At 56.0% G+C, this 57,671-nt stretch carries 51 protein-coding genes and 2 pseudogenes (1 of these 53 running past the window's edge); 27 read left to right on the plus strand and 26 right to left on the minus strand.

Features of this window, described 5'->3' with window-relative positions:
- Positions 1-149 precede the first annotated feature (149 nt).
- A pseudogene (locus ACG0Z5_RS16265) lies at positions 150-254 on the plus strand (hypothetical protein); the annotation flags it as partial.
- A 90-nt stretch (positions 255-344) separates the two neighbouring features.
- Here the strand turns inward: ACG0Z5_RS16265 and ttcA are convergent.
- From ttcA to nifJ, 4 genes are all read right to left on the minus strand, one after another.
- The gene (gene ttcA, locus ACG0Z5_RS16270) at positions 345-1,280 is read right to left on the minus strand and encodes a tRNA 2-thiocytidine(32) synthetase TtcA (protein WP_394449223.1); all 936 of its coding nucleotides are present in this window, start codon (positions 1,278-1,280) and stop codon (positions 345-347) included.
- A gap of 170 nt (positions 1,281-1,450) precedes the next feature.
- The gene (locus tag ACG0Z5_RS16275; protein ID WP_394449226.1) at positions 1,451-1,615 is read right to left on the minus strand and encodes a hypothetical protein; all 165 of its coding nucleotides are present in this window, start codon (positions 1,613-1,615) and stop codon (positions 1,451-1,453) included.
- Between the two features lie 318 nt (positions 1,616-1,933).
- A complete protein-coding gene (gene ompC, locus ACG0Z5_RS16280; RefSeq protein WP_394449229.1) occupies positions 1,934-3,055 on the minus strand; it encodes a porin OmpC in 1,122 nt (373 codons plus the stop codon).
- Between the two features lie 363 nt (positions 3,056-3,418).
- Complete coding sequence (gene nifJ / locus ACG0Z5_RS16285; RefSeq protein ID WP_394449232.1) at positions 3,419-6,943, minus strand: pyruvate:ferredoxin (flavodoxin) oxidoreductase; 3,525 nt, start codon at positions 6,941-6,943, stop codon at positions 3,419-3,421.
- Between the two features lie 271 nt (positions 6,944-7,214).
- Between nifJ and ACG0Z5_RS16290 the strand changes: the two genes are divergently transcribed.
- Positions 7,215-7,481 (plus strand): DUF333 domain-containing protein, encoded by a 267-nt coding sequence (locus tag ACG0Z5_RS16290; RefSeq protein WP_394449235.1) that lies wholly within the window; start codon positions 7,215-7,217, stop codon positions 7,479-7,481.
- Here ACG0Z5_RS16290 and hslJ read toward each other — a convergent pair.
- Both hslJ and ACG0Z5_RS16300 read right to left on the minus strand, forming a co-directional pair.
- Complete coding sequence (gene hslJ / locus ACG0Z5_RS16295) at positions 7,478-7,906, minus strand: heat shock protein HslJ (protein WP_394449238.1); 429 nt, start codon at positions 7,904-7,906, stop codon at positions 7,478-7,480. The genes ACG0Z5_RS16290 and hslJ overlap by 4 nt on opposite strands.
- A gap of 107 nt (positions 7,907-8,013) precedes the next feature.
- On the minus strand, positions 8,014-9,003 hold the full coding sequence (locus ACG0Z5_RS16300) for a 2-hydroxyacid dehydrogenase (protein ID WP_394449241.1): 990 nt from the start codon (positions 9,001-9,003) through the stop codon (positions 8,014-8,016).
- A gap of 245 nt (positions 9,004-9,248) precedes the next feature.
- Here ACG0Z5_RS16300 and ACG0Z5_RS16305 point away from each other — a divergent pair, with 245 nt between their 5' ends.
- The 3 genes from ACG0Z5_RS16305 to ACG0Z5_RS16315 are packed head-to-tail and all read left to right on the plus strand — an operon-like array spanning position 9,249 to position 12,413.
- A complete protein-coding gene (locus tag ACG0Z5_RS16305) occupies positions 9,249-11,888 on the plus strand; it encodes a YdbH family protein (protein WP_394449244.1) in 2,640 nt (879 codons plus the stop codon).
- Positions 11,888-12,079 (plus strand): YnbE family lipoprotein, encoded by a 192-nt coding sequence (locus ACG0Z5_RS16310; RefSeq protein ID WP_319630187.1) that lies wholly within the window; start codon positions 11,888-11,890, stop codon positions 12,077-12,079. Before ACG0Z5_RS16305 ends, ACG0Z5_RS16310 begins: the two co-directional genes overlap by 1 nt.
- A 10-nt stretch (positions 12,080-12,089) precedes the next feature.
- Entirely contained in the window at positions 12,090-12,413 is a 324-nt protein-coding gene (locus ACG0Z5_RS16315; protein ID WP_394449247.1) for a YdbL family protein, read from the plus strand.
- On the opposite strand, the gene feaR is transcribed toward ACG0Z5_RS16315, so the two are convergent.
- The gene (feaR, locus tag ACG0Z5_RS16320) at positions 12,414-13,322 is read right to left on the minus strand and encodes a transcriptional regulator FeaR (protein WP_394449250.1); all 909 of its coding nucleotides are present in this window, start codon (positions 13,320-13,322) and stop codon (positions 12,414-12,416) included.
- 232 nt (positions 13,323-13,554) lie between these two features.
- Here feaR and ACG0Z5_RS16325 point away from each other — a divergent pair, with 232 nt between their 5' ends.
- Positions 13,555-15,054 (plus strand): aldehyde dehydrogenase family protein, encoded by a 1,500-nt coding sequence (locus ACG0Z5_RS16325; RefSeq protein WP_394449253.1) that lies wholly within the window; start codon positions 13,555-13,557, stop codon positions 15,052-15,054.
- 38 nt (positions 15,055-15,092) lie between these two features.
- Here ACG0Z5_RS16325 and nadS read toward each other — a convergent pair whose 3' ends face one another.
- From nadS to paaZ, 7 genes and pseudogenes are all read right to left on the minus strand, one after another.
- Positions 15,093-15,377: a NadS family protein gene (gene nadS, locus ACG0Z5_RS16330; RefSeq protein WP_394449256.1), complete on the minus strand. Its 285-nt coding sequence runs from the start codon at positions 15,375-15,377 to the stop codon at positions 15,093-15,095.
- A gap of 1 nt (position 15,378) precedes the next feature.
- Positions 15,379-15,710 (minus strand): annotated as a pseudogene (locus ACG0Z5_RS16335) (type II toxin-antitoxin system RelE/ParE family toxin).
- A gap of 151 nt (positions 15,711-15,861) precedes the next feature.
- The gene (locus ACG0Z5_RS16340) at positions 15,862-16,170 is read right to left on the minus strand and encodes a GAPES1 domain-containing protein (RefSeq protein WP_394449259.1); all 309 of its coding nucleotides are present in this window, start codon (positions 16,168-16,170) and stop codon (positions 15,862-15,864) included.
- Positions 16,163-16,360, minus strand: a complete 198-nt coding sequence (locus tag ACG0Z5_RS16345; RefSeq protein WP_394449261.1) for a hypothetical protein — start codon at positions 16,358-16,360, stop codon at positions 16,163-16,165. The genes ACG0Z5_RS16340 and ACG0Z5_RS16345 overlap by 8 nt, the downstream gene beginning before the upstream one ends.
- 29 nt (positions 16,361-16,389) lie before the next feature.
- A complete protein-coding gene (gene dgcJ, locus ACG0Z5_RS16350; protein ID WP_394449264.1) occupies positions 16,390-17,907 on the minus strand; it encodes a diguanylate cyclase DgcJ in 1,518 nt (505 codons plus the stop codon).
- A gap of 127 nt (positions 17,908-18,034) precedes the next feature.
- Positions 18,035-20,302, minus strand: coding sequence for a primary-amine oxidase (gene tynA / locus ACG0Z5_RS16355; protein WP_394449267.1), 2,268 nt, complete (start codon positions 20,300-20,302; stop codon positions 18,035-18,037).
- A 191-nt stretch (positions 20,303-20,493) separates the two neighbouring features.
- Positions 20,494-22,533 carry a phenylacetic acid degradation bifunctional protein PaaZ gene (gene paaZ, locus ACG0Z5_RS16360; RefSeq protein WP_394449269.1) on the minus strand — a complete coding sequence of 680 codons (2,040 nt, stop codon included), beginning with the start codon at positions 22,531-22,533 and terminating at the stop codon, positions 20,494-20,496.
- A 287-nt stretch (positions 22,534-22,820) separates the two neighbouring features.
- Between paaZ and paaA the strand changes: the two genes are divergently transcribed.
- The 13 genes from paaA (at position 22,821) to paaY (ending at position 34,068) form a co-directional block, all read left to right on the plus strand.
- Positions 22,821-23,750, plus strand: a complete 930-nt coding sequence (gene paaA, locus ACG0Z5_RS16365; protein WP_394449271.1) for a 1,2-phenylacetyl-CoA epoxidase subunit PaaA — start codon at positions 22,821-22,823, stop codon at positions 23,748-23,750.
- Positions 23,751-23,761: 11 nt separating this feature from the next.
- Positions 23,762-24,049, plus strand: coding sequence for a 1,2-phenylacetyl-CoA epoxidase subunit PaaB (gene paaB / locus ACG0Z5_RS16370; RefSeq protein ID WP_394449273.1), 288 nt, complete (start codon positions 23,762-23,764; stop codon positions 24,047-24,049).
- A 7-nt stretch (positions 24,050-24,056) separates the two neighbouring features.
- Positions 24,057-24,812 (plus strand): 1,2-phenylacetyl-CoA epoxidase subunit PaaC, encoded by a 756-nt coding sequence (gene paaC / locus ACG0Z5_RS16375; RefSeq protein WP_394449275.1) that lies wholly within the window; start codon positions 24,057-24,059, stop codon positions 24,810-24,812.
- A gap of 11 nt (positions 24,813-24,823) precedes the next feature.
- On the plus strand, positions 24,824-25,321 hold the full coding sequence (paaD, locus tag ACG0Z5_RS16380; RefSeq protein WP_394449277.1) for a 1,2-phenylacetyl-CoA epoxidase subunit PaaD: 498 nt from the start codon (positions 24,824-24,826) through the stop codon (positions 25,319-25,321).
- Between the two features lie 7 nt (positions 25,322-25,328).
- Positions 25,329-26,399 (plus strand): 1,2-phenylacetyl-CoA epoxidase subunit PaaE, encoded by a 1,071-nt coding sequence (gene paaE / locus ACG0Z5_RS16385; RefSeq protein WP_394449281.1) that lies wholly within the window; start codon positions 25,329-25,331, stop codon positions 26,397-26,399.
- Positions 26,396-27,163 carry a 2,3-dehydroadipyl-CoA hydratase PaaF gene (gene paaF, locus ACG0Z5_RS16390; RefSeq protein ID WP_394449284.1) on the plus strand — a complete coding sequence of 256 codons (768 nt, stop codon included), beginning with the start codon at positions 26,396-26,398 and terminating at the stop codon, positions 27,161-27,163. Before paaE ends, paaF begins: the two co-directional genes overlap by 4 nt.
- Before the next feature lie 2 nt (positions 27,164-27,165).
- On the plus strand, positions 27,166-27,954 hold the full coding sequence (paaG, locus tag ACG0Z5_RS16395) for a 2-(1,2-epoxy-1,2-dihydrophenyl)acetyl-CoA isomerase PaaG (protein ID WP_394449287.1): 789 nt from the start codon (positions 27,166-27,168) through the stop codon (positions 27,952-27,954).
- A 2-nt stretch (positions 27,955-27,956) separates the two neighbouring features.
- Complete coding sequence (locus ACG0Z5_RS16400) at positions 27,957-29,381, plus strand: 3-hydroxyacyl-CoA dehydrogenase (protein WP_394449290.1); 1,425 nt, start codon at positions 27,957-27,959, stop codon at positions 29,379-29,381.
- Positions 29,371-29,796: a hydroxyphenylacetyl-CoA thioesterase PaaI gene (gene paaI, locus ACG0Z5_RS16405; RefSeq protein WP_394449293.1), complete on the plus strand. Its 426-nt coding sequence runs from the start codon at positions 29,371-29,373 to the stop codon at positions 29,794-29,796. The genes ACG0Z5_RS16400 and paaI overlap by 11 nt, the downstream gene beginning before the upstream one ends.
- Positions 29,796-31,001: a 3-oxoadipyl-CoA thiolase gene (gene pcaF / locus ACG0Z5_RS16410; RefSeq protein ID WP_394449296.1), complete on the plus strand. Its 1,206-nt coding sequence runs from the start codon at positions 29,796-29,798 to the stop codon at positions 30,999-31,001. The genes paaI and pcaF overlap by 1 nt, the downstream gene beginning before the upstream one ends.
- Before the next feature lie 26 nt (positions 31,002-31,027).
- Positions 31,028-32,341, plus strand: coding sequence for a phenylacetate--CoA ligase PaaK (gene paaK, locus ACG0Z5_RS16415; protein ID WP_394449299.1), 1,314 nt, complete (start codon positions 31,028-31,030; stop codon positions 32,339-32,341).
- Positions 32,342-32,524: 183 nt separating this feature from the next.
- A complete protein-coding gene (paaX, locus tag ACG0Z5_RS16420) occupies positions 32,525-33,460 on the plus strand; it encodes a phenylacetic acid degradation operon negative regulatory protein PaaX (RefSeq protein WP_394449302.1) in 936 nt (311 codons plus the stop codon).
- Positions 33,461-33,471: 11 nt separating this feature from the next.
- Positions 33,472-34,068: a phenylacetic acid degradation protein PaaY gene (gene paaY, locus ACG0Z5_RS16425; protein ID WP_394449305.1), complete on the plus strand. Its 597-nt coding sequence runs from the start codon at positions 33,472-33,474 to the stop codon at positions 34,066-34,068.
- Positions 34,069-34,168: 100 nt separating this feature from the next.
- On the opposite strand, the gene ACG0Z5_RS16430 is transcribed toward paaY, so the two are convergent.
- Positions 34,169-34,321: a Hok/Gef family protein gene (locus ACG0Z5_RS16430; RefSeq protein WP_319630207.1), complete on the minus strand. Its 153-nt coding sequence runs from the start codon at positions 34,319-34,321 to the stop codon at positions 34,169-34,171.
- A 358-nt stretch (positions 34,322-34,679) separates the two neighbouring features.
- Positions 34,680-35,285, minus strand: coding sequence for an FMN-dependent NADH-azoreductase (gene azoR / locus ACG0Z5_RS16435; protein ID WP_394449308.1), 606 nt, complete (start codon positions 35,283-35,285; stop codon positions 34,680-34,682).
- A gap of 201 nt (positions 35,286-35,486) precedes the next feature.
- Here azoR and hrpA point away from each other — a divergent pair, with 201 nt between their 5' ends.
- The gene (hrpA, locus tag ACG0Z5_RS16440; RefSeq protein WP_394449311.1) at positions 35,487-39,389 is read left to right on the plus strand and encodes an ATP-dependent RNA helicase HrpA; all 3,903 of its coding nucleotides are present in this window, start codon (positions 35,487-35,489) and stop codon (positions 39,387-39,389) included.
- Between the two features lie 45 nt (positions 39,390-39,434).
- Here the strand turns inward: hrpA and pbp4b are convergent, their stop codons facing one another.
- From pbp4b to ACG0Z5_RS16465, 5 genes are all read right to left on the minus strand, one after another.
- Positions 39,435-40,733 (minus strand): penicillin binding protein PBP4B, encoded by a 1,299-nt coding sequence (pbp4b, locus tag ACG0Z5_RS16445; protein WP_394449314.1) that lies wholly within the window; start codon positions 40,731-40,733, stop codon positions 39,435-39,437.
- A gap of 112 nt (positions 40,734-40,845) precedes the next feature.
- Positions 40,846-41,505, minus strand: coding sequence for an O-methyltransferase (locus ACG0Z5_RS16450; protein WP_394449317.1), 660 nt, complete (start codon positions 41,503-41,505; stop codon positions 40,846-40,848).
- 21 nt (positions 41,506-41,526) lie between these two features.
- Complete coding sequence (locus ACG0Z5_RS16455) at positions 41,527-42,903, minus strand: efflux transporter outer membrane subunit (protein WP_394449320.1); 1,377 nt, start codon at positions 42,901-42,903, stop codon at positions 41,527-41,529.
- Complete coding sequence (locus ACG0Z5_RS16460; RefSeq protein WP_394449323.1) at positions 42,900-43,982, minus strand: HlyD family secretion protein; 1,083 nt, start codon at positions 43,980-43,982, stop codon at positions 42,900-42,902. Before ACG0Z5_RS16460 ends, ACG0Z5_RS16455 begins: the two co-directional genes overlap by 4 nt.
- Before the next feature lie 25 nt (positions 43,983-44,007).
- Positions 44,008-45,660, minus strand: coding sequence for an MFS transporter (locus ACG0Z5_RS16465; protein WP_394449326.1), 1,653 nt, complete (start codon positions 45,658-45,660; stop codon positions 44,008-44,010).
- A 243-nt stretch (positions 45,661-45,903) separates the two neighbouring features.
- Between ACG0Z5_RS16465 and ACG0Z5_RS16470 the strand changes: the two genes are divergently transcribed.
- The 5 genes from ACG0Z5_RS16470 (at position 45,904) to cybB (ending at position 50,886) form a co-directional block, all read left to right on the plus strand.
- Positions 45,904-46,701, plus strand: a complete 798-nt coding sequence (locus tag ACG0Z5_RS16470) for a YdcF family protein (protein WP_394449329.1) — start codon at positions 45,904-45,906, stop codon at positions 46,699-46,701.
- Positions 46,702-46,912: 211 nt separating this feature from the next.
- On the plus strand, positions 46,913-48,352 hold the full coding sequence (gene aldA, locus ACG0Z5_RS16475; protein WP_394449332.1) for an aldehyde dehydrogenase: 1,440 nt from the start codon (positions 46,913-46,915) through the stop codon (positions 48,350-48,352).
- A gap of 131 nt (positions 48,353-48,483) precedes the next feature.
- Complete coding sequence (locus ACG0Z5_RS16480; RefSeq protein ID WP_394449335.1) at positions 48,484-48,900, plus strand: GFA family protein; 417 nt, start codon at positions 48,484-48,486, stop codon at positions 48,898-48,900.
- A 102-nt stretch (positions 48,901-49,002) separates the two neighbouring features.
- Positions 49,003-50,157, plus strand: coding sequence for an acyltransferase family protein (locus tag ACG0Z5_RS16485; protein WP_394449338.1), 1,155 nt, complete (start codon positions 49,003-49,005; stop codon positions 50,155-50,157).
- A 201-nt stretch (positions 50,158-50,358) separates the two neighbouring features.
- Positions 50,359-50,886: a cytochrome b561 gene (cybB, locus tag ACG0Z5_RS16490; protein WP_394449341.1), complete on the plus strand. Its 528-nt coding sequence runs from the start codon at positions 50,359-50,361 to the stop codon at positions 50,884-50,886.
- A 57-nt stretch (positions 50,887-50,943) separates the two neighbouring features.
- Here the strand turns inward: cybB and ACG0Z5_RS16495 are convergent, their stop codons facing one another.
- The 3 genes from ACG0Z5_RS16495 to pcaH all read right to left on the minus strand — a co-directional run bounded on the left by ACG0Z5_RS16495 (position 50,944) and on the right by pcaH (position 53,393).
- Positions 50,944-51,870, minus strand: coding sequence for a LysR substrate-binding domain-containing protein (locus ACG0Z5_RS16495; protein WP_394449344.1), 927 nt, complete (start codon positions 51,868-51,870; stop codon positions 50,944-50,946).
- 165 nt (positions 51,871-52,035) lie between these two features.
- On the minus strand, positions 52,036-52,656 hold the full coding sequence (pcaG, locus tag ACG0Z5_RS16500; protein ID WP_394449347.1) for a protocatechuate 3,4-dioxygenase subunit alpha: 621 nt from the start codon (positions 52,654-52,656) through the stop codon (positions 52,036-52,038).
- The gene (pcaH, locus tag ACG0Z5_RS16505; RefSeq protein WP_394449350.1) at positions 52,653-53,393 is read right to left on the minus strand and encodes a protocatechuate 3,4-dioxygenase subunit beta; all 741 of its coding nucleotides are present in this window, start codon (positions 53,391-53,393) and stop codon (positions 52,653-52,655) included. Before pcaH ends, pcaG begins: the two co-directional genes overlap by 4 nt.
- A gap of 238 nt (positions 53,394-53,631) precedes the next feature.
- On the opposite strand from pcaH, the gene ACG0Z5_RS16510 reads away from it, so the two are divergent.
- Positions 53,632-54,975, plus strand: a complete 1,344-nt coding sequence (locus ACG0Z5_RS16510; RefSeq protein WP_394449353.1) for a VOC family protein — start codon at positions 53,632-53,634, stop codon at positions 54,973-54,975.
- 144 nt (positions 54,976-55,119) lie between these two features.
- Here ACG0Z5_RS16510 and ACG0Z5_RS16515 read toward each other — a convergent pair whose 3' ends face one another.
- Positions 55,120-55,806, minus strand: a complete 687-nt coding sequence (locus ACG0Z5_RS16515) for a hypothetical protein (RefSeq protein ID WP_394449356.1) — start codon at positions 55,804-55,806, stop codon at positions 55,120-55,122.
- Between the two features lie 78 nt (positions 55,807-55,884).
- Here ACG0Z5_RS16515 and ACG0Z5_RS16520 point away from each other — a divergent pair, with 78 nt between their 5' ends.
- Positions 55,885-57,393 carry a carboxylesterase/lipase family protein gene (locus ACG0Z5_RS16520; RefSeq protein ID WP_394449359.1) on the plus strand — a complete coding sequence of 503 codons (1,509 nt, stop codon included), beginning with the start codon at positions 55,885-55,887 and terminating at the stop codon, positions 57,391-57,393.
- On the opposite strand, the gene ACG0Z5_RS16525 is transcribed toward ACG0Z5_RS16520, so the two are convergent.
- Positions 57,332-57,671: the final stretch of a LysR family transcriptional regulator gene (locus ACG0Z5_RS16525; protein ID WP_394449362.1), read on the minus strand. 557 nt of this gene lie beyond the right edge of the window; the window shows 340 of its 897 coding nt (coding positions 558-897); its start codon lies off the right edge, out of view — the gene reads right to left on this strand; it ends in the stop codon at positions 57,332-57,334. The genes ACG0Z5_RS16520 and ACG0Z5_RS16525 overlap by 62 nt on opposite strands.

Below are 57,671 nucleotides of genomic sequence, written 5' to 3' on the forward strand. Positions count from 1 at the left end.
GATCGCGATGCGCCTGCTAGGGCGCGGCTGGTAACAGAGCCTTATAGGCGCACATGAAAAACCTCCGGCTATGCCGGAGGATATTTATTTTTGCCTCCGCCCGCCCAGCTTCTACCCTTAAGAGTACACCCGACGACCTGGAGGCAAACATGACGTGGCGACTGAGTGACCCGATTCCGACCGACCCTGTTCCGGTGCCCGATCCGATTCCCCGGCCACAGCCGATACCCGACCCACCCCTGGACCCCGATCCGCATCCGATTATCGACCCGCCGCCTTATGCGTAACGCGGGAACATAAAAAAAGCCCTCGAAAGAGGGCTTCATCATGATTCAGCAGGAGACTTATTTGATCTCGACGATATCCAGGCGATTTGCCATGACGTCGTTCTCTTCATCTTCTGGCTGCCATCCCGCAGGCTGCAAAGGGATCTCTTCCCGGTCAAACGCCAAATCACCGCCGTTCACCACTTCAGCACCGTGTTGCAGACCTTTAAAGTCGAACAGTTCGGTATCGCACAGGTGAGAAGGGACAACGTTCTGCATCGCGCTGAACATGGTTTCAATGCGGCCCGGATAACGTTTATCCCAGTCGCGCAGCATATCGCCGATCACCTGGCGTTGCAGGTTTGGCTGCGAGCCACACAGGTTGCATGGAATAATCGGGAATGCTTTCGCCTGCGAGAAGCGCTCGATGTCTTTCTCACGGCAGTAGGCCAGCGGGCGAATAACAATGTGCTTCCCGTCGTCGCTCATCAGCTTCGGCGGCATGCCTTTCATTTTTCCGCCGTAGAACATGTTGAGGAACAGGGTTTGCAGAATGTCGTCGCGATGGTGTCCGAGGGCGATTTTGGTCGCACCCAGTTCCGTGGCGGTGCGATACAAAATCCCGCGGCGCAGACGAGAGCAGAGGGAGCAGGTGGTTTTACCTTCCGGGATCTTCTCTTTTACGATGCCGTAGGTGTTCTCTTCGACGATCTTATATTCAACGCCGAGATCCTCGAGATACGCTGGCAGAATGTGTTCCGGGAAGCCAGGCTGCTTCTGATCGAGGTTAACCGCCACCAGGCTGAAGTTGACCGGGGCGCTCTGCTGCAAATTGCGTAAAATTTCGAGCATTGTGTAGCTGTCTTTGCCGCCTGACAGGCACACCATAATGCGATCGCCTTCTTCAATCATGTTGTAGTCGGCAATGGCTTCGCCCACGTTACGACGCAGACGTTTTTGAAGTTTGTTCAGGTTATAAGTTTCTTTTTTGCTAATTTCTTGATTTTGCGACATTTAATGATGGCTCTGGTCGTAGGTAAATGGCAGCCAGCGTCAGGAGCACTGACGAACATCTGGATTCATGATGGATTGTAGCAATAATCTGCGGCTGCCCTATCGATAATCTGGCGTGTATGGTACGGATTACAGCGCCGAATGCCAGCGTGATTTCTGTCGCAATGGATTTAGTTGCCGGGTTTTTTGCTTTCACTGACCGGCATCATCAGGTCTTTCAGCAGGGCGTAACGTTGGTCAGGCGTCAGGTAAAGCGGGCCAAGGCCGTGGCAATTGGAAGGCTCATTCAACCAGGCACTCTTGAGGTTGCGTAACCAGGTGTGGACACTGTTCATGATTTTATCTCCAGTTATGATAAAACCACTGTAGAGCAGCAAAACCGGAAGAAAAACGGATAGTATTAAAAATAGTCTTCCGGGTTTGTAGAATATCATCCACGCCGCGTAAAAAACAATCTATCAGCAGGGCGTTTTATTCATTTTGTGCGGTAGAAATAGCAGCCACGCATTTGATCGCTGTTACATTTAAATCAGCCGTTTCTTACAGATGAGATATTCCTGAGGAACCCGCGGGGATATTTGCGGTCATCGCCAAAATAAGGGATAAAAAAACCCGCCGGTGAAGGCGGGTTTATTACAACACAGTGTGCCGAATTAGAACTGGTAAACCAGACCTAAAGCAACAACGTCATCAGTGTTGATGCCGTTATTATTGGTGAAGGTGTTGTCATCCAGCAGGTTGATTTTGTAATCAACGTAGGTGGACATGTTTTTGTTGAAGTAGTAGGTCGCACCAACAGAAACATATTTCAGCAGATCCTGATCGCCAGCGGAAGTCCCGTCGATGTTGTTCAGGTCCTTACCTTTAGACTGTAGGTAGGACACTTCCGGACGCAGACCGAAGTCGAACTGGTACTGGGCAGTCACTTCGAAGTTCTGAGTTTTGTTCGCAACGGTAGTATCCTGGTCGCCGTATGGAGTCATGTTACGGGTTTCAGAATACATGGTCGCCAGGTAGATGTTGTTGGCGTCATATTTCAGACCAGCAGTCCATGCGTCAGCTTTGTCGCCGCCGGCAGTGGAGTAGTTAATCTGGTCGTTAGTACGGTCAGAAGACGCATACGCAGCACCTGCGCTGAAGCCTTCGCCGAAGTCATAAGTGGTGGAGATACCCCAACCGTCGCCGTTCGCATTTTTCAGGTTACGGCCGTTGTTGTTGTTGGTACCTTCGCCAGAACCTGGGTTCTCGTTTTTGCCCTGGTACTGAACAGCAAAGTTCAGGCCGTCAACCAGACCGAAGAAGTCGCTGTTACGGTAGGTTGCAACACCGTTAGCACGGTTGGTCATGAAGTTGTCGGCTTTAGAGTAAGAGTCGCCACCGAACTCTGGCAGAACGTCGGTCCATGCTTCTACGTCGTACAGGACGCCGTAGTTACGACCGTAGTCGAATGAACCGTAGTCGCCGAATTTCAGACCTGCGAAGCCCAGACGAGTCCATGCCTGATCGCTGGAGCCTTCAGTGTTGTTCGCCTGAACGTTGTATTCCCACTGGCCGTAACCGGTCAGTTGGTCGGTAATCTGAGTTTCACCTTTGAAGCCAATACGGATGTAAGACTGATCGCCATTTGCACCATCGTTATCGGAGAAGTAGTGCAGACCATCAACTTTACCGTACAGGTCGAGTTTGTTGCCGTCTTTGTTATAGATTTCTGCCGCGTGAACAGCGCCTGCGCTTAATAATGCAGGGATAACGAGTGCCAGTACTTTTCTTTTCATTTTAATAATCCTTTAAGCTGTTTTTATACTCTGCCTTCCTTAAGGGAAGTAGGGCCATGCTAATGTAGAGATATCTAAAGAAGGTAAGATTCAATTGTTACTATATGAGTAAATTCTGCATAAAATAATTCAACTGAAATCTTGATTGATGTGGTGAATGTTTTGATGTGATTCATTCGTGGTGAGAATTATACAGTTAAGATAAATCCGGCTATGATGCGTGCGTTATATGCCTATATTGTCACGCAAATAGTTATGTTGCTGTGTGTCGTTATGTGATTCCTATATTTGTCAACATTCAAATGACAAGCCCGAACGATTGTTCGGGCTTTTTTTATTTAAAAATAAATAAACGGATAGCCATTAATCGCTAGCTGATTTTTCCGCCTTGCCTGCCATCTGCGCCAGGAAGTCATAGCGTTTTTGTAAATCAGCCGCCGCATCTTTCCACAACTGCTCGGCAACCTCAGGCTGTTGAGCATTCAGACGACGGAAACGCTGCTCTTTCATCAGCGTGTCGGCGAGGGCATCTGACGGCGGACGTGAATCCAGTGCCAGCGGGAGTTTGCCTTCATCGGCCCGACGGGGATCAAAGCGATACAGCGGCCAGAAGCCGGTAGCGGTGAGCTGACGCATCTGATCGTGACTCAGGGCCAGGTCATAGCCATGCTCCTCGCACGGACTGTAGGCAATGATCAGCGACGGGCCCGGATACGCTTCCGCTTCCTGAATGGCTTTCACCGTCTGGTTGAGCTGCGCGCCCAGCGATATTTGCGCGACGTAGACATGACCGTACATCATCATACTCACACCCAAATCTTTACGCGCTTTACGCTTGCCGTGCTCACCAAACTTGGTCACTGCACCCAGAGGCGTCGCTTTCGATGCCTGACCGCCGGTGTTGGAATAACACTGGGTATCGAGCACCAGAATATTGACGTTCTCGGTCAGGCTCAGTACATGGTCGAGACCACCAAAGCCAATATCGTAGGCCCAGCCGTCGCCACCAATCAGCCAGATCGATTTCTCAACCAGCGCATCGGCATCGGTCAACAGTTCGGCAGCCTCGTCCACGCCCTGAAGGTGCTGACGTAACGCCGCAACCTGCTCCCGGCGCGCTTCCGGGGCAGCGTCAGCATGTAAAGCTTCGTTCAGGTCGGCGGGCAGCTTATCGGCGAAGGTCTCGAGCAGGCGCATCACGCGTTGACGATGTTGATCGACCGACAAACGGAACCCGAGGCCGAATTCGGCGTTATCTTCGAACAGTGAGTTCGCCCACGCCGGGCCGCGACCGTTAATGTCGGTGGTGTACGGGGTGGAGGGCAGGTTGCCACCGTAAATAGATGAGCAGCCGGTGGCATTGGCAATCATCATTCGGTCGCCATACAGCTGGGTTAGCAGCTTGATGTAGGGCGTTTCGCCGCAGCCGGAACAGGCGCCCGAGTATTCGAACAGCGGGGTGATCAGCTGCGAGGTACGAATATCGATGCGTTCCAGTTTGGTTTTGTCGATTTCCGGCAGGTCGAGGAAGAAGTCATAATTCACTTTCTCTTCTTCGACGTGCTCAAGGCGCGACATCATATTGATGGCCTTGATCTCCGGATCCTGACGGTCTTTCGCCGGGCAGACTTCGACGCACAGATTACAGCCGGTGCAGTCTTCCGGGGCCACCTGCAGGACATATTTCTGCCCGCGCATATCGCGGGATTTCACGTCCAGCGAATGCAGGCTGGCAGGGGCATGTTCCATCTCCTCAGGCGACACCACTTTGGCGCGAATGGCCGAGTGCGGGCACGCCGCGACGCAGTGGTTACACTGAGTACAGAGATCTTCTTTCCAGATAGGAATTTCTTCGGCGATGTTGCGTTTTTCCCAACGGGTGGTGCCGACCGGCCAGGTGCCGTCTGGCGGCAGGGCCGAAACGGGAAGCGCATCGCCCAGACCCGCCAGCATGGCGGCGGTCACGGTTTTGACAAAATCAGGCGCGGCATCGGAAACCACCGGCGGACGATTCGGGCTATTCGTATCAACCGGCTGGAGTGTGACTTCAGCCAACAGTTCGCGCGCCATTGCCAGCGCCTGCCAGTTACGCTCAACCAGTTCCTGACCTTTGCTGCTGTAGCTTTTGGCGATCGCGCCCTGCAGTTCTACCCGCGCGCTGTCGCCGGGCAAAATTTGCGTCAGCTGGAAGAAAGCCATCTGCATCACGGTGTTGATACGAGCCGCCAGACCGCATTCACGGGCAATTTTGGCCGCGTTGACCACGTAAAAACGGGCCTGTTTCTGATTGAGTACCGCCTGAACTTCCTGCGGCAGACGCGACCACACCTCATCGGCGCTGTACGGCGTGTTGAGCAAGAAAATGCCGCCTGGCTTCAGACGCTCTGCCATCGGGTATTTGTCGATAAATTGCAGCTGATGACAGCCGACAAAATCAGCTTGCGACACCAGATACGCCGAGCGTACTGGCTGTTCAGACACCCGAAGATGCGACACCGTCAGGCCACCGGCTTTTTTCGAGTCATACACGAAATAGCCCTGGGCGTACCACGGCGTCGAGTTACCGATAATTTTGATGTTGTTCTTGGTGGCGGACACGCTGCCGTCGCTGCCCAGCCCGTAAAACAGCGCTTCAAGTTTGGCGGTGGACGGCAGGGTGTTTTCCGGCAGCAGCAGGGAAAGGTTGGTCACATCGTCGTAAATGCCGACGGTGAAGCGCGGTTTAGGTTTGGCCGCGCTAAGCTCATTGAATACCGCCAGCACGCAGTCGGGGCCAAACTCTTTCGATGACAGGCCATAGCGACCGCCGATCACCCGAGGCAAGGTTTCACGTTCCCCGCGATTAAAGGCTTCCGCCAGGGCGGTCATCACGTCGAGATACAGCGGTTCGGCGTGCGCACCCGGTTCTTTAGTACGGTCCAGGACCGCGAGAGTTTTCACGCTGTCCGGGATTTCTGCCAGCAGATGCTCCGCGGAGAACGGACGATACAGACGCACTTTCAGTACCCCGACTTTCTCGCCCCGGGTCAGGAGTTCATCGACAACTTCTTCACAGGTGCCGATCCCGGAACCCATCAACACGATGACCCGTTCAGCCTGCGGATGCCCGTAATACTCAAAGGGTTTGTACTGGCGACCGGTCGCGGCGGCAAAGTCGTTCATCGCCTGCTCAACGTGGGCATACACCGCGTCGTACCACGGGTTGGTCGCTTCACGTGACTGGAAATAGGTATCCGGATTGGCGGAGGTGCCACGGATAACCGGATGCTCCGGGTTTAGGGCGCGTTCACGGTGCGCGTCTATTTCTGCCTGAGGCAGCAGATTGAGAATAGTGTCATCCGCCAGCGGCACGATTTTGTTGATTTCATGCGAGGTGCGGAAACCATCAAAGAAATGAATGAAAGGCACCCGGCTTTTGAGGGTGGCGATATGCGAGATCAGCGCGAAATCCTGCGCTTCCTGCACGTTGGCGGCGCTAAGCATCGCACAACCGGTTTGACGAATAGCCATCACGTCGGAGTGATCGCCAAAAATCGACAGCGCGTGCGTGGCCACGGTTCGCGCGGCGACGTGCAGCACAAACGGCGTCAATTGACCGGCCAGTTTGTACAGGGTCGGGATCATCAACAACAATCCCTGTGAAGAGGTAAATGAGGTGGAGAGGGCCCCGGTCTGCAACGCGCCATGCACTGCAGCAATTGCCCCTGCCTCGGATTGCATTTCCACCACCCGAGGCACATCACCCCAGACGTTTTTCAGTCCGTTCCCCGCCCAGGCATCGGCTTGTTCTGCCATCGTTGAGCTGGGTGTGATCGGGTAGATGGCGATCACTTCGCTGGTGCGGAACGCCACCGAGGCGCACGCGCCATTACCGTCGGTTGTAATCATGTGACACCCTTACATTGCGCAAGAAAAGGGACCCGTGATACGTCGACGAGTCCTGTAGTTATCCTTCTATTTTAGCAAAGCACGGGAAAAGCCATTTTTGCTTTTGTGTCCTTGATGTTTGTTTGACCCGTGAGGAGATCAATTAAACGCCATTAAATTGACAGCAAATGTTTCAGAACGACGAAATGCGCGCCTCGTCTCTCGACGGCAGGCCGCTTGCTGCCTATTATGAACAGGTTTTGCGAATGTATTTGACAGGGGAATGAAAAGAATGCGAGCAGCTTTTTGGGTAGGGTGCGCGGCACTGTTGTTATCGGCATGCAGCAGTGAACCAGAACAGCAGGCCACGGCGGCACACGTCTCGCCAGGAATGCGTGCGGCAATGTCGGATTCCGGGCAGGCGAATTGCGCGATGATTGGTGGGGCGTTATCGGTAGCGCGTCAGCTTGACGGTTCCGCTATCGGGATGTGCGCATTACCCAATGGCAAGCGATGCAGCGAGCAGTCGCTTGCCACCGGGACCTGCGGTAACTATTAGTTCATCAGATCGGCGAGCTTATACACCAGCGAATCATTTGACGTGGCTAACGTTAATTGGTTTTCGGTGAGGTCAACCTGCACACCTTCGTGCAGCATCGCGCTCAGGGTATTGTCCAACTGATTCAGCTGCGGATCGGTACACATCATGCGGGTCATGGCCAGATTCTTCACTTTCAGCTCGCCGTCAGACAGCTTTCCTTCCCCGGTAAACTGATTACACATGTTGCCGGAAATATGCATTTTTTCGCCAAAGCTCAGTTCGAGTGGCTTTTGACTGGTTACATTCTTACCGTTCACACTTTCCAGCACAAAACGATGGTGCTGAAGCTGCTCCGGCTGGGTCGTCACTTTGCTGGTGGACACGCAGCCCGCCAACATCATTCCTGCAGCCAGCAGCGTTACACTCACTTTCTTATTGTTCATTAGATATTCACCAAATAAATAATTCTGAATCAGAATGACACTCTAGTACGGCGCGTGTGACCAGGGCTTATCTGAAAATGCTCCCCGAGGGCGGGGAGCAAAAATGGTTAAACCAGTGCGTTCGGCGTGGATTCGCCGTTATCGATCAGGCGCAGGTTTTCCAGCGTGGTTTCTGAAATGCTGGTCAGCGCTTCGGCGGTCAGGAACGCCTGATGACCGGTAAACAGCACGTTGTGGCAGGCTGACAGGCGACGGAACACGTCATCCTGGATAACGTCGTTCGACTTATCTTCAAAGAAAAGATCGCGTTCGTTCTCATACACGTCCATCCCCAGCGCGCCAATTTTCTGGTTTTTCAACGCTTCAATCGCCGCCTGCGAATCAATCAGGCCGCCGCGACTGGTGTTGATCACCATCACGCCGTCTTTCATCTGCTCGAACGCGCTGTGGTTCAGCAGATGATAGTTTTCTGGCGTCAGGGGGCAGTGCAGGGAGATAACGTCCGACTGCGAGAACAGGGTGGGCAAATCGACATATTCCACGCCTAAATCCAGCGCCGCTGCGCTCGGATACGGATCGAACGCCAGCAGCTTCATGCCGAAGCCTTTCAAAATGCGCAGGGTGGCGACCCCGATTTTCCCGGTGCCGACCACGCCCGCCGTTTTTCCGTGCATGGTGAAACCACACAGACCTTCCAGCGAGAAGTTAGCGTCACGGGTGCGTTGATAGGCACGGTGAATACGACGGTTCAACGACATCATCAGGCCAATTGCATGCTCGGCGACGGCTTCAGGCGAATAGGCCGGAACGCGAACCACGCGCAAACTGAGCTCTTTCGCGGCATCAAGATCGACATTATTAAAGCCCGCGCAGCGCAGGGCGATGTATTTCACGCCATGTTTTTTAAGCTCTTCCAGAACCGGGCGACTGCCGTCATCATTGACGAAAATACACACCGCGTCGCAGCCGTTAGCTGTTTTGGCGGTCTTTTCGGTTAAAAGGAAGTCGAAAAATTCAAGTTCAAAGCCAAATGCATCATTAACATCTTGCAGATACTTTTTATCGTACTGCTTTGTGCTGTAAACTGCGATTTTCATAAGACTTTTCTCCAGTGATATTAACGTCACGGTAGCATATTTCAAATAATCATACAAATTTTAAACTTTAGTTTAATCATCAGGTTATACAGAGAGTGTAGAGCATGAATGGCCGTTGTTTCAGGAAGGGACAAACTTCAACATCTATGCTTAAACCTGACGGTGACTTTAACGGGTGGGCTAAACATGCCACAATACGCGCCACTTCGGCTTTTAATTACAACAAATCAGGATGTTAACCGCCCATGAAGGGTACCTGGAAAGCCGCGATTGCGCTACTGCTGTTACTGGCACTTCTGCCGCTCACGCTGTTATTGACGCTGACGCATTGGGTGCCGACTCTGGCCGGGATCTGGCTTCCGGCGGGTACGCGAATCGCGCTCGATCAAAGTCCTCGAATCACTCGGAATGCGTTGCACATTCCCGCGTTGCGTTATCTGGTGGGCGACTGCCAGCTGGCGCAGGTAAACGACGCAGAACTGTCGCACCCGAGCCGCTGGCGGTTACACATCGGCGCGCTTGATATCAACTCCGCTTGTCTGAGCAAACTCCCTGAAAGCACCCCAACGCCGGGCGCGCCGCGTAGCCTCGCCGAATGGCAATCGATGCTGCCTAACAGCTGGTTGACTATCGACCAGCTGCGCCTGTCGCCGTGGGAAAAATGGCAGGGCAAGCTGGCGGTATCATTGACGCCGTCAATGCAGGAACTGAGCTACAACGGCGATGCGGTCGATTTACAGGCCAACCTGAAAGGGCAAAAGCTGACCGTCAAACGCTTTGAGGCGCAGGTGCAGGCTGATAAACCGCCGATCAAACTGGTGGGTGAGTTCACCCTGCCGCTGGTGCCTGACGGTCTGCCGGTCAACGGTCATGTGGTTTCCACCTTCCAGGTTCCCAATCCTTCCGCGCTGGTCGATGCTGAACTCGAGTGGCGTGAGAATCAGGGCCAACTGGTGGTGATGGAACGCGGAAACACGGAACCGTTGCTTGATTTGCCGTGGGAACTGACCCGTGAACGCCTGACCATCAGCGATGGACGCTGGAACTGGCCGTGGCTGGAAGGTATTCCGCTGAGCGGCAGACTGGGCCTGAAGGTGGATAACTGGCAACAGGGGCTGGATAAAATGCTGATCAGCGGTCGCCTGAACGTACTGACACAGGGCGCGGCCGGGAAAGGTAACGCCGTGCTGACCATCGGACCTGGCACGCTCAGCATGGACAATAGTGCTATGCCGCTACAGCTTACCGGCGAAGCTAAATATGACAGTCTGGTGCTGTACGCCGTTCTTCCGGCGCAGCTCAGCGGCCCGCTGACTGACCCCAAGCTCGGCTTTGAGCCCGGTTCGTTACTGCGTTCTCGCGGACGTATTATTGACTCGCTAAACATTGATGAAATTCGCTGGCCGCTGGCGGGCGTGCATCTCAGTCGTGAGGGTGTAGATGGCCGACTTCAGGCAATTCTGCGCGCGCATGAACAAGAGATGGGTGATTTTGTATTACACCTCGACGGACAGGCCGACAACTTCCTGCCGGATACCGGCAGTTGGCGCTGGCGCTACTGGGGCGACGGGCATTTCACGCCGATGCAGGCGCGCTGGGATGTCAAAGGGGAAGGGGAATGGCGCGACAGCGCTATCGTGCTGAATAGCCTGTCGACAGGTTTCGACCAGCTAAAATACGGCACTATGACCGTGAACCAGCCGCGGCTGGTGCTCGAGAAACCGATTCACTGGATTCGCAACCAACAACATCCGTCGTTGACCGGGGCGTTGTCCCTGGATGCCGGTGAAACGCATTTCAGCGGCGGCAGCCTGTTACCCCCGTCAACGCTCAAATTTAGCGTTGACGGTCGGGATCCGACCTGGTTCCAGTTTAAAGGCGATCTGCATGCCGAAGCTATCGGCCCGGTGCGGGTCACTGGCCGCTGGGATGGCGAACGTCTGCGCGGGCAAGCCTGGTGGCCGAAACAGTCACTGACGGTGTTCCAGCCGCTGGTGCCACCGGACTGGAAAATGAACCTGCGGGATGGGTCACTGTACGCCCAGGTGGCGTTTTCCGCCGCACCTGGACAGGGTTTTGAAGCCGGTGGGCACGGGGTACTGAAAGGCGGTAGCGCCTGGATGCCGGATAATCAGCTCAACGGTGTGGATTTCGCGCTGCCGTTTCGTTTTAGTGAGGGCGTGTGGCAGTTGGGGACGCGCGGCCCGGTATCGCTACGGATTGGCGAAATCGTCAACCAGGTGACAGCGCAAAACTTCACCGCCGATTTGCAGGGCAGCTATCCGTGGAGTGAAAGCAATCCACTGCTGCTCAGCGACGTCAATGTGGACATTCTCGGCGGGAAACTGTCGATGCTGCAACTGCGGATGCCGCAGCACGATCCCGCCCTGCTGCGGGTACAAAACATCTCATCGAGCGAACTGATTAGCGCGGTGAATCCAAAGCAGTTTACGATGTCCGGTCCGGTGAGCGGGGCGTTGCCGCTGTGGCTGGATAACGAGAAATGGATAATCAAAGACGGCTGGCTGATGAATCCCGGACCGATGACGCTGCGTCTGGACAAAGACACCGCCGATGCGGTGGTGGAAGACAATATGGTCGCCGGGGCTGCCATTAACTGGCTGCGTTATATGGAAATTTCCCGCTCGTGGACCAAAATCAATCTCGATAATCTCGGCCTGCTTACGCTGCAATCCACCGTGACCGGCACCGGTCGGGTGGACGGCAAAAGCAGTACCGTCAATTTAAACTATACCCATCAAGAGAACGAGTTCGATCTCTGGCGCAGTTTGCGCTTTGGCGACAATCTTCAGGCATGGCTTGAGCAAAACGCGGTCCTTCCCGGCCCGCGCTGCCAGGCAGGCAAGGAATGTAAGGAGCAATAATGAAAGCAACAACCGCCATGCTGAGCGGGCTGGCCGCCTTAACCCTCAGTGGCTGTACGCCGCGCATTGAGGTGGCGGCCCCGAAGGAGCCGATAACCATCAATATGAATGTCAAAATCGAACATGAGATCCACATCAAGGTCGATAAAGACGTTGAAGACCTTCTGAAATCGCGCAGCGATTTATTCTGAGGCCACCGCGATGAAAAAATACGTGTTAATCGCCGTTCTGGGCCTGGGGTTGATCGGGCAAAGTGCGCAGGCGCTAACCCTGGATGAAGCCCGTGGTCAGGGGCGAGTGGGGGAAACCCTGACCGGTTATCTGGCACCGATAACCCAGGATAAAGACACGCTGGCATTGGTGAAGAAAATCAACGATGCCCGCAGCGAAAGCTATCAGCAGCTGGCGGACAGTAATAATTTACCGGTCGATGAAGTGGCGAAATTGGCCGGACAGAAGCTGGTGTCGCGTGCGCTACCGGGCGAATACGTTAAGGGCCTGAACGGGAAGTGGCTGAAGAAATAATCAGCGGTGACGTTTGCGGTATTCCCCCGGCGAGATGCCAAACCGTTGGCGAAATGCGGTCGAGAAATGGCTGTGATCGGTAAAGCCCCAACTGAAGCCGATCCCCGCCAACTTTTCGTCATCAGCCGCACCCCGCAGCTCGCGGGCGCAGAGATCGAGCCGACGATTTTTGATGTATTGCGCCACTACCAGTCCTTTATCAGCGAACATGCGGTACAAGCTTCTTACCGACATTCCCGTTTCATTTGCCAGCCATTCCGGGCGCAGCATTTCTGACTGGAGATGGCTTTCTATCAGCTGGACCACTTTCTCAAACTGACGGTCACGCCGCGAGGGTTGCACGTCCTGCTGCTGCAACACCGGGCGTAACAGGCAGACAATGGCTTCCAACGCCGCCTCGCTTTCGCGACCAGACAATTCATGATTGCTCATGCTTTCCTGCAACAATCGGTGGCTCATCTGCACCATGGGCAGGTTTTTGCCCAAGCGCTGCACGCAATGCGCCTCGCCAACGCGGAGCTGCTGCTCGAGCAAGCTTCTGGGCAACAGGAGCGAAATCTGGCGAGAGGGTTGCTGCCAGACGAGAGAGCAGGGACGCGACGCATCGATCAGGGTTATGTCACCTGGCTGGATAACCGTCTGGCGGTTGTTTTGCTCAATAGTCGCCAGGCCTTCCAGTTGAAAGACGGTGTAAAACCAGCTGTCGCTATGGTTCTTAATCTCATTTTTGGTGCGGTAGAGATTGACGTTGGCAGAGGTGACGGTGCTGAGTTTAAGCGCCCGGGTATAGCCTGTTTCCAGATGCCCAAAGAATTCCCCCTCTAAGGGGCGCGCGGCAAAACTGCCACACTCCTGATTTATCTGGGCCAGCCATCGCTGGAACTGCTCATTGCCGGTCATCTGCGCCATATCCTGCCTCAGCCGTCTAAGTGCTATCACATTGTTGCATTTATGTTGCGTAAACAAGCATCTGCTGGTGACTATACGAAAGAACTATCACCCGCGACAGGTGACAATCTGACTATTGTCACTGTTTGCGAGGGCTGTCACAGGCGACAAAGCGAATGACAGAGAGACCAAAACGGAATGGGCGGCGGGCTTCTACACTGGATGAAACCGTAAAAGGTAATAAGGAGCTGATATGTCTGATTCACAGGTCGCGCTGCTTGAGAGCGTGCAACAATTTCTGGCGCGCCAGCACGGGCTTTATATTGACGGCGCACAGCAGGCGTCGCAAAGCGACCAGCGGCTGACCGTCTGGGATCCGGCGACGGGCAAGGCCATCGCCAGCACGGCGGATGCAAACCGTGCGGACGTGGACGTGGCGGTAACCTCAGCCTGGCGGGCGTTCGTGGACCGCCGCTGGGCCGGGCGGATGCCCGCTGAACGCGAGCGAATCCTGCTGCGCTTTGCCGATTTGGTCGAAAAACATGGCGAAGAGCTGGCGCAGCTGGAAACCCTGGAGCAGGGGAAATCGATCAACATTTCTCGTGCGTTTGAGGTGGCCTGTACCCTGAACTGGATGCGCTATACCGCCGGGCTGGCGACCAAAATCACCGGCCAAACGTTGGATGTGTCGATTCCGCTTCCGGCGGGGGCGCGCTATCAGGCGTGGACGCGTAAAGAGCCGGTCGGCGTCGTGGCAGGCATAGTGCCGTGGAACTTCCCGCTGATGATTGGCATGTGGAAAGTGATGCCCGCCCTGGCGGCAGGCTGCTCGATTGTTATTAAGCCTTCCGAAACCACGCCGTTAACGCTGCTGCGGGTGGCAGAACTGGCTACCGAAGCGGGCGTTCCTGAAGGGGTGTTTAACGTGGTGACCGGCAGCGGGGCGGAATGCGGCGCAGCGTTGACCTCGCATCCACAGGTCGCCAAAGTCAGTTTTACCGGGTCGACGGCCACCGGGAAACAGATTGCGCGCACGGCGGCGGACAGACTCACCCGCGTCACGCTGGAGCTGGGCGGTAAAAATCCGGCGATTGTGTTGAAAGATGCCGACCCGCAGTGGGTCATCGAAGGCCTGATGATGGGGAGTTTCCTTAATCAGGGGCAGGTGTGCGCCGCCAGCTCGCGGATTTACATCGAGGCGCCGCTGTTTGATACCCTGGTCACCGGCTTTGAGCAGGCGGTGAAATCGCTCAGCGTCGGGCCGGGGATGTCTGAAAGCGCGCAGATCAACGCCCTGGCCTCGCGTGTGCACTGCGATAAAGTCGCCGCCTTCCTGCATGACGCCGAACAGAATAATGCGGAGCTGATCGTCGGCAATGCCGGGCCAGCCGGGGAGGGATACTACGTGCGCCCAACGCTGGTGGTGAATCCTGATGCGCGTCTGCGTCTGACCCGTGAAGAGGTGTTTGGCCCGGTGGTGAACCTGGTGCGGGTGGCCGACGGCGACGAAGCGCTGCGTCTGGCGAACGAGACTGAATACGGCCTGACAGCCAGCGTCTGGACGCAAAACCTGTCGCAGGCGCTGAGCTACAGCGACAGGTTACAGGCGGGGACGGTTTGGGTGAACAGTCATACGCTCATCGACCCGAATCTGCCGTTCGGCGGCATGAAACAGTCGGGCACCGGACGCGATTTCGGCCCGGACTGGCTTGACGGTTGGTGTGAAACCAAATCGGTGTGCGTGCGTTACTAGCAATAAGATCAGCCCTCCCGTCAGGGAGGGTAATATCATCAGTGCGCAGCCAGTTCGTGGAAAAAGGCGGGGTTAGACTGAATGACGGCCAGCACCTTCGCGGCGAGCCCAGTAGGATTACGTCTTTTGGCTTCCCAACTTTTGATGGTATCGACGCTGGTGCCCAGCGCTTTCGCCATTTCGTTTTGAGAAACATTAAGTTGCTCTCTGATTGCTTTGACGTCGGCTATCTCGTAGCGGGTTACGCGTCCGGTGGCTTTGTCGCCTTTTTTAATCTCGACGGCTTCTTCAAGCGACGCTTTGAGTTCGTTAAAAAAAGTCATGTCACACCTCATTTTTCAGTAATTTGGTGAATTTCTTCAGGGATGCTTTCTCAACATCAGACAGCGTGTCTTTGACACTTTTCGGGTAAGCCAGGATTAACCAGACCCTCTCTTCTGTGGCTAAAAAATAGATCACCCGGATGCTACCGCTTTTCCCTTGTGCCCCGCTCGCCATTCGGATTTTGCGCAGTCCGCCCGTTTGCGGAATGAGGTTGCCTTTAGTCGGATACTGGATAAGCTCATTTGCAGTTCCTTGAGTTCGTCGTCCGTCGCGATGGTTTTGATCTGCCGCGTAAATAGTGGGGTTTCAATAAACTCGATAGCGTGATTCACGGCACATTCTCCTTGTGCAGGTACATAGTACGCTAATTTGGCGTACTATGTACACCTTAAAAAAGTACGGTTGGCGTAATTTCACGGAATACTATTCCCGTTGGTTTCGTTTTGCCGTTCTCAAGGTTGAACTTGCGCGCGTGCTCGTAACTTACTCGCCGCTAGCCGTTGCGGCCAACAACCAGAGCTTGTTCAGCACGAAATACTGAAAGTCGAGACGAACATTTAATGTGTAATAACGGGTGATATTTTCATGATAATGGATGATCGGAAAAGAAGAATATTTCGGGGTGTGGAACTGAATCACTTCCTCGCTGTTTTTATCCTGAAGATACATGGTCAGAAATGACCATAGAACGGGGCGTTTCGGCGTATAAAATGAGGTGGATAAATCATCTATATCAAAATCTGTGACCAGCACCCCGTTGATTTTCCCATTGGCAAAAACGGGATTAATCATACTGATGACGTTTATATTTGTGGAATAAAGCTGACTTACCGTTTTCGGCAATATATCCCATGTATTTATACAGGCTTTGATACTCACGAAATAATAAGCCAGCGAAGAGTGCCGAAGTGGCTATCACAATAGCCCCAAGGGTGGCCGTCTGCTTTGGGTTTAACACGCTGGCGTCATCCTTTTCGTACATGTTGTGCCTGTAAAGTATAACATCAGCGATTAGCGCCTGCGTGGCGAATACTTACCTTCTTTATGTTGGTACATCAATTTATCGGCCTTGATAAAGGCGGCTTCCAGATTGTCCTGTTTTTGCATTTGATAGCAGCCCCAGGAGAAGGCGACCAGGTGACGAGTGTCGATCAGCTGTAATTTGTCGCTAATACGCTGCATGACCTCCCGGGCTTTATTCAGATTGGTATCAATCAGGATAATATTAAATTCATCGCCCCCCGAGCGAATCGCGTAATCACTTTTACGCAATGAGCTGGCGATGGCTGTGCCGAGTAATTTAATCGCTTCATCACCGGTATGATGTCCGAGTGTATCGTTAATGAGCTTCAGCCCATCGCAGTCCACGGCGATGGTCGTCACGCTAATACGTTTCATTAACAGCTCACGCAGCTTAGCGTCCAGTTGTGCGGTGAGTATTTTGCGATTAAACAGGCCGGTCAACGGATCGGTGACGTTGTCGCGGGCGAGCATCGCATGGCGTTTAAGCTGATAATTTGCATACTGGCAAAGCAGCAGGGTAGTAATGAAATACAGTGCAATCAGCCACAGTTGACTCAGCAGAAAAAACCGAATATCGAGATTCACATTCAGGGTGTAATACACGGTCATTGGCGTCTGATAGTGCATGACGGGCAGCAATGACCATGACGGCTGGTGGAACTGAATGATTTCCCCGCTGCGCTTGTCTTTTACATATATCGTCAGGAATGACCATAAAATAGGATGTTCGGCGGTATAAAATGACGTAGACAGATCGTCTATCGTGAAATCAGTGACAATTACCCCTTTTATAATACCGTCAGAATAGACAGGGTTAAGCGTGCTGATAATATTCTTATGGGTATAAGTGTCTTTATAAATATGGGAAACAATATTATTCCCCTGCCGCAAATCGTTCAGCGCATGGCGGCCAATATTAAGCGATATGGCGTGGGTATCGATAGTAATGGCGTCGCCGTCACGCTCCAGCCAGTTTTGGAAGCGAAAACGGCGGCTGTCGATCAGTCGATTGACATACACATAGTTTTTATCAAGATCGATATAATAGCGCAGGTTATCAAAGCCATAACCCGTGTAGTTTGAAAAGCTATAACGCGGAGAAGGGCTGGCTTTGTCGTTAACGAGTGCCGCCAGTTCCGGTACGTCGCGGGCCCAATGGGTGCAGTCAGGGTCACGGGTTTGCAGCGTGCCCGACAGCGCCGGGAAGGTATGTCCGGTCAGATTCAGGCCGTAAACACCGTTTACCTGTTCACTCTTTTGGCACACGCTGGCGAGATCGTTAACGCCCGCCACCGGTGACACGGTGGCGGAAAACGCGGTTGAGAGCGCAAAGGCCATGCGCTGATTAATATGCTCTTCATGGAATAAGGCCGATTTGCCGTTTTCTGCAATGTACTCCATGTATTCCGTCAGGCTGTCGTATTCCCGATACAGCAGGCCGGAAAAGATGGCAGTGGTGAGAATGACAATTGCCAGAAGGGTGGCCTTCCGAATTTTATTAACCAAGATGACCTGACCCTTACTCAATTCTGTCCGCAGCTAAAGTATATCACTGCTAACAATATCATCCCTTATCAGTGCCTGCTCCGGCCAGGATCAAAAAAGGGGCCGTCGCCCCTTTGGTTGTTGAAGATTACTTTTTCTGTTCGCCAAGGGTCGGCGTTTCGTTGAAGAAGTTCCACGGCTTGAGTAGGGCATGTACCCATTCGGTAGGCATAATTGGCCACTCTTCAGCGCGGGCCACGTGGGTGGTGCCAGTGGTAATCCATACCACATCGTCATGGTTGTCCAGCGACTCGTTGTCTTTGGTGTACTCGCCAAGCCCGGTATCGTGCGTTGAACGGTTCGGGTATTTGCCTTCCGGGTAGCGCTCATCCGGTTTGTAGCGGGTGACCCAAATCTGTTTATCCATAAAACTCAGTCGATGGTAAATCCATTCATCAGGCGCGAATTTTGCCCCGGTCGCCACCGGATGCGTGCCGCCAGCGTAAGGGATAATCTGATACGAAACCGGGTTGCCCATGCGATTTTCTTTGCTGGTGTTGCTCAGCAGGCGGATCGTGCCCGGGTCGAATTTCTGCGCGGCCTGCTGCTCGCGGTCGATATTGTACTGATCCAACTGCATAGTACTGCTCCGTGGCCCCCCGGCGGTGTTTGGCTTCACGTCAGGATCCATCGCCACCAGACGATTATTTTCGCCGTCCACGTCCAGGTCGAGACGGAAGTTGTAGATATGCTGATGGGTAGTACCGACGATGTTGTGATCGATAAGCGTGCCATATTGAGTGTCATCTTTGGCAGAAGGATCATGCATGGTTTTGGCCTGCACGCCTTTCACCGCTTCAATGCCGGTAGCACCGGCATCAATACCGATGGTGCCGTTTTCGTGGAATACCCAGTCAAAGATATAATCGTAATTGCCGACGGTGCTTATCCAGCGGATAACCAGTTCGCGCCGTTCGGTGCTGACGTTCGGCTTACCCATCTCCTGATGCTTATATTCCGGCCCGGCATAGCGTTCAAACACCGCGATGGCGCGTGGAATGCCCATTGGTTTGCCGGTGTAGTCGGCGATGGTTTCATCCAGCAGTACGGCGTTGGACGGCGCGTCTTTGCCCCGGGCGATGGATGAGGTGAGGGTGCCCATGCCGTAATCGCCGGAGTCCAGATAGGCTTTAAAGTACCAGCCCACATCCGGGTCGCCGTAGGGCACAATCATCCCGCCAAGCGAACCTTCATACATGATTTTGCGTTTGGTGCCGTTGTCGTTAAACGTCACGGTCGACAGAATTGGCCCAACGCGCGAATCGAGACGCAGGTGGAAATCCCAGTTCTGCCAGTGAACCATATCCCCGGTGATGGTGTAGTTTTTGCCTTCTGGCTCGATGATATCCAATGGCTTAAGCTGTTTCGCCACCCGGTCACGACCATCGTACGGGCGCGGCGTGAGCGGCTCCGGGACGACCGGACCTTCCTCAATCTTGATGATTTTCTTCTGCTCAAGATCAACCACCGCCACCAGGTTTTCAATCGGGTGCGCCCAGTAGTTACCGTCACCCACGTCCATATAGCTCACCACTTTCAGCAGACGGTCTTCCTGTTTCAGGCCGTCTTTGCCATCGAAATAACCGACGGTCAGCGGCGTCGTGATAACTTTAGTGGTATCGGTGATACCGTGTTTTTTCAGGGCCTCGGCGAACGCTTTGCTGTCGTTTATCACGCTCTGCACCGTGGCAAAATCATCCAGCAGTACCATGCCGTGGGCGTCTTTAATCGGCTGCCAGCGCAACACTTTTTTATTCTTTAAATCGACCTGGCTTTCAATCACCTGCTTGCCATCGAGCATCGTCACATTCGCAAGACGATCTTCATCCACGGCTTTGCCGCTCATCACGAAATCCCACACTTTGGCTTTTTCGGGCTCCGCGAGGGAAATCTGCGTAAAGCGGGTGTTAGGTTTGAAATCCGGCGCGGCTTTGACTATCTCTACCGCGGTATTAATTTCATCGGCGCTCAGAGCATTCAATGGATGCGGACGTTTTTCGACCTGGAAAGTCTGATCCAACCCGGACTGGAACACGTCGTTGATAAAGGTATCCGAAATCCAGGCTTTGTTATTTTTCATCACCACTGGCACCTGTAAGGTCAGGGTCTTACCGTTGACAATGACGGTTTTCGCCCCCGGTTTTACCTTCACGAAGGCCCCGTCTTTGACAAGGGTAAACATCTGGGCGTAGTCATCCCACTGCACGTCGGCCCCGAAATCCTGCAACGTTTTGTCCATCGGCACCATATGAGCTTCACCGCCGTGGGCGAAGACGGGAGTTTGCCAACTGCACATCAGCGCGACTGCCAGGGCCAGCGCCGTTTTACGGGCGGAAAATGGAGAGTGGCTTCCCATTGTTACCTCGTCTGAATGTTGTTGTGTTGTTTGTATTTTTAGGTGTTGTGTTTATTTCCGACATGCTCACCCTAACAGCGGGCAGACACACGGTGTTTGTCTGCTCCTGCCAGGCGTTTTGTCAGATTTGCCAGATTACGAAATGAGGTTGCAGGCCCGGCAAGCGACACGCCGCCGGGCTGCGGGGAAGGTTAAAAATCGCCGTGCTGGCGCGCGACCAGCGTCAGAATGGAGTACAGCGCCACCGGCTGTTGATGCTGGTTAAACACCTCAACCGCCCATTCCACCACGCCGGTCGGTTTATCCTCGGCGGTCTTCTGGCGCTTAAGGGTTTTACGCTTCACGGTCAGGCGCACCTGAATCGTATCGCCCGGTTTCACCGGTTCGATAAAGCGCAGGTTCTCCATGCCGTAGTTGGCGATCACCGGGCCAACGCCCGCGTCGACAAACAGGCCCGCCGCAGCAGAAATCACGAAATAACCGTGAACCACCCGTTCGCCAAACATCGACTCTGCCGCGCCAATTTTATCCATATGGGCGTAGAAATGATCGCCGCTCAGGCAGGCAAAATTGACGATATCCGCTTCGGTCATCGTTCGGCGCGGGGTTAACAGGCTGTCGCCCGGCTGGAGTTCTTCAAAATATTTGCGGAATGGATGCACCCGGTCTTCCTGCACCTGTGCGCCGCGAACCCACTGTTTGCTCACGCTGGCGAGCATCGTCGGGCTGCCCTGAATGGCCGTGCGCTGCAGGTAATGTTTTACCGCCCGCAGGCCGCCCAGCTCTTCGCCACCGCCCGCCCGGCCTGGGCCGCCGTGAAGCAGTTGCGGCAGCGGCGAACCGTGCCCGGTCGACTCTTTCGACGACTCTTCGTTGAGAATTTGAATACGACCGTGTGCCCGGGCGGCACCCAGAATAAATTCACGGGCGAGGCTCGGGTCGGCGGTGACCAGCGTTCCCGCCAGGCTCCCCTGACCGGCGCGGGCCAGGCGCATGGCGTGCTCACGACTCTGATACGGCATCAGGGTCGCTACCGGACCGAAGGCTTCAATGGCATGTACCGCAGGGCTTTCGTCTGGCTGCGGGCAGAACAGCAGCGTCGGCGGGAAGAAGGCCCCGGCGGCCTGCAAATCGGCTTTGCCGCCGAGACGCACTTCGCAGCCCGCGGCGACCAGCGCGTTCACTTTTTCCTGCACATCGGCGCGCTGTTCAGCATTGACCAGGGCGCCCATTTTCACGCCTTCCACCGCCGGATCGCCGACTTTTACCCCCTGTAAACGGGCAATCAGCGCCTCGCTCACCGCCTGGATTTGCACCTGCGGCACGATAATCCGGCGGATAGCCGTACATTTTTGCCCGGCTTTGGCGGTCATCTCGCGCACCACTTCGCGGATAAACAGCGCGAACTCCGGTTGCTCGGGGCTGACATCGTCGCCCAGCACGCAGCAGTTCAAGGAGTCCGCTTCCATGGTAAACGGAATCGAGTTTTTAACGATGTTGGGATGAACTCGCAGCGATTGCCCGGTTTGGGCCGATCCGGTAAAGGTCACCACATCCTGGAAATCGAGCTGGTCGAGCAGATCGCCCGCACCGCCGCAGAGAAGGCTTATCGCGCCGTCAGGCACCAGGCCGCTGTCGACAATGGCTTTGACCATCGCCTGCGTCACCTGAGCGCTGGCGGTAGCCGGTTTAACGATCGCAGGCATTCCGGCCAGCCAGGTGGGCGCCAGTTTTTCGAGCATCCCCCAGCAGGGGAAGTTGAACGCATTAATGTGTACCGCGACGCCGGATTTGGCCGTCAGCACGTGGCGGGCGGCGAATCCACCGTTTTTTGACAGTGGGATCAGCTCATCTTCCGGCCACAGCACATCGTCAGGCAGTTCGCGCGCGCCAAGGCCCGCGTAGGTGAACAGGGTGCCAATCCCGCCTTCGATATCGACCCAGCTATCGGCGCGGGTGGCCCCGGTTTGGGCGGAAAGAGCATAGAACGTCTCTTTCTGTTCCAGTAAGTGTTTCGCCACCGCTTTCAGCATCGCGGCACGTTCCACAAAGGTCATTTTGCCCAGCGCTTCACCGCCGCGTGCCATCGCGTAGCGGCGGGCCTCAGCCAGATCCAGCCCCTCACTGGTGACTTCCCAAAGCGCTTCCCCGCTAATCGCATGATGGATAGTTCGCGCCCGGCCCCGGCCAAACTGCCAGCTGCCGGATAAGAAACTGGATAACTGCTGCATGGTGTCTCTCCATAAATGTTACGTCATTTAGCTATATATAGTTTGATGATGAATCATAAAAATCAATGCCGAATTTAATAATTTATTAACAATGAGATCTCCAATGGAAGATGTGAAAACATTAAGTATTTGTTTGATTTGGATTTATTGATTTATCCTGCGACAGATATCACAGAATACACAAACCATTCTTGGGGTTTTGCTTAACCATTATGTAACTTCTCATAAACAACATGATTCACATAAATGCTAATTGTGAATCAAAATGGAATCATAAAGGTGACCATGTGACTGAAGAACAACGCTTTGACGCGCGCATCGCCGAAGAGACGGCCATCGAGCCGCAGGACTGGATGCCCGAGGCGTATCGCAAAACCCTGATCCGCCAGATTGGGCAGCACGCTCACTCGGAGATTGTCGGCATGTTGCCCGAAGGCAATTGGATAACCCGCGCGCCGACGCTGCGCCGTAAGGCGATCCTGCTGGCGAAAGTGCAGGACGAAGCGGGGCACGGGCTGTATCTCTACAGCGCCGCTGAAACCCTCGGCTGCGCCCGGGAAGACATCTACCAGAAGATGCTCGACGGACGCATGAAGTATTCCTCCATCTTTAACTATCCGACGCTGAACTGGGCGGATATCGGGGTGATCGGCTGGCTGGTCGACGGGGCCGCCATCGTCAACCAGGTGGCGCTGTGCCGTACCTCTTACGGGCCGTATGCCCGGGCAATGGTGAAAATCTGTAAGGAAGAGAGTTTCCATCAGCGCCAGGGGTTTGAAGCCTGTATGGCGCTGGCGAATGGCAGCCACGCGCAGCGCGAAATGCTCCAGGATGCGATCGATCGTTTCTGGTGGCCCGCGCTGATGATGTTCGGCCCGAACGACGACAGCTCACCGAACAGCGCGCAGAGCCTGGCGTGGAAAATCAAACGCTTTGGTAACGATGAACTGCGTCAGCGCTTCGTGGACAACACCGTCCCGCAGGTGGAAATGCTCGGCATGACCGTGCCCGATCCTGACCTGACGCTCGACGAAACCACCGGGCAGTACCGTTTCGGCGAAATTGACTGGCACGAATTTAACGAAGTGATAAACGGGCGCGGGATCTGTAACCACGAACGTCTGGCCGCCAAGCGTAAAGCCTGGGAAGAGGGCGCTTGGGTGCGGGAAGCCGCGCTGGCGCATGCCGAAAAACAACAGGCCCGTCAGGTGGCATAAGGAGAACAACGATGAGTAATGTCTACTGGCCGTTATATGAAGTGTTCGTTCGCAGCAAACAGGGGTTATCACATCGTCACGTCGGCAGCCTGCACGCCGCCGATGAGCGCATGGCGCTGGAAAACGCCCGCGATGCCTACACCCGCCGCAGCGAAGGCTGTTCAATCTGGGTGGTGAAAGCCAGCGAGATCGTGGCCTCGCAGCCGGAAGAACGCGGTGAGTTTTTCGACCCGGCGGACAGCAAAATCTACCGCCATCCCACGTTTTACACCTTGCCAGACGGCATCGAGCACATGTGAGGTTGCCATGAATAATCACTCTTCTGTGGCGACCTATGCCCTGCGCCTTGGCGATAACTGCCTGGTGCTGGCACAGCGGCTTTCCGCCTGGTGCGGCCATGCGCCGGAGCTGGAAATCGATCTGGCGCTGGCCAACATCGGCCTCGACTTGATGGGCCAGGCACGCAATTTCCTGAGCTATGCCGCTGAAATTCAGGGTCAGGGCGATGAAGACACCCTGGCCTTCGGGCGCGATGAACGCCAGTTCCGCAATGTGCTGCTGGTCGAACAGCCGAACGGTAATTTTGCCGACACCCTGGCGCGGCAGGTGTTTATCGACGCCTGGCACGTGGCGCTGTTCAGTCGTCTGATGAACAGCCAAGACGCGCAGATCGCGGCCATTGCCGCCAAAGCAATTAAAGAAGCCCGTTATCACCTGCGTTTCAGCCGCGGTTGGGTTGAGCGTTTGGGCGGTGGCACGCCGTTATCCGCCGCGCGGATGCAGGCGGCAGTCGACAATCTGTGGCGCTTTACCGCCGAGCTGTTCGAGGCTGACACCCTGGATATCGAACTGATTGCGCAGGGCATCGCCGTTGATCCGCGTGAGCTGAAAGCCGAGTGGCTGGCAGAGATTTCCACGGTACTGACTGCCGCCGAACTGAATATTCCGCAGGAACAGCCGTACCGTACCGGCGGGAAACAGGGGCTGCACACCGAACATCTGGGGCCGATGCTGGCAGAAATGCAGTATTTGCAGCGCGCCTATCCCGGTCAGCAGTGGTAACGGAGGTCGCTATGCAACGTCTGGCCAGTATCGCTCCCGCTGAAGTGCATCAGATTTGGGCCCTGTTAAGTCAGATCCCGGACCCGGAAGTGCCGGTATTAACCATCACCGATTTGGGAATGGTACGCAGCGTCACCCCGCAGGCTGACGGCTGGGTGGTGGGTTTCACACCGACCTATTCCGGCTGCCCGGCGACGGAACATCTGCTGGGTGAGATCCGCACGGCGATGACCGCGCAGGGCTTTACCCCGGTGCATATCGTCCTGCAACTCGACCCGCCGTGGACCACCGACTGGATGACACCGGACGCCCGCGAACGGTTGCGACAGTATGGCATCAGCCCGCCACAGGCCCACGCCTGCCATGCGGGAATGCCGACCGATGTGGCCTGTCCACGTTGCGCCAGCACCCACACCACGATGATCAGTGAATTTGGTTCCACGGCCTGCAAAGCACTGTACCGCTGCAACAGCTGCCGGGAACCCTTTGATTACTTTAAATGTATCTGAGGTTGCCATGACCACGTTTCATTCGCTCACGGTGGCAAAAGTCGAACCCGAAACCCGCGATGCGGTGACCATAACGTTCGCCGTGCCGCAGACGCTACACACCGCCTATGCCTTTCGTCCCGGTCAGCATCTGACCCTAAAAGCGAAACTGGCGGGAGAAGAACTCCGTCGCTGTTACTCCATCTGTCGTCGGGCGGTGCCCGGGGAAATTAGCGTGGCGGTCAAAGCCATCGCCGGTGGCCGTTTCTCGCGATATGCCCGCGACGAAATCAAAGCGGGCATGACTCTGGAAGTAATGGTGCCGCAGGGCACTTTCGGCTATCAGCCGCAGCCTGAAAGGTGCGGACACTATCTGGCGATCGCCGCAGGCTCCGGCATCACCCCGATGTTGGCGATTGTCGAAAGCACGTTGCAGGCCGAGCCGGACAGCGAATTTACCGTGATTTACGGCAACCGCAGCAGTCAGAGCATGATGTTCCGCCAGCTGCTGGCTGACCTGAAAGATACGTATCCGACGCGCCTACAGCTGCTGAACATTTTCAGTCAGGAAACGCTGGACAGCACGCTGCTGCACGGGCGGATCGACGGGGAGAAACTGCAGGCGCTGTCACGTTCGCTGCTCAATTTCAGCCAGTTCGACGAAGCCTTTATCTGCGGTCCGGCGGCGATGATGGACGAAGCCGAAACCGCACTGCTGTCGCTGGGAATGGACAAAAGCGCGATTCATCTGGAGCGCTTTAACACCCCGGGCAGTACCGTGCGCCACGCCTCCAGCGTGCAGGCCGACGGGCAAACGGTCACCCTGCGCCAGGATGGGCGTGACCGGGCGATTACGCTCTCGGCAGACGATGAAAGCATTCTCGACGCGGCGCTGCGTCAGGGGGCGGATCTGCCGTATGCCTGTAAAGGTGGGGTGTGTGCCACCTGCAAATGCAAAGTGCTGCGCGGGGAAGTGTCGATGGCGACCAACTACAGCCTGGAGCCGGACGAACTGGCGGCAGGCTATGTCCTGAGCTGCCAGTCACTGCCGCTTACCGCCGACGTGATAGTCGATTTTGATGCGAAGGGGATGGCATGAGCGAATTGCTGATTAACCGTCACGATCGGGTCCTGCAGCTGACGCTCAATCGTCCGCAGGCGCGTAACGCCTTAAACAATGCGCTATTGACGCAGATAGCCGATGCGCTGGATGCCGCGCAGCAGGACAGCGGGGTGGGCGCGGTCGTCATTGCCGGAACCGAGCGGGTGTTTGCCGCCGGGGCCGATTTACAGGAGATGGCCCAGAAGGATTTAGCCGCCACGCTGAACGACATTCGCCCCCGCATCTGGGCGCGAATCGATGCCTTTAGCAAACCGCTGATCGCCGCCGTCAATGGCTATGCGCTCGGCGCAGGCTGCGAACTCGCGTTGCTGTGTGACGTGGTGGTCGCGGGTGATAACGCCGCATTTGGCCTGCCGGAAATCACCCTCGGCATTATGCCCGGCGCGGGCGGCACCCAGCGTCTGATCCGCTGCGTGGGGAAATCACTGGCGACGCAAATGGTACTCAGTGGGAAAAGCATTAACGCCCAGCGTGCGCAGCAGGCTGGGCTGGTCAGCGAGGTGCATCCTGTCGGGCTGACCATCGAGTACGCTCTCGGCCTGGCAGCGACGATGGCGAAGCACTCTCCGCTGGCGTTACAGGCGGCGAAACAGGCCCTGCGCCAGTCGCAGGAGGTCGCGCTCAGTGCCGGACTGGCGCAGGAGCGCCAGCTATTCTCGCTGCTCAGCGCCACTGACGATCGCCGCGAAGGCATCAACGCGTTTCTCGACAAACGCCAACCCGAATTTAAAGGACGCTAACGATGGAAGCCTTCATTCTCAGCCACGTGGAGCACGGGGTGATGACCCTGACGTTGAACCGCCCGGACCGGCTGAACAGTTTTAACGATGTGATGCATAAGCAACTGGCCGAATGTCTGACCCAGGCAGAGCGCGATGACACCGTCCGCTGCCTGATGCTCACCGGTGCCGGGCGTGGGTTCTGCGCCGGACAAGATTTAAATGACCGCAACGTTGACCCCAGCGGTCCACCGCCGGATCTCGGTTATTCGGTCGACACCTTCTGGAACCCGCTGGTACGCCGTCTGGCGAAACTGCCAAAACCGGTAATCTGTGCGGTCAACGGCGTGGCGGCAGGCGCAGGCGCCACGCTGGCACTGGGCTGCGACATTGTGATTGCCGCGCGTTCGGCCAATTTCATGATGGCTTTCAGTAAGCTGGGACTGATCCCTGACTGTGGCGGCACCTGGTTTTTACCGCGGGTGGCAGGCCGGGCCCGGGCAATGGCGCTGGCGATGCTTGGCGACAAACTGAGTGCTGAACAGGCCGAAGAGTGGGGCATGATTTGGCAGGTGGTCGACGACGCCCAGTTGAGCGATACCGCAGGCACGCTGGCGCGCCATCTGGCTTCCCAGCCGACATTCGGGCTGGGGCTTATCAAGCAGGCGATTAACGCCGCGGAGAGCAACAGCCTGGATGCGCAGCTTGACCTTGAGCGTGATTATCAGCGCATGGCCGGGCGCAGCGCCGACTACCGGGAGGGCGTCAGCGCCTTCCTCTCTAAACGTCCACCCCAGTTCAGCGGGAAATAATCATGAGCCAACCGATTCGAACTGTGGCGGTGATCGGCAGCGGCACCATGGGGGCTGGCATTGCCGAAGTGGCGGCGATGGCCGGGCAGCAGGTGCTGTTGCACGATATTTCTGCCGAGGCGATGACCCGCGCCCTGGATGCGCTACGTCAGCGTCTTGAAGCCCGCGTGGCACGCGGCAAACTCAGTACACAAGCCTGCGAGCAGGGGCTGGCGCGAATAGTGCCGGTGACCGACCTCGCCGCGCTGGCCGCGGCCGATCTGGTGATTGAAGCCGCCGCCGAAAATCTGGAGATCAAAAAAGCGCTGTTCAGCCAGCTGGCGGAGATCTGCCCGCCACAAACCCTGCTGACCAGCAACACATCGTCGATTTCCATCACCGCGATTGCCGCAGGGGTGAAGCATCCTGAGCGTGTGGCCGGGCTGCATTTTTTCAATCCCGCCCCGGTGATGAAACTGGTTGAAGTGGTCAGCGGGGTGGCGACCTCCGACGAAGTGGTCACCCAGCTTAGCCAGTGCGTGCTGGCCTGGGGCAAACAGCCGGTCCATTGCCAGTCGACGCCGGGCTTCATCGTCAATCGCGTGGCGCGGCCGTTCTATGCCGAAGCCTGGCGCGCGCTGGAGGAGCAGGTGGCTGCCCCGGAAGCGATTGATACCGCACTGCGTGAAGCGGGCGGTTTTCCGATGGGGCCGCTGGCGCTGACTGACCTGATCGGTCAGGACGTTAACTTCGCCGTGACCTGTTCAGTCTTCAACGCCTTCTGGCAGGAACGCCGTTTCCTGCCGTCGCTGGTGCAGCAGGAGCTGGTGCTGGCCGGGCGTTTCGGCAAGAAATCCGGGCAGGGCGTGTATGCCTGGCCTGAAGGGGCGGCCGAGGTGGCGTTTTACCCGGCGGTGCCCGCGCATCGCCAGGCCGCAAAGGTTGAAAAAAAACGTGACGTTGTCACGATTGACGAGGTGTTATTGCTCGAAACTAACGGTGAAACCGCCCAGGCCGCCGCCACACGGCTACAGCGTCCGGTGGTGGTGATGGACAGAAGCGAAGGGGCGGTGGTGGTGATTGCCGCCGCGGCCAGCAACCGTCTGGAAGCCACGGAAAAAGCCATTTACTGGCTGCAACAGCAGGGCAAACAGGTGCTGCTGGTCGCCGATTACCCTGGGCTATTGGTCTGGCGCACCGTGGCAATGTTAGTCAATGAAGCCCTGGACGCGCTGCAAAAAGGCGTTGCCAGCGAAGAGGATATCAACACCGCCATGCGCCTGGGAGTGAATTACCCGCGCGGGCCGTTAGCGTGGGGCGAACAGCTTGGCTGGCAGCGCGTGCTGGTTCTGCTGGAAAACCTGCAACGTCACTATGGCGAAGAACGTTATCGCCCGTGTTCCCTGCTGCGCCAACGTGCGCTTCTGGAGAGTAGCTATGAGTCATAACGCCGCCTGGCATAACGCCCGGGTGATGTACCAGCGCGACACCTGCGCCCAGACGCTGGGGATCGACATTATCGAGATGGATGAAGGCGTTGCGGTGCTGACCATGACCGTCACACCGCAGATGCTCAACGGGCATCAAACCTGCCACGGCGGACAGTTGTTCTCGCTGGCGGATACCGCCTTTGCTTACGCCTGCAACAGCCAGGGGCTGGCGGCGGTGGCCTCGGCCTGCAACATCGACTTTCTGCGTCCGGGCTTTGCGGGGGACAAACTCACCGCCACCGCGCGCGTGAAGCATCAGGGCAAACTGACCGGGGTGTATGACATTGAAATCGTTAACCAACAACAAAAAACCGTTGCCCTGTTTCGTGGGAAATCCCACCGCATCGGCGGCAGTGTGACAGGAGAAGCCTGATGCGTGACGCATTTATCTGTGACGGTGTACGGACCCCGATCGGCCGCTACGGCGGTGGATTGTCCGGCGTTCCCGCCGATGACCTGGGCGCGGTGCCGCTGCGCGCGCTGCTGGAACGGCATCCGCAGCTTGATGCCGAACGCATCGACGACGTGATTTTCGGCTGTGCCAACCAGGCCGGGGAAGACAACCGCAACGTGGCGCACATGGCGTCGCTGCTGGCAGGGTTACCGCAGACGGTGTCCGGGACCACCATCAACCGTTTATGCGGTTCCGGGCTGGACGCGATTGGCTTTGCGGCGCGGGCCATCAAGGCGGGTGATGCCGATTTGCTGATCGCCGGGGGGGTGGAATCGATGTCGCGTGCGCCGTTTGTGATGGGCAAGGCCACCACCCCGTTCCAGCGTCAGGCAGAGATGTTTGACACGACTCTCGGCTGGCGTTTTGTGAACCCGCTCATGCAGCAGCATTTTGGGACTGACAGCATGCCGGAAACGGCGGAGAATGTAGCTGAATTGTTAAAAATAAGCCGTACCGATCAGGATGCCTTCGCCTGGCGTAGCCAGCAGCGTACCGCGATAGCCCAGCAGAACGGCATTCTGGCGCAGGAAATCGTGCCAGTGCGTGTAAAAGGCAAAAAGGGCACGGTGACCGAAGTGACGCAGGATGAGCATCCGCGCGCCGACACCACGCCCGAACAGCTCGCGGCCCTGAAAGCACCGTTTCGCGCTAACGGGGTGATCACTGCCGGAAACGCGTCGGGCGTCAACGATGGGGCCGCCGCACTGTTTATCGCCAGCGCTGAGATGGCTGCGCAACAGGGCTTAACGCCGCGCGCCCGGATTGTGGCGATGGCGACCGCAGGCGTGGAACCGCGTCTGATGGGGCTTGGCCCGGTGCCCGCCGTGCGAAAAGTATTAGAGCGTGCGGGTCTCTGTATCAACGATATGGACGTCATCGAGCTGAATGAGGCGTTTGCCGCCCAGGCGCTCGGTGTCCTGAGACAGTTGGGGCTCCCGGATGATGCCCTACATGTTAACCCCAACGGCGGGGCCATCGCCTTAGGCCATCCGTTGGGCATGAGTGGTGCCCGACTGGCGCTGGCCGCCAGCAATGAACTGCACCGTCGCGGGGGACGTTACGCCCTGTGCACGATGTGTATCGGTGTGGGTCAGGGCATCGCCATGATCCTGGCGCGCGTGTGAGCTGATTAACCTGCGAGTACCCTACAATGACAACAACAAAACTTGATCCGATTGAAACCGCATCCGTTGACGAACTGCAGGCTTTACAGACCGAACGCCTGAAGTGGACGCTGAATCATGCTTATAACAATGTGCCGATGTACCGCCGCAAATTTGATGCGGCAGGGGTTCACCCTGACGATTTCAAAGAGCTGAACGATATCCGCAAGTTCCCGTGCACCACCAAACAGGATCTGCGCGATAACTATCCGTTCGACACCTTCGCGGTGCCGATGGAGCAGGTGGTGCGCATTCATGCCTCCTCTGGCACCACCGGAAAACCAACGGTGGTGGGCTACACGCAAAACGATATTGATAACTGGGCCAATCTCGTCGCCCGTTCGCTGCGTGCCGCTGGCGGCAGCGCGAAAGATAAAATTCACGTGGCCTATGGTTACGGCCTGTTCACCGGCGGGCTGGGAGCACACTACGGCGCTGAGCGTTTGGGGGCCACGGTTATTCCGATGTCCGGCGGTCAAACCGAAAAGCAGGCGCAGCTGATCCGTGATTTCAAACCTGACATGATCATGGTCACGCCCTCGTACTGCCTGAATCTGATTGAAGAGATGGAACGCCAGATGGGCGGGGATGCCAGCGGCTGTAGTCTGCGCGTCGGCGTATTTGGTGCCGAGCCGTGGACCCTGGCGATGCGCAAAGAAATTGAACGACGTCTGGGCATTACCGCGCTGGATATCTATGGTCTGTCTGAAGTGATGGGCCCGGGAGTGGCGATGGAGTGTCTGGAAACCGCCGATGGGCCGACCATCTGGGAAGATCACTTCTACCCTGAAATCGTGAATCCGAATGACGGCACGCCGCTCGACGATGGTCAGCAAGGTGAACTGCTGTTCACAACGCTCACCAAAGAAGCCTTGCCGGTAATCCGCTATCGCACCCGCGATTTAACCCGCCTTCTGCCAGGCACTGCCCGCACCATGCGGCGAATGGATCGCATCAGCGGACGCAGCGACGACATGCTGATCATTCGCGGCGTGAACGTCTTCCCGTCGCAGCTGGAAGAAGAAATCGTCAAGTTCGAGCATCTGTCGCCGCACTATCAGCTGGAAGTGAACCGTCGCGGGCATCTTGATTCGCTGTCGATTAAGGTCGAGTTGAAAGAGAGCAGTCTGACGCTGAGCCATGAACAGCGCTGCCAGGTTTGCCACCAGCTCCGGCATCGCATCAAATCGATGGTTGGGATTTCTACCGACGTGACCATCGTCAACTGCGGCAGCATTCCGCGCTCCGAGGGTAAAGCCTGCCGGGTTTTCGACCTGCGTAAGCTGGTGGCGAATGGCTGAAGCCTTACCCCTCACCCTAACCCTCTCCCAAAAGGAGAGGGGATCATCCGCCGTCGCCTTTCTCCCTTCCTTTGGGATAGAGATCATCCGGTGTCCTCTTTCTCCCTCTCCCTTTGGGAGAGGGTCGGGGTGAGGGTAAAACAATCTATGCTATGATTCAGTTTGCACAAAAATAACAGCAGAATGAATCAGATGAGCAAACTTGATGCCTTTATCCAGCAGGCGGTAGCCGCCGTGCCGGTCAGCGGAACCTCTTTAATCTCCTCTCTGTATGGGGATGCTCTTTCGCATCGTGGCGGCGAAATTTGGCTGGGCAGCCTGACCGCATTGCTGGAAGGGCTTGGCTTCGGCGACCGCTTCGTGCGGACGTCACTTTTCCGACTCAACAAAGAGGGTTGGCTGGACGTGTCGCGTATCGGGCGACGCAGCTTTTACCGCCTGAGTGATAAAGGGTTGCGTCTGACGCGGCGTGCGGAAAGCAAAATTTATCGTGCTGAGCCGCCGGCCTGGGACGGCACCTGGCTGCTGTTACTGTCCGAAGGGCTGGATAAAAACACCCTCACCGATGTAAAAAAACAGCTTATCTGGCAGGGGTTCGGCACCTTAGCGCCGAGCCTGATGGCCTCTCCCTCACAAAAACTGGCCGATGTGCAGGCGCTGCTGCATGAAGCGGGGGTGGCAGAGAACGTTATCTGTTTTGAGGCCCGTTCGCCGTTAGCCACGTCGGTCAGCGCCCTGCGCGCCCGGGTGGAAGAGTGCTGGCAGCTCACCGAACAAAACCAGATGTATGAAAACTTCATTAATACCTTCAGACCGCTGCTACCGCTGCTGAGAGACGCCTCGCCGGAGGAGTTAACGCCTGAGCGTTGTTTTGCTGTCCAACTGCTGGCCATTCATCTTTATCGGCGGGTTATCCTTAAAGACCCGCTATTGCCGGAAGAATTATTGCCCGCGCACTGGGCTGGACAGGCTGCACGCCAGCTGTGCATTAATATCTATCAGCGCGTTGCCGCAGGCGCGTTGGCGTGGGTCAGTGAAAAGGGCGAAACGTCAGTCGGCCCGCTACCACAGCCTGCGTCTCCATTTTATCAGCGTTTCGGTGGTCTGAAACTACAATAAGGAGCCTGTATATGCCGATTTATCAGATTGATGGCTTAACGCCAGTGGTGCCGGAAGAGAGCTATGTTCATCCGACGGCGGTCCTGATTGGCGATGTTATTCTCGGCAAAGGTGTGTACGTCGGGCCTAACGCCAGCCTGCGTGGCGATTTTGGCCGGATCGTCATTAAAGACGGGGCCAATATTCAGGACAACTGCGTGATGCATGGCTTCCCGGAGCAGGACACGGTGGTAGAAGAAGACGGTCACATTGGGCACAGCGCCATTTTACACGGCTGTGTTATCCGCCGTAATGCGCTGGTTGGGATGAACGCCGTCATCATGGATGGGGCGGTGATTGGCGAAAACAGCATTGTCGGCGCGGCGGCCTTTGTGAAAGCGAAAGCGGAAATGCCCGCAGACTATTTGATTATTGGTAGCCCGGCCAAAGCGATCCGCGCGTTAAGTCCCGAAGAAAGGGAATGGAAAAAACGGGGTACGCGGGAGTATCAGGTGCTGGTTGAGCGCTGCAAACTAACGATGCATCAGGTTGAACCGCTACGAGAAGTGGAAGAAGGGCGGCAACGACTGGAATTTGATGAAAATCTGCGGCCAAAATCGGCGAAATAGTTCAGGTTAGCCCTCTCTGGTATGAGAGAGGGCTAAGACGGGTGCTATCGGCATCCGTGCCCTACAGTCAGACGCGGGGATGACTCCCCGCGTTTGTCAGTCACTTCCTCGATTCGTAAGCGAGAACCGCTCTGATTTCCATACCGCGCTCTTTGATGCTCAGCTCACATAACGTTTCGCGAACCATCAGCGTGAACCCCAGCACTGTGAAACACAGCACCACGATTGCCACCAGGGCATACTTTGTCAGCATGTTATTGCCTCCGTGCTAAGAAGGGACTAACATCCAACGTGCTAGGTTTGGGATGTTAGTCCCCCAGGTTGATAGAAATATCTCCTGGGGCTCCAACTTTCCAGCTCCTGCACGAACGACCTGTCCAATGCCTGAGCCAGAAAGCCTCAAGCACCCGCCGCCATTGTATGTACTTCTCTTCACTGTCAAAGCCCGATATGTTGTTTCCCCGAGCACGCTCGTAAAACGTTATCTTTTATCGCAAGTAAAGTTTGTATAGAGCATCTGCGTGAAGCGGCTGCTATAGGAATGATAAGAACTGAGGTGATGAAATGTGGTCTGGAGAATCCTCTCACCGGGCGGTGAGAGGATAAAATACTTAGGCAGCAACCAGGCTGTTGATTGCAGCTTTGGCGTCGGACTGCGCTTTGGCAGCCACTTCTGGGCCGTAAGCTACGCCTTCAGCGAACACGAAGTTCACGTCGGTGATGCCGATGAAGCCCAGGAACAGCTTCATGTACGGGGCCAGCAGGTCGGTTGGGGTATCTTTATGGATACCGCCACGGCTGGAAACGACAACCGCACGTTTACCGGTAACCAGGCCTTCAGGGCCATTTTCGGTGTAACGGAAGGTCACGCCAGCACGGGCTACCAGGTCAAAATAGTTTTTCAGCTGCGTTGGGATGTTGAAGTTATACATCGGCGCGGCGATCACGATGACGTCGTGGGCCTGCAGCTCAGCGATCAGTTCGTCGGACAGGGCCAGCGCTTCCTGCTGACGTGGGGTCAGCGGAGCATCGCTTGGACGCAGTGCGCCAACCAGTTCACCATCCAGCACCGGGATTGGCTGTGCAGCCAGATCACGAACGGTAATCTGATCTGCCGGGTGTTTTTCAGCCCACTGTTCAACAAAATAGTCGGTCAACTGACCGGACTGAGAGTACCCTGCCAGAATACTGGATTTGAGAACTAATACTTTGCTCATGGGTGTTTCCTTATATGAGATTGACGGGCCCGTGCCCTGTTGCTTGATGACACTTTATTCACAATCCTGTCGCAGGGATAGCGCAATATATCGAAGCCTTCGTTCAAATTTATTGATGAAGTAAAGCGAAGCCCCGATGTGGTACTCTAACACTAATGAAAACAGAGACATTTTTCCGGCAGTGCACTGCCCGATAACGCTATGACAGAACAACAGAAAATGACTTTCTCACAGCTTCATCAGCAGCTCGACGGCCTGATGCTGCGCGACAAAACGCGCTTTGCCCGTCGTTTGCACGGCGTGAAGAAGGTTAAAAATCCTGAATCACAACAGGCCATTATGCAGGAGATGGCAAAAGAGATAGCCCAGGCAGCGGGTAAAGTCCTGCTGCGCGAGGCGGCACGTCCGGCCATTTCCTACCCGGAAAACCTGCCTGTTAGCCAGAAGAAACAGGACATTTACGATGCCATTCGCGACCATCAGGTGGTGATTGTGGCGGGGGAAACCGGATCGGGTAAAACCACGCAGCTGCCGAAAATCTGTATGGAGCTGGGGCGCGGGGTGAAGGGGCTGATAGGCCATACCCAGCCGCGTCGTCTGGCGGCGCGTACCGTCGCCAACCGTATTGCCGAAGAGCTGCAAACGGAGCCGGGCGGCTGCATCGGGTATAAGGTGCGTTTCAGCGATCACGTCAGCGATAACACCATGGTTAAGCTGATGACCGACGGTATTCTGCTGGCGGAAATCCAGCAGGACCGCCTGCTGATGCAATACGACACCATCATTATTGATGAAGCGCACGAGCGCAGCCTGAACATCGATTTTCTGCTCGGTTACTTCCGCGAACTGCTGCCGAAGCGGCCGGATCTTAAAATCATCATCACCTCTGCGACCATCGATCCGGAACGTTTCTCAAAACATTTCAACAACGCGCCGATTATCGAAGTGTCCGGTCGAACCTATCCGGTTGACGTCCGCTATCGCCCGATTGTGGAAGATGCCGATGACACCGAGCGCGATCAGCTGCAGGCAATTTTCGATGCGGTCGACGAGCTGGGTCAGGAAAGCCCGGGCGATATTCTGATTTTCCTCAGCGGTGAGCGCGAAATTCGCGATACCGCCGATGCATTGAGCAAGCGCGACCTGCGTCATACCGAAATTCTGCCGTTGTACGCCCGTTTATCGAACAGCGAGCAAAACCGCGTATTCCAGTCGCACAGCGGGCGGCGCATCGTATTGGCCACCAATGTGGCGGAAACCTCGCTGACGGTGCCGGGTATTAAATACGTTATTGATCCTGGCACCGCGCGCATCAGTCGCTACAGCTACCGCACTAAAGTGCAGCGTTTACCGATTGAGCCGGTGTCACAGGCGTCGGCCAATCAGCGTAAAGGCCGCTGCGGACGTGTGTCGGAAGGGATCTGTATTCGTCTCTATTCGGAAGACGATTTCCTGTCACGCCCGGAGTTTACCGATCCAGAAATTCTGCGTACTAACCTGGCGTCCGTCATCCTGCAAATGACCGCGTTGGGGCTGGGCGATATTGGCGCCTTCCCGTTCGTGGAAGCGCCGGATAAACGCAATATTCAGGACGGAGTGCGTCTGCTCGAAGAGCTGGGTGCCATCACCACTGATGAACAGCAGTCGGTGTATAAACTGACGCCGATGGGTCGCCAGCTTTCGCAGCTGCCGGTGGATCCACGTCTGGCGCGTATGGTGCTGGAAGCGCAGAAACACGGCTGCGTGCGTGAGGCGATGATTATCACCTCGGCACTCTCGATTCAGGATCCGCGTGAACGTCCGATGGACAAACAGCAGGCATCTGACGAGAAACATCGCCGTTTCCACGACAAAGAGTCCGATTTCCTCGCCTTTGTGAATCTGTGGAATTACCTTGGCGAGCAGCAAAAAGCGCTGTCATCAAATCAGTTCCGTCGCCTGTGCCGCACCGACTACCTCAACTATCTGCGCGTACGCGAGTGGCAGGATATTTATACCCAACTGCGTCAGGTGGTAAAAGAGCTGGGCATTCCGGTGAACAGTGAACCAGCGGAATACCGCGAAATTCACGTCGCCTTGCTGACCGGGCTGCTGTCGCATATCGGGATGAAAGACGCCGATAAGCAGGAATTTACCGGTGCGCGCAATGCCCGTTTCTCAATCTTCCCGGGCTCTGGCTTATTCAAAAAGCCGCCGAAGTGGACGATGGTAGCGGAACTGGTGGAAACCAGCCGTCTGTGGGGCCGCATCGCGGCGCGTATCGATCCTGAATGGGTCGAGCCGGTAGCCCAGCATCTGATTAAACGCTCCTACAGCGAGCCACACTGGGAACGTTCGCAGGGCGCGGTGATGGCGACCGAGAAGGTGACCCTGTACGGTTTGCCGATTGTCGCCGCCCGCAAGGTGAATTACAGCCAGATTGACCCGGCGCTGTGCCGTGAGCTGTTTATTCGTCATGCGCTGGTAGAAGGTGACTGGCAGACGCGACACGCCTTTTTCCGCGAAAACCTGAAGTTGCGCACTGAAATTGAAGAACTTGAGCACAAAACGCGCCGCCGCGACATTCTGGTGGATGACGATGCGCTGTTTGAGTTTTATGACCAGCGCATCAGCCATGAGGTGATTTCCGCCCGCCATTTCGATAACTGGTGGAAGAAAGCCAGCCGCGACACGCCGGATCTGCTCAACTTTGAAAAAAGTATGCTGATCAAGGAAGGGGCCGAAAGCGTCAGCAAACTCGACTATCCGAACTTCTGGCATCAGGGCAATTTCAAACTGCGCCTGAGTTACCAGTTCGAACCGGGAGCGGATGCTGACGGGGTGACGGTACACATTCCACTGCCGCTGCTCAATCAGGTAGAAGAGGCCGGTTTCGAATGGCAAATTCCGGGTCTGCGTCGCGAGCTACTGATTGCGCTGATCAAGTCGTTGCCAAAACCCGTGCGGCGTAACTTTGTGCCTGCCCCGAACTACGCCGAAGCGCTGCTGGGACGCATGACGCCGCTTGAGATGCCGCTGCTGGATGCAATGGAGCGTGAATTACGCCGGATGAGTGGTGTGACCATGGACCGTGACGACTGGCACTGGGATCAGGTGCCCGATCACCTGAAAATGACCTTCCGTGTGGTTGATGACAAGAACAAGAAACTCCAGGAAGGCCGTGACCTGACGGCGCTGAAAGACGCGTTAAAAGGCAAAGTTCAGGAAACGCTGTCGGCGGTGGCCGACGACGGTATCGAACAGAGCGGTTTACATCTCTGGAGTTTCGGCACCCTGGCAGAAAGCTATGAACAGAAGCGCGGCAACTATAAGGTGAAAGCCTGGCCTGCGCTGGTGGACGAGCGCGACAGCGTGGCAATCAAACTGTTTGATAATCCGCTGGAACAGCAACAGGCCATGTGGCGCGGTCTGCGTCGGTTGCTGCTGCTCAACACGCCGTCGCCGATTAAGTATCTGCATGAAAAGCTGCCGAATAAAGCCAAGCTGGGCCTGTACTTTAACCCGTACGGCAAAGTGCTCGATTTAATCGACGACTGTATTTCCTGTGGCATCGACAAGCTTATCCACGAAGCGGGCGGCCCGGTATGGACCGAAGAAAACTTCGCGAAGCTGCACGAAAAAGTGCGCGCCGAGCTGAACGATACGGTGGTGGAGATAGCCAAACAGGTCGAGCAAATCCTGACTGCGGTGTTCAATATCAATAAGCGGCTGAAAGGGCGCGTGGATATGACCATGGCGCTGGGGCTGTCCGATGTGAAAGCACAGATGGCGGGTCTGGTGTATCGCGGTTTCGTCACCGGGAATGGCTTTAAGCGTCTGGCCGACACGCTGCGTTACCTCAACGCCATTGAGAAACGACTGGAAAAATTAGCTATCGACCCGCACCGCGATCGGGTACAGATGCTGAAGGTCGAAAGCGTGCAGCAGGCGTGGCAGCAGTGGCTGAACAAGCTGCCGCCGGGTCGTCGTGACGATGATGACGTGCAGGAGATCCGTTGGATGATTGAAGAGCTGCGGGTCAGCTACTTCGCACAGCAGTTAGGTACGCCGTATCCGATTTCCGATAAGCGTATTTTGCAGGCGATGGAGCAGATAACCGGGTAATGCTTTGGCGGACAATTAAGGGAGCCGAATGGCTCCCTTATTCTTTTATTGGCTGTTCAGTGCCCCGTAGATTTGATCAACAATCCAGCCGTAGGTCGCTGCAGGCAACAACCCGCTCTCAAAGACGTTTGGATTAGATTTAGGGTCGGCTACAGGCGAATGCGGCCTTTTGCCCAAAATGACGATTGCCATATGGTTAACGGGATCGATTGCCGTCAGTGTACCGGTCCATCCGGTGTGTCCATAGGTTTCTGGCGCGGCTAACACGCCAAATGTTGGTGTCATCGAGGCGTTGCCATTTACGCGCCAGCCCAGGCCAAAGGTCGCGTCTTCTTTCGATGCGCGTGTAAATTGCTCGACCGTTTTTTTATCGAACAGCTTGACCTTGCCGTAGCCGCCGCCGTTGAGCATCACCTGCATCAGTACGGCCATATCGCGGGTATCAGAAAATAATCCGGCGTGCCCTGATACTCCGCCCATGGCATACCAGGCTTTTTCATCATGAACCTCGCCCCAAATTGTCGTAGTGCGAATGTTGGGAAAATGGATAGCGCCGTCGCGGGTGTTACCGTTGAGTTCAGTGGCGGCAATTTGCTGTTGCGTAAAGCCTTTTTTTAACGGGTTAAATACGGTGTGTTGCAAACCAAGAGGTTTATAAATGGTATTTTCGACGTATTGATCAAGCGGCATTTCTGTCACCGCCTCAATGATGAACCCGAGGATCATATAATCCACGTCACTGTAAATGTGTCGGGTGCCGGGCGGATATTGCAGCGGCGTCTGTTTTATTTTCTCGAGGGTGGTTTTTTTATCTTGCGAGAATAAATCCCCGGCAACGTTTTTATTAGGGTATTGCGGGTCGGCGGGGAAGCCCGCGACATGATGAAGAATATCAGTGATCCGTAGCGTACTTTTGCCTTTGATTTTGTCTGTTGGCGTATCGCCGAATCCGGGAATATATTTTGAGACTAAATCATTGACGTTAATTTTGCCCTCAGACACCAGTTTTTGTAGGGCAAAATTGGTTGCATACATTTTAGTGTTCGACGCCAGGTCATACATCGTATCGGTTGTCGCGCGAAGTGGGGTAGCCATGGGGACAGAACCATCATATTTTTTGGCGTATCCCCAGGCTTTTTGTAAAACGACATGATTATCTTTTATCACCAGAATATTCATTCCGGGATACCCGGCATCAATTTGGCTCTGAACCCACGTATCCAGCCTGTGAAGCTTATTCATATCAAACCCTGCCTGCTCCGGACTGGCGTCGGTGAGTACCGGGTAGTCAGCGGCAAAAGCCGAAACCGAAAAGACAAGTAAAGCGGTCGATATTATTTTCATGATTAATCCCTCAATCTCTGGTCAGAGTGACAACGATGGACACTATAACGTAGTGGCGAGTGGGTTCAGACAGTGATGAGGTGAAGCCGTGATCGGATTAACACCGAACGCGTCAGCCATTCACCCACGCCAAAGTAAAGCCATCCCAGCCTTTCAATCCGACCGTTTGCAGCGCCGTACAGGTTAAGCGCGGATCGTTGCCCATCATCTCAATAAATCGCCGCATACCCTGAACGCTTTTATCCTGACTTTCCGGGCGCGTGACTTCACCTTCACGCACCACGTTATCACCCACAATTAGCGTACCCGGGTGGGAATACAACAGCGCCCATTGCAGATAAAAGGGGTTATTCGGCTTATCGGCATCAATAAAAATCAGGTCGTAGGTTTCCGACGGATCGAGCGTCGCCAGCGAATCCAGGGCCGGGCCTTCGATAACCTCGACCTTATTTTCCAGCCCCGCGAGCTGGAGATTCTGCCGGGCCACTGCTGCGTGATGCGCATCAAATTCGAGGGTGGTCAGCTTGCCGTCTTCAGGCAGTTCCCGCGCCATCCAGATGGTGCTGTAAGCGCCCAGTGTACCAATCTCCAGCACCCGTTTCGCCCGCGTCATGCGGACAAACAGGGCCAAAAGCTGGCCCTGATTTGCCGCCACGTCGATTGCGGGCAGGCCCGCCTGCAGGTTATTTTCCAGTACTTTTTCCAACAACGGATCGTTCGGAAGAAGTTGGTTAATCAGATAATTATCAACAGCAGACCATGATTTTTGCATCTCTGAACCTCATTGCGAGCGTCAGCCTGACAGAGAAGACCAGCCGCCTCCCAGCGACCGGTAAAGGGATATTTGCGCCAGCAACAGGTTATTTTTCACCTGAACCACGCTCAGTTGGGTAGAGAATAGCGTGCGCTGGGCGTCTAGCACGTCAAGATAAGACGAATACCCGTTGCGATAGCGGTTTTGCGCGATGCGCAGGGTCTCTTCTGCGACCTGTTCCTGTCCCCGCAACGCCTCCAGCTGTTCGCCATAACGGGTAATGGCATCAAGACTGTCATTCACTTCACCGAAGGCGCTACGCACCGTTTTTTCATAGCCGTACAACGCCTGATTGCGCTGCGACATCGACACATCTACCTGCGCATTCAGCGCCTGGCGGTTCAGCAGCGGGGCGAGAATACTGCCGCCGACGCTCCACAGCCGGAGCGGATTATCCAGTAAACCGGCCAGACCATCGTCCTGATAGCTGCCGCTGGCGGTCAGGCTTATCGACGGCAGCAGCTGTGCCTGGGAAGAGGCCAGCGTTTCATCGGCGGCGATCAGTTCCCGTTGCGCCTGCACAACATCCGGCCGACGATTTAACAACGAAGAGGGCAACGGTGAAGGCGCCGCTAGCGGCGTAAGCGCCTCGAAGGTATTGCGCGGCACGTTGGCCGGATTTTGCCCGAGCAGCAAACTCAACGCATTTTCCTGCTGGGCGATTTGATGCTGTAACTGCGGGATCTGCGCCCGGGTGCCGCGCAGTTCTGAATCGGCCTGCATCAGTTCCAGGCGTGAGGTATACCCCGTTTCATATTGTCGTTTAGCCAGCCGGTACGCTTCTTCGCGTGATGTCAGCGTGTCCTGGGTGACGCGCAGCTGTTCGTCCAGCGACAGCAGGGTCACATACCCGGCGGCGACGTTAGAGGCCACGGTCAGTTCCGCCGCCACCGCTGCGGCTTGTTGCGCCGCCAGTGAGGCGTCCGCCGCGCGCGAGGCCGACCGGTTTGCGCCCCACAAATCGACGTCGTAGTTTGCCGTCAGGCTGCCTTTATACAGGGTGCTGTGGACCGGTAAACCGCTGGCTGCCGACTGCGCCCGGGCGCGAGTGCCGTTCAGCCCGACGTCCAGGGAGGGAAACAACGAGCCTTCGCTGGCATAGGCACGGGCCTGATACTCATTCACCCGTTCGCGGGCAATCAGCACATCGCTGTTATAGCGCAGGGATTGATCGACATACTGATTGAGCCGACCGTCATGAAAATTACGCCACCACACGCCTTCCGCCTGGCTGGCGGGGCCGACGTTTTGTCGCCACTGGGTCGGGATGTCGAGGTGCGACTCCGCTTTTTGCACATCCGCCGACTGGCAGCCAGCCAGCAGCAGGGCTAATGCGACAGACGATAAGCGCCTCATTTTTGCGCCTCGCGGGTATCGATGGTCACCTGCACCGACATCCCTGGGCGCAGGCGTTCGGCATTTTTCTGCCCCTCGTTCACGGTAATGCGTACCGGAATACGCTGGGCAATTTTGACGAAGTTCCCGGTGGCGTTATCCGGGGAAATGGCGCTGAATTCGACCCCGGTCGCCGGAGAAATACTTTGCACCGTGCCGTTAAATTTCTCGCTGTTCAATGCATCCACGGTGAAGGTCGCGGGCTGGCCGACTTTTAACTCGGCCAGCTGCGTTTCTTTGATATTGGCAATCACCCAGTGCTGTGGCGGCACCAGCGTCGTCAGGTGCGTCCCGGCGGTGACGTATGCCCCAAGCCGGACGCTGATTTGCCCGAGCTGGCCGTCACGGGGGGCAACAACCCGGGTGTTTTGCAGGTCAATCTGCGCCAGCTCCAGTGCTGCTTTGGCGCTGGCGACATCTGCTTCCAACGACGCGCGATTGACGATGGTGGTTTGCAAATCCTGACGGGACATTTCAAGCGTTGCTTTGGCCTGTTCGATATCGGCATTGCCCTGCGCCGCGCTCGCCAGCGCCGCATCGCGCTCACGAATCGATAGCGATCCGTCAGAGGTCAGTTCTTTTACCCGCTTCAAATCGGCCTGCGATTTCAGGTTTTGTGCTTTGGCGTTCGCCAGCGCCGCCGCGTTTCGGGCGATCACCGCTTCGGCACTTTTACGCTGCTGCAAATTATTATTCAGCGCCGCTTCTTTCATCGCCAACTGGGCCTCGGCCTGATGTACGCGCTGACGGTAAATGCGATCGTCTATCTGGATAAGCACCTCGCCGGGCTTCACCTGGTCAAAATCCTTCACATTCACCGCTGTGATGTAGCCGTTGACCTGCGGGCTGATAAAGGTAGTCATTCCGCGCACGTAGGCGTTATCAGTGAACTGACTGTGGCGGGTGAAGGGCGGGAGTTGCCAGGCATAAAGAATGACCAGCACGCCCACCAGGCCAATGGCCGCTGCGGTAAAAATAGAAACGACGCGCAGGTTATTGCGCGTGCGGGCCTGCTCGTTGGCGGCATCCTGCTGACTCATAACGACTCCCGTACCTCGACCATAATTATTGGGTTCCTGTATTTTTCTTTAATGCCAGATGGGCGGTAATGCGCAGCCGTAACAGCCGCCAGCAGATCCACACCAGCGTCATGCCTGCGATGCAGGCGGTCAGCAAATAAGTATCGTTATAGGCCAGAATATTGGCCTGCAGCGTGCCGACGGTTTGTAACTGCGTCAGCGCCTGGACGCCGAGCAGCGAGCTGTCGCCAATCTGACTTTGAAACAGCTGGGTGTACTGCTGAATGCGGTCGGTCACCAGTGGATTGAGGGTAGTGAGCTGTTCGGCAAGCATCGCCGAATGGTACTTTTCCCGCCAGGTCTGGAAGGTGCCGAGAATAGCGGAGCCGAGCAGGCCGCCGATATTCTGGCTCATGCCGAACAGCACTGAAAAACTGACCAGATTGCGCGGGTCGGCGATTACACCGCCAATGCCCGCCAGCATTGAGGGCGCGATGAAAAAGGCGCTGGCGAAGCCGAGTAAGAACTGGCTCACCATCAGCTGGTCCGGTCGGGTCAGGCTACTCGACTGACTGTCCATCAACGAGGCGACCACCATCAGCGCCAGTGAGGTGACAATCGGCCAGGCCAGGCGCTGAGGTTTGAGGGTTAAACAGCTAGCAACGATGCCGCAGGTAATCCCGGCAAAAATCGACCACGCCAGGGGGATCATCTGCTCGTTTTGCAGCCCGACATATTGCAGCCAGCCGATGACGCCGGTGTTCTGTTCCGCCAGCACGATGCGGATCAGCAGCATGATCAACCCCAGACGCACAATGCTGCCGCTCGACAGCCAGCGGGTATTGAGTAGCGGGTTGCTGCGGTTATGTTCAAACACAATGGCGCTGATGATAAGCACCGTCGCCAGCGCCAGAGACCAGCCGAGCCACGGCGCTTCAAACCACCAGTCGAGTCGCCCGAGGGACAGCACCGCACACAACAGCGCCATGCCGGGGGCCAGCAGGAAAAAGGTCACGAAGTCTTTCTTCTCGAATACCTTTTTGCGATCGCTTGGCGGTAATTTCAGAGCGATAACGCAGGCCAGACAGACCAACGCCAGCCCAAGTTCAAAGAAATAGAGACCACGCCATTCGTCGAGCTGCAACAGTTCGGTGGAAAAAAGCCGGGCGAGGGGAATGGCCAGCGACGATCCGGTAATGCCAATCGTCAGGCCTTTCAGGCGATGCCGCGCGGGCCAGGCCTGAATCTGATAGTAAATTCCCAATGAACTGAGCGCCGCCGCCACCATGCCATGGGCGGCTCGCACCATCAGGGCGCTGCTGAGATCGTTAACAAACAGGTGGAAAAAGGTCACCAGCACATACAGCACCAGAAACCCTTCGGTAAAGGCGCGCAGCCCGTACTGCTGGCGGAATTTGACCAGCAGCAGGTTGATCGAGACATTGGTCATCACATATACCGCGGGCAGCCATGCGATTTCGGTGGACCAGGCGGCGAAGGTGCCTTGCAAATTTTGCAGGTTGGCGGTAACGACAGCGTTACCCAGTGCGCCCGTCAGACACACCAGCAGGCCCACAATTCCATAAGCGATGCGCTTTGGCGCGGTGTGTTCCGGCGTGGAAGGCGAGCCGAGAAGGGCGGGCTTTTCGTGCGGTGCCCAGTCGTGTGGCGCGTAAGGATCGCGTTTCGGCAGGCGCATCTTATCCCTTTGACCTTGCGGAAAATGTAATCAATAAGTTAATTGTTAGCGGGCTAATGATTGTAATCCTGTTACAAAACATTATTCAAGTGAATATGTGCATAGTGTAACAAAATCATTCTGAATAAAAGTCCTCGTTAAAGGCGCGGTAATAGCGCCAGCCGCTCGCTTTCAGAGAGATCTACTGTCATCATCCGCCGCGGACGTTACCCTGTGGTATGACAATCGAAAGAAGGGAGCCTTATGCTAACGACCTTTCCACATTTGAATGAGACAACGCTGAACGCCGCCAACCGGGTGGGTGAATGGCTGGCGCAGAATGATTTCGACACGCCGCCGGTAAACGTTGAGGCCGATGTCGTGGTCCTGGCAGGTAACGCGGTGATGCCGACCATTGACGCCGCCTGTCGACTGGCGGCAGAGAACCGCACGCTGCTGATCAGCGGCGGGATTGGTCACTCGACCACCTTTCTCTATTCGGCAGTCGCCCGCCATCCGCGTTACAACACGTTGCGTACTACCGGGCTTGCCGAGGCGACGATCCTCGCCGATATCGCGCATCAGTTCTGGAACATCCCGCGGGAGCGCATCATCGTTGAAGACTTATCCACTAACTGTGGCGAAAACGCCCGTTTCACCCGTGAGCTGATGAAAGCGCGGGGGATGACCTGCCAAAGCGCGATTGTGGTGCAGGACCCGACCATGCAGCGCCGCACCATGGCAACTTTCGCTCACGTCTGGCACGCCGACCCGGATGCGCCGCAGTGGCACAGTTATCCTGGTTATCTGCCGGTGTTGTGTAACGGCAGGAATGGCCTGACGTTCAGCGAGGAAGCAGATGCCGTCTGGCCCGTTGAGCGTTATCTATCGCTGCTGTTAGGCGAATTGCCGCGTATTCAGGATGACGAAAACGGCTACGGGCCGCGCGGAAAAGGGTTCATCGCCCATGTTGATATGCCTGTTGACGTGCAGGCGGCCTGGCAGATTCTGCGTGAAGATGCGCTGCTGCGTGAGGCGTTATCCAGCCGTTCTCTTTTATAATTCTCCCTGCCGATGATGCCCGTTTGCGACAAAAATGCCGCAAACGGGCAAACCTTAACTTCCCCTGTCCGGCGCTGAATCGCGTTCAGCGCATCACTTTTATGAGATGTCTCACAAATTCAGGCTGATAGGGTTGGGTTTCAGACCGCGAAGTCTCGATATTTAACAATATATTCACTTGTTAAAAACGATACGTTCACAGGAGTAACCCATGACAGCACCCGTACAACACCCTATGTATATCGACGGTCAGTTTGTGTCCTGGCAGGGCGAGGCCTGGATTGACGTGGTTAACCCGTCAACCGAGGCACTGATTTCCCGCATTCCTGATGGCACAGCCAAAGAAGCGCAGCAGGCGATTGATGCCGCAGAGCGTGCTCAGCCGGAATGGGAGGCGCTTCCGGCGATTCAACGCGCAGGCTGGCTGCGAAAAATGGCGGCGGGGATCCGTGAGCGGGCGGAAGAAATAAGCGCTTTGATCGTGGCGGAAGGTGGGAAAATTCAGCAACTGGCGGAAGTTGAAGTGGCGTTCACCGCGGATTACCTCGACTACATGTCAGAGTGGGCGCGTCGCTATGAAGGCGAAATTCTGCAAAGCGACCGTCCGGGGGAAAACATTTTTGTCTTTAAACGGGCGTTGGGCGTGACCACGGGTATTCTGCCGTGGAACTTCCCGTTCTTCCTGATTGCCCGCAAGCTCGCCCCGGCGCTGATTACCGGCAATACCATCGTTATCAAACCGAGTGAGTTCACGCCGAATAACGCGCTGGCCTTCGCCCAAATCGTGCATGACATCGGTCTGCCAAAAGGGGTGTTTAACCTCGTGCTGGGGCGGGGCGAAACCGTCGGCCAGGAGCTGGCGGCGAACCCGAAAGTGGCCATGGTCAGCATGACCGGCAGCGTCGGCGCGGGCGAGAAAATCATGACCGCCGCGGCCAAAAATATCACTAAAGTGTGCCTGGAACTGGGCGGCAAAGCCCCGGCTATCGTGCTCGACGACGCGGATTTGGGACTGGCGGTGAAAGCGATTGTGGATTCGCGGGTGATCAACACCGGACAGGTATGCAACTGCGCCGAGCGCGTGTATGTGCAGAAAGGCATCTATGACAGCTTCGTCAATCGTCTGGGTGAGGCGATGAAAGCGGTGCAGTTTGGCGACCCGGCTCAGCGCACAGACATCGCGATGGGGCCATTGATCAACGCCGCCGCACTGGAACGGGTGGAACAGAAAGTGGCGACAGCGGTTGAGCAGGGCGCGAAAGTAGTGCTCGGCGGCAAAGCGGTTGAGGGCAAAGGCTATTTCTACCCGCCGACGCTGCTGCTTGATGTGCGTCAGGATATGACCATCATGCACGAAGAAACCTTTGGCCCGGTGCTGCCGGTGGTGGCCTTCGATACCCTGGAAGACGCGCTGAAAATGGCCAACGACAGCGAATACGGCCTGACCTCTTCGGTCTATACCCAGGATCTGAACAAGGCGATGAAGGCCATCAAAGGGCTTAAATTCGGCGAAACCTACATCAACCGTGAGAACTTTGAAGCGATGCAGGGCTTCCACGCGGGCTGGCGAAAATCCGGGATCGGCGGGGCCGATGGTCGCCACGGTCTGGAAGAGTATCTGCAAACGCAGGTCGTCTATTTGCAATCGTAAGCCACGACACGCTGCAACAGGGGGCCAATCGGCCCCTTTTTCATTGATTTTTCGTTGGCGTGGCAAACGTGCGACAAACCGGGTTCTATGCTAAGACTTTTTATTCCATCGATTAGCTCAGAGGTGTGCCCGTGTCGGAAAAAGTCAATGCTCAGTGCCATTGTGGGGCGGTGAAATTTACCGTCGAACTGTCAGACGGTTTTAATACCCTCCGACGCTGTAACTGCTCTTTTTGTCGGATGCGCGGCGCGGTAGTGGTATCTGCGCCGTTGACGGGGATTAAGGTGATAGAGGGCAACGATAAGCTGACGGAATACCGGTTTAACACCCGGACCGCCGCGCACTATTTTTGTTCGGTATGCGGGATCTACACCTTCCATCAGCGGCGTTCTGATCCCACTCAGTACGGTGTCAACGTGGCCTGTATCGAAGGTGTGTCGCCGTTCGATTTCACTGAGGTGACGGTCTCTAACGGTGTTCATCATCCTTCTGACGGCGGCGGCGGGGTGGCAGGGATTTTGCGTTATTCACGCGTGGAAAACGACTAACAACCCGGTGTACGGCCTCAATATGAAAATCGTTATTCGGCTGCGTACTCAGATTTCGCGTAAGACAAATGCTATCATGAAGCCCTTATTGATGGGGTGAGTATGGCAATGACTAAAAACTGGTCTCCGGAGCTGGAAGGCCTGCGCGGCGCGGCATCGCTGTGGGTGTTTCTCGGGCATATTGCACTGCTGGTGAATTGCAAAATACCGATTATTGCGGTGCCAAAACTGGGCGTCGATTTGTTTATTTTGCTGTCCGGTTATCTGATGGCAAAAAATTATATTGAACGTCAGGAAAAAGAACCCTGGAACCGCTGGCAAACCATCAGGACATTCTGGTTGCGCCGTTATTTTAGAATTGCGCCGCTCTATTACGTGATGCTGATCGTGGCGTTGCTGGTCGGGCATTACCTTGGCGATATGCGGCAGATAATCGCCGAAGCCTTCCCTTCAACGGCGACCGCCACCTTGCGTTATAGCGATCACTCCTTCCTCAACCTGTTGACGCATGTGTTTTTTGTGTTCGGTGATTTACCTAAATATGCCTACAACACCGCGCTGCCGGACTGGAGTATTGCGCTGGAGATGCAATTTTACCTGCTGTTCCCCTTCATCATGCTGTTAACCCGGCGCTGGGGATTTGCTCGGACCCTACTGGCAATGATGCTGGTGGCGCTCCTTGGTCGTTATCTGTTGCCAGGGTTGTATACGGCATTCCCGATGCCGTCGATGATCCTCATTAAGCTGCATGTTTTTATTGCCGGGATGTTGATGGCGGAGGCGGTCAGGCAGCGACGTATAATGTTTCTTGGACTGGCGCTGCTGGCACCGGTGGTCAGCGCACTGATGAATATTCGGATGGATGCACCGCAGGTTATCGTCGAAGCACTACTGATCCTCGGCATGACAGGCGTGTTGTGGCGGTGGCAGCGGCCGAGCCTGTTATCGCGTCTGTTTAGCATCCCACGCGCATGGCTCAGTAGCCGAATTCTCACCTGGCTGGGGGATGTCTCTTATTCGGTGTATTTGCTGCATCTTCTGTTAGTGATACCAATCGTTGCATTGTTGCTACAGCATTTTCATTTGGCGACCTATACCAGCGGGACACGTTATTTGATAACCGTCGGATTGTGCTTCCCGGTGGTCTATCTACTGTCAACCGGTTTGCATCGCTATATCGAACTACGCGGCATCGCATTCGGTAAACGGGTGGTGCAAAACAGCAGCGTGAAGAAAAAAGTGCTAGCGCAGCCGTAAGCTATTCTGGCGGTGGGAAACCCTCCGCCTTGATATGAAGCGAATAAACGCCTCCAGGCTTAGACCAGCCGCTCGGATTGGGCAACTGAACAATTTTCAGGCACCGCTAAGGGTTTGAAAATCTATACAGAAAAGTTAATGAATTTTTAAGCTTGGATCGCTATGTTAACTTCCTCACAGTTTTTTCCGGGATCAACAACGATGCGAGATAAATACTCGAGCCTGCAAATTGGCATTCACTGGCTGGTTTTTCTGCTGGTGGTTATTACGTACGCAGCAATGGAGTTACGCGGTTTCTTTCCGCGCGAATATCGGCCAGCCTTTAATATGGTGCACGTCTCCGGCGGAATATCGATTCTGGTGCTGATGGTTACGCGCCTGCTGGTGCGTCTTAAACAGCCTGCACCGCCTATCGTACCGAAGCCAAAACCGTGGATGACCGGGATGGCGCATTTAGGGCATCTGATTATCTTCGTGCTGTTTATCGTGCTGCCTGTCCTGGGGCTGGTGATGATGTACAACCGGGGCAATCCGTGGATGGCGTTTGGTATCACGATGCCGTATGCATCGGTGGCGAATTTCGATTTAGCGGATAACCTGAAGGCGTTTCACGAGCTGTTGGCCAATATCGGCTACTACGTGATTGGTCTGCACGCGCTGGCAGCGCTGATGCATCATTATCTGTGGAAGGACAATACGCTGCTGCGCATGATGCCGCGTAAGAAATAAGCTGTGTTTGCCGGGTGGCGCTGCGCTTACCCGGCCTACGTTTTATTGCCGGAAAACTTAATGGCCCGGCATCGATTTACGAATGGCGCTCAACAGCGTCTGCGCCCCGGTCGATAACGGGGCATCCACCCGGGTTAAAATCCCAATCGGTTCACCCGCGCCCTGGGTCGGCACCGGCAGCGCGACCAGCGTGCCATGACGTAAATCGTCTTTCACCGCGCCCGATGGCACAAACCACACGTAGTCAAAATCGACCGTCAATTGGCGCGACAGCGAGGCCGACAGCGTTTCAATACAGCCCGCCGGAATTTTGCATCCCTGACTCAGCAGCAATGCTTCCGCGTTCTGACGTGGAACGGTGCCTTTCGGCGAGACCACCACCGGCCACTCCATCACTTTGCTCAGGGTCACCGTCTCCTGCAAAAGCGGATGATTCGGGCGCACCACCAGTTTCAACGACTCGAGAAACAGCAGTTCGTAGTTCAGGCCGCTCATCAGCTCCGGATCGGACATCCGGCCAATCCCGAGGTCAATCTCCCCGGATTTCAGCCCCGCCAACAGCATGGTGTTATTCATGGTGGCGACCTGCAAGGTGATGTCTTTTTGCTGTTGATGGAATTGGCCAATGACCGCCGGAAGAATGCCCAGCGCGGCGGTCGGCAGGGCACCGATACGCACCACATCGCCGCTGATGCCCTCTTTACGGCTCAACGCTTGCCCGGCGGTATTCAGCGCGTCGAGCACTTTTACCGCGTGGGTCAGAAACTGTTCCCCGACCAGCGTGAGCTGCGCGCCGAGACGCCCGCGATTGAACAGACGAGTGCCAGTAAGCTGCTCCAGCTCATTGAGGGTTTTTGACAGCGCGGGCTGGCTGAGGTTAAGCGTTTCCGCCGCGCGCCCCAGCGTTCCCTGTTGAGCGACGGCGACAAAAGTATGCAAATGGCGCAAGCGAATGCGCTGACTGAAGAGACCATTTTTTTCCATAACCGGATGTTAAAGACAGAGCGCAGCGCGTTACAAGACAACTTGTTTAAATTTGATAACTTGCTTGCAAAATATCATTAACATATTGGTTAATTGCGTCACATGTGGTTATGGATAGCGTTGTGGGAAAACCCGACGACACGCGCCGCCGGGTAGGTTAAGCGTTTAGAGATCGAAGAAAACCGTTTCAGCTTCACCCTGAAGATGAATGTCAAACCGGTACACCACCTCATTATCGCGCTGCTCGCGCTGGCCAATTAAGGTTTTCCGCCGCACTTCCCATTCAATCAGATTCAGCACCGGATCGCGCTGATTGGCGTCCTGTTCATCGGAGAAGTACATCCGCGTATTGAGGCCGATGTTGATCCCGCGCGCGACAATCCACAGGTTGACGTGCGGGGCCATCACGCGCCCGTCACGGCCCACAACTGCCCCGGGCTTAATGGTTTCAAACCGCCAGACACCGGAGTCGAAATCGGAACAGCTGCGTCCCCAGCCACGGAAATCGGCATCGAGGCTTTTCTCCTGCTGTTGGTCGGCAGGGTGGTTATAGCGCCCGGCGGCGTTGGCCTGCCAGATCTCGAGCAGGACATCGCGCACCGGGGTGCCGGAGCCGTCGAACACCCGGCCTTCAATGGTGATGCGTTCGCCTTCGGTGTGACTGTTGGTCAGCACCGGGCCGAAATTTTTTTCGAAGATGTGAAAGCCTGCGGCGTCGGGTGCCAGGCCAATATGGACATATGGCCCGGCGGTTTGGGAGGCAGTTTCAGCTAAGTAGTCTTTCATCGGGCGGCTCCCTGGGTGCGATTTTCAAACAGGGTGGCACGACTGCCGCGCAGCACCAGATCGAAACGGTAGGCCAGGCAATCGAGCGGCACCGCGGCGTGGGTGTCGAGTTCGGCAATCAGGGTGCGAATGGCGTCGTCGTTATTAATGGTTTTCACGATAGGACACTGTTTGATCAGCGGGTCGCCTTCGAAATACATCTGGGTAATCAGACGCTGAGCAAAGGCTTCGCCCGACAATGAGAAGTGGATGTGCGACGGTCGCCAGTCGCTGGCCTGATTACGCCACGGGTAAGGGCCGGGTTTGATGGTACGGAAAACGTAATAACCGTTTTCATCGGTCAGCACCCGGCCACAGCCGCCAAAATTCGGATCGACCGGGGCCAGATACTGGTCTTTCTTATGCCGATAGCGACCGCCCGCGTTAGCCTGCCACACCTCCACCAGCGTGTTTTTCATCGGACGACCGAAGCCGTCGCGGACATAGCCGTGGACGATAATGCGTTCGCCAATCGGCAAGCCGTCTTTGGCATAATTGAGGATCAGGTCGTTATCCTGCGGGCCGAGATCGTCACTGCGAAATACCGGGCCGGTAATTTCCGACAGTGAGTTCTGCAATGAGATAAGCGCATTGCGCGGTGAGCGCAGCACGCTGGTTTTGTAGCCGGGTGCGAAGGCGGGCGGGTGATTGTTGTAATCACGATGCACCACTTCACGTGGTGTCCATTTTTCGTTCATAGGGCGCTCCGGGTCAGAGGACGGCTTATTGTTGTGATATCGCCACCCGGAGTGTGTGTAATCATATTGTTAATTTAAAGTGAATTTATAAGGCTTTTTGTATAACAACAGGTTATAAACCGCACCAAAACAGGGCCTAAAGCCAGAGGTTATCCGCGATCACAATTCGGAAATTCTTCCTCCCGAGCGCAAATGGCTTATGTACACTCCAGGTAATATTCACTGGAGACATGACATCATGGCGAACACCATCACGGCTGATGAGATTCGGGAAAACTTTTCGCAGGCTATGTCAGCGATGTACCAGCAGGAAGTTCCGCAGTACGGCACGCTACTGGAACTGGTGGCAGATGTGAACCTGGCAGTGCTGGAACATAACCCGCACCTGCATGAACAGCTGGCCAACGCCGACGAACTGGCGCGCCTTAACGTTGAGCGTCATGGCGCGATCCGCGTCGGCTCAGCGGATGAACTGGCGACGCTGCGCCGCATGTTTGCGATTATGGGGATGTACCCGGTCAGCTATTACGATCTTTCACAGGCGGGCGTACCCGTGCATTCCACCGCGTTTCGTCCGGTGGAGGATGCCGCCCTGGCGCGTAACCCGTTCCGCGTTTTTACTTCCCTGTTGCGTCTGGAACTGATCGACAACCTCGAGTTGCGTGATAAAGCCGCTGAGATTCTGGCGAAGCGCGACATCTTCACCCCGCGCTGCCGTGAGCTGATTGACCATTATGACGCGCAGGGCGCATTGACCGCGGCCGAGGCAAAAGAGTTTGTGACAGAGGCGCTGGAAACCTTCCGCTGGCACAGCCATGCCACGGTCGAGCAGGAAACCTACCTCGCGCTGCATAACGAACACCGTCTGATTGCCGACGTGGTGTGCTTCCCCGGCTGTCATATCAATCACCTGACGCCTCGTACGCTCGACATTGATCGCGTGCAGCAGCTGATGCCGGAATATGGCATTGAGCCGAAAGTCCTGATCGAAGGCCCGCCGCGCCGCGAGGTGCCGATTTTACTGCGCCAGACCAGTTTCAAAGCGCTGGAAGAGCCGGTGCTGTTTGCCGGAGAGCATCGCGGGACGCATACCGCGCGTTTCGGTGAAATCGAACAGCGCGGTGTGGCGCTCACGCCGAAAGGCCGCGCGCTGTATGACGCGCTGCTGACCGAAGCGGGTACCGGTAAAGACAATCTCAGCCATCAACAGCATCTGTCGGATATGTTTAAAGCCTTCCCGGACAGCGAAATGTTCCTCCGCCGCCAGGCGCTGGCCTATTTCCGCTACCGTCTGACCCCGGCGGGTGAGTCGCACCGCCAGGCGTTTCGCCCCGGGGATGATCCCCAGCCGTTAATCGAGCGCGGATGGCTGGTGGCTCAGCCGATCACCTATGAGGATTTCCTTCCGGTGAGCGCGGCGGGTATTTTCCAGTCCAATCTCGGGAATGAAACCCAGGCCAGAAGCCACGGCAATGCCAGCAAAGCCGCATTTGAGAAAGCGCTCGGTTGCCCGGTACTGGATGAGTTCGAGCTGTATCAGGCTGCTGAAGACCGCAGTAAACGGCGCTGCGGTTTGCTGTAAGCGGGCCAGAGTAGGCCCGGCACGTTTCACGCCGCCGGGCGCTCCAGAACGCATTCTTAGGTGAGGGTTATGTTTTGCGCCAGAATAGCCTGTAAGCTGATTATTTCCGTCCGGCTGTTATCCGCCGGGTTTCCCAGCACCACATCACAGGTGGAAAGGCGCGATGCATGGACGGAGAGCGACGGCGAGGAAAAGAATACGTCTGGCGCTGTTTCCCCAGGTGACGCCAGAGTTGGCAAAGGTCATCAGCCCTGAGTTTCCGGCGTAGGTCAGGTCATGCTCATATTGCCCATGCGTGACGAACGGGCCTTTCTCCGCGCTCTGCCCATCGGCATGGCAGTTCTCCACCCGGCAGTAGGCCGAGGCGGTAAAATCATTCAGGTGTCTGGCGTTTGACACATGGCAGTCGCGGATATCGCCATACAGGCAGTAAATCTGCTGGGTCAGATAGCCCGCCCCGGTAAACCGTAGCGATCGGATGGTGACATCCCGAACGGGTTCCACCCGCTGCCAGGAGATGACCCGTCCCGCGTTGAGCGTCCAGCCGTTGGTATAGCTGACCTGGACATGGTGTTGATCCGTTATCGCCGTGACCTGTACCAGTTTCTGGAGTTCGCGGGCCGCCGCCCCTCCCGAAATATCGGACTTGACGGCATACCAGTCGCCGACGGTAAAGCGGCAGCTGTCTTCAACCGGAAAGATATCCGTTAGTTCCAGCAACGGTTCAGTCAGTGTGGTCTGGCTTATCTCTGTATCCAGCGAGCCCTGGAAAAAGAGGACCGCGGCAAACGGGTCGTTTACCGGGATGCTATCGTCCAGAATACCAAACATTCTGAAATCACCGGTTCCTGTGTTCGGTCATGCGATTACTGTTTACACTGGGATGAGTGCAGATTAAGGAAGCGAACGATGCATAATCCCTCCACACCGTTGGTGCAGACGCAGCAGGGGGCCCTCTTGGGGCTGACCGAAGATAACATCCAGATTTGGCGCGGCATTCCCTTTGCCGCCCCACCTGTCGGGGCGCTGCGCTGGCGTTCTCCTCAGCCCGTAGCGCCGTGGACTGGCGTGCGCGAGGCGCAGACCTTTTCCCCGGCCAGCTGGCAAAATATCGACTACTGCCGCGAGTTAGGCGGAGGCGATCCGGGCCGTTTTTCCGAAGACTGTCTCTATCTCAACGTTTGGGCACCCGCCGCGCGAACAGAGCCGTTGCCGGTGATGGTCTGGCTGCACGGTGGCGGGTTCACCATTGGTGCGGGGAGTTTGCCGCCATACGACGGAAAGCCGCTTGCCAAACGCGGTGTGATCGTGGTGACGGTCAACTATCGCCTCGGGCATCTCGGCTGCTTTGCCCATCCGGCGCTGACGGGCGAAGAGGGCGAGCGGGTGTGCAATTTCGGCTTGCTGGATCAGATAGCCGCCCTGAAATGGGTGCAGGACAATATCGCCGTATTCGGCGGTGATAGTGACAACGTCACGTTATTCGGTGAATCGGCAGGTGCGCGCAGCGTGCTCTCACTCCTGGCCTCGCCGAAAGCCAACGGACTGTTTCATAAAGCGATTATCCAGAGCGGTTACACCTTGCCGGATACGCCGCTGGATGCGGCTCTGGCGCAGGGCGAAGCCCTCGCTGCCCATTTTGGCTTGATCAACCCTACGGCAGAACAGCTCCGCGCGTTGCCTGCCGATGCGTTCTGGCCGTTGGAAGGGACGCTTAAGCCAGGCCCGGTTCCGGTATGCGGCGATGCCGTGTTACCGCAACCGATGCTGGAAACCTTTTTCACCGCCCGTCAGCATCCGCTGCCGATAATGGTCGGCTCCAATAGCGACGAGGCCAGCGTGATGGCGGTGTTTGGCGTTGACCTCGCCGGGCAAATTCAGAAGCTGCGCCAGGAGCGCCGTTTGGGACTAGGGCTGATTAAGCTGTTGTATCCGGGCGTGAAGGGCGATGAAGAACTGGGCCGTCAGGTATGTCGCGATATGGCCTTCACCACGCTGGGATATGTGGTGATGCAGGCGCAGCAGCGAATCGGACAGCCTTGCTGGCGCTACTGGTTTGATTATGTGGCAGAGGCCGAGCATCAGACCTATTTAAACGGGGCGTGGCACGGGAACGAAGTGCCGTATGTTTTCGATACGCTAAGCCAAGTGGAACCGGCGCGACATTACGTTAATGAAAGCGACCTGGCCTTTTCAGCACAGGTGGCGGATTACTGGGTGAGTTTCGCCCGTCATGCCAGCGCGAATGATGACACCTTGCCCGGCCCGGTGCGCTGGCCCGCATCAGTCAAAGGTCGGGATCGGCTGCTGCGAATCGGCCTGAATAAGCTGCGCGGATTTAAAGTGGAGAATCGGTTTATGCGCGCCCGGCTGGCGCTGTTTCGGCGGGTAATGCGCCATCATGTGACGCTGGATTAAGCAGGCCGTCACGGAACTGGGTCAGGCCGATGGCTTTGGCAGACACTTCGCGCACCACCAGTCGATAGCTTGCCCCCGTTTTGACGCTCAGCGCGTAAGGCCGCACCAGACGGCCGCTCAGTAAATCCTGTTCAACCAGCGTTTCATCGGCGATCGCCACTCCAAAACCCTGAACGGCGGCGGTGATCGCCAGGTCCATGGTATCGAAGTGCTGATTCTTTTGCATCGCGGCGGGTAGCGGGTCCGCCAGCTGCGCCAGCCACAGTGACCAGTCGGTT

This window comes from Scandinavium sp. M-37 (assembly GCF_043558715.1).
Lineage (GTDB): Bacteria > Pseudomonadota > Gammaproteobacteria > Enterobacterales > Enterobacteriaceae > Scandinavium > Scandinavium vulneris_A.

Coding starts and splice junctions, on each gene's coding strand:
- ACG0Z5_RS16305 (WP_394449244.1), top strand. CDS start 9,249: ATGAAGGGTACCTGGAAAGCCGCGATTGCGCTACTGCTGTTACTGGCA.
- ACG0Z5_RS16345 (WP_394449261.1), bottom strand. CDS start 16,360: ATGTACGAAAAGGATGACGCCAGCGTGTTAAACCCAAAGCAGACGGCC.
- ACG0Z5_RS16430 (WP_319630207.1), bottom strand. CDS start 34,321: ATGCTGACAAAGTATGCCCTGGTGGCAATCGTGGTGCTGTGTTTCACA.
- ACG0Z5_RS16275 (WP_394449226.1), bottom strand. CDS start 1,615: ATGAACAGTGTCCACACCTGGTTACGCAACCTCAAGAGTGCCTGGTTG.
- ACG0Z5_RS16515 (WP_394449356.1), bottom strand. CDS start 55,806: ATGTTTGGTATTCTGGACGATAGCATCCCGGTAAACGACCCGTTTGCC.
- paaC (WP_394449275.1), top strand. CDS start 24,057: ATGAATAATCACTCTTCTGTGGCGACCTATGCCCTGCGCCTTGGCGAT.
- paaF (WP_394449284.1), top strand. CDS start 26,396: ATGAGCGAATTGCTGATTAACCGTCACGATCGGGTCCTGCAGCTGACG.
- paaB (WP_394449273.1), top strand. CDS start 23,762: ATGAGTAATGTCTACTGGCCGTTATATGAAGTGTTCGTTCGCAGCAAA.
- tynA (WP_394449267.1), bottom strand. CDS start 20,302: ATGGGAAGCCACTCTCCATTTTCCGCCCGTAAAACGGCGCTGGCCCTG.
- ACG0Z5_RS16465 (WP_394449326.1), bottom strand. CDS start 45,660: ATGCGCCTGCCGAAACGCGATCCTTACGCGCCACACGACTGGGCACCG.
- paaX (WP_394449302.1), top strand. CDS start 32,525: ATGAATCAGATGAGCAAACTTGATGCCTTTATCCAGCAGGCGGTAGCC.
- ACG0Z5_RS16495 (WP_394449344.1), bottom strand. CDS start 51,870: ATGGAAAAAAATGGTCTCTTCAGTCAGCGCATTCGCTTGCGCCATTTG.
- ACG0Z5_RS16310 (WP_319630187.1), top strand. CDS start 11,888: ATGAAAGCAACAACCGCCATGCTGAGCGGGCTGGCCGCCTTAACCCTC.
- nifJ (WP_394449232.1), bottom strand. CDS start 6,943: ATGATTACAACCGACGGTAATGGCGCGTGCGCCTCGGTGGCGTTCCGC.
- ACG0Z5_RS16300 (WP_394449241.1), bottom strand. CDS start 9,003: ATGAAAATCGCAGTTTACAGCACAAAGCAGTACGATAAAAAGTATCTG.
- ACG0Z5_RS16520 (WP_394449359.1), top strand. CDS start 55,885: ATGCATAATCCCTCCACACCGTTGGTGCAGACGCAGCAGGGGGCCCTC.
- ACG0Z5_RS16470 (WP_394449329.1), top strand. CDS start 45,904: ATGCTAACGACCTTTCCACATTTGAATGAGACAACGCTGAACGCCGCC.
- paaZ (WP_394449269.1), bottom strand. CDS start 22,533: ATGCAGCAGTTATCCAGTTTCTTATCCGGCAGCTGGCAGTTTGGCCGG.
- pcaF (WP_394449296.1), top strand. CDS start 29,796: ATGCGTGACGCATTTATCTGTGACGGTGTACGGACCCCGATCGGCCGC.
- paaE (WP_394449281.1), top strand. CDS start 25,329: ATGACCACGTTTCATTCGCTCACGGTGGCAAAAGTCGAACCCGAAACC.
- ACG0Z5_RS16510 (WP_394449353.1), top strand. CDS start 53,632: ATGGCGAACACCATCACGGCTGATGAGATTCGGGAAAACTTTTCGCAG.
- ACG0Z5_RS16325 (WP_394449253.1), top strand. CDS start 13,555: ATGTCTGATTCACAGGTCGCGCTGCTTGAGAGCGTGCAACAATTTCTG.
- aldA (WP_394449332.1), top strand. CDS start 46,913: ATGACAGCACCCGTACAACACCCTATGTATATCGACGGTCAGTTTGTG.
- paaG (WP_394449287.1), top strand. CDS start 27,166: ATGGAAGCCTTCATTCTCAGCCACGTGGAGCACGGGGTGATGACCCTG.
- paaD (WP_394449277.1), top strand. CDS start 24,824: ATGCAACGTCTGGCCAGTATCGCTCCCGCTGAAGTGCATCAGATTTGG.
- ACG0Z5_RS16315 (WP_394449247.1), top strand. CDS start 12,090: ATGAAAAAATACGTGTTAATCGCCGTTCTGGGCCTGGGGTTGATCGGG.
- paaI (WP_394449293.1), top strand. CDS start 29,371: ATGAGTCATAACGCCGCCTGGCATAACGCCCGGGTGATGTACCAGCGC.
- ACG0Z5_RS16455 (WP_394449320.1), bottom strand. CDS start 42,903: ATGAGGCGCTTATCGTCTGTCGCATTAGCCCTGCTGCTGGCTGGCTGC.
- cybB (WP_394449341.1), top strand. CDS start 50,359: ATGCGAGATAAATACTCGAGCCTGCAAATTGGCATTCACTGGCTGGTT.
- pbp4b (WP_394449314.1), bottom strand. CDS start 40,733: ATGAAAATAATATCGACCGCTTTACTTGTCTTTTCGGTTTCGGCTTTT.
- ttcA (WP_394449223.1), bottom strand. CDS start 1,280: ATGTCGCAAAATCAAGAAATTAGCAAAAAAGAAACTTATAACCTGAAC.
- nadS (WP_394449256.1), bottom strand. CDS start 15,377: ATGACTTTTTTTAACGAACTCAAAGCGTCGCTTGAAGAAGCCGTCGAG.
- paaY (WP_394449305.1), top strand. CDS start 33,472: ATGCCGATTTATCAGATTGATGGCTTAACGCCAGTGGTGCCGGAAGAG.
- paaK (WP_394449299.1), top strand. CDS start 31,028: ATGACAACAACAAAACTTGATCCGATTGAAACCGCATCCGTTGACGAA.
- pcaH (WP_394449350.1), bottom strand. CDS start 53,393: ATGAACGAAAAATGGACACCACGTGAAGTGGTGCATCGTGATTACAAC.
- ACG0Z5_RS16460 (WP_394449323.1), bottom strand. CDS start 43,982: ATGAGTCAGCAGGATGCCGCCAACGAGCAGGCCCGCACGCGCAATAAC.
- hslJ (WP_394449238.1), bottom strand. CDS start 7,906: ATGAACAATAAGAAAGTGAGTGTAACGCTGCTGGCTGCAGGAATGATG.
- ACG0Z5_RS16400 (WP_394449290.1), top strand. CDS start 27,957: ATGAGCCAACCGATTCGAACTGTGGCGGTGATCGGCAGCGGCACCATG.
- ACG0Z5_RS16485 (WP_394449338.1), top strand. CDS start 49,003: ATGGCAATGACTAAAAACTGGTCTCCGGAGCTGGAAGGCCTGCGCGGC.
- ompC (WP_394449229.1), bottom strand. CDS start 3,055: ATGAAAAGAAAAGTACTGGCACTCGTTATCCCTGCATTATTAAGCGCA.
- feaR (WP_394449250.1), bottom strand. CDS start 13,322: ATGGCGCAGATGACCGGCAATGAGCAGTTCCAGCGATGGCTGGCCCAG.
- ACG0Z5_RS16450 (WP_394449317.1), bottom strand. CDS start 41,505: ATGCAAAAATCATGGTCTGCTGTTGATAATTATCTGATTAACCAACTT.
- ACG0Z5_RS16340 (WP_394449259.1), bottom strand. CDS start 16,170: ATGATTAATCCCGTTTTTGCCAATGGGAAAATCAACGGGGTGCTGGTC.
- azoR (WP_394449308.1), bottom strand. CDS start 35,285: ATGAGCAAAGTATTAGTTCTCAAATCCAGTATTCTGGCAGGGTACTCT.
- hrpA (WP_394449311.1), top strand. CDS start 35,487: ATGACAGAACAACAGAAAATGACTTTCTCACAGCTTCATCAGCAGCTC.
- pcaG (WP_394449347.1), bottom strand. CDS start 52,656: ATGAAAGACTACTTAGCTGAAACTGCCTCCCAAACCGCCGGGCCATAT.
- ACG0Z5_RS16290 (WP_394449235.1), top strand. CDS start 7,215: ATGCGAGCAGCTTTTTGGGTAGGGTGCGCGGCACTGTTGTTATCGGCA.